At 66.0% G+C, this 57,507-nt stretch carries 61 protein-coding genes (1 of these 61 running past the window's edge); 42 read left to right on the top strand and 19 right to left on the bottom strand.

Translation table 11 applies throughout. The annotated features are described in order from the left end of the window. The 3 genes from OG225_RS43725 to OG225_RS43715 are packed head-to-tail and all read right to left on the bottom strand — an operon-like array spanning position 1 to position 4,094. Positions 1-1,218, bottom strand: a complete 1,218-nt coding sequence (locus OG225_RS43725) for a TniQ family protein (protein WP_331757919.1) — start codon at positions 1,216-1,218, stop codon at positions 1-3. 3 nt (positions 1,219-1,221) lie between these two features. Then, positions 1,222-2,475, bottom strand: a complete 1,254-nt coding sequence (locus OG225_RS43720) for a TniB family NTP-binding protein (RefSeq protein WP_331761107.1) — start codon at positions 2,473-2,475, stop codon at positions 1,222-1,224. Beyond that, complete coding sequence (locus tag OG225_RS43715) at positions 2,472-4,094, bottom strand: hypothetical protein (protein ID WP_405183568.1); 1,623 nt, start codon at positions 4,092-4,094, stop codon at positions 2,472-2,474. Before OG225_RS43715 ends, OG225_RS43720 begins: the two co-directional genes overlap by 4 nt. Before the next feature lie 33 nt (positions 4,095-4,127). Between OG225_RS43715 and OG225_RS43710 the strand changes: the two genes are divergently transcribed. Next, positions 4,128-4,538, top strand: a complete 411-nt coding sequence (locus OG225_RS43710) for a hypothetical protein (protein ID WP_405183569.1) — start codon at positions 4,128-4,130, stop codon at positions 4,536-4,538. 194 nt (positions 4,539-4,732) lie between these two features. Here OG225_RS43710 and OG225_RS43705 read toward each other — a convergent pair whose 3' ends face one another. From OG225_RS43705 to OG225_RS43685, 5 genes are all read right to left on the bottom strand, one after another. Next, positions 4,733-5,413: a TnsA-like heteromeric transposase endonuclease subunit gene (locus tag OG225_RS43705; protein ID WP_331757925.1), complete on the bottom strand. Its 681-nt coding sequence runs from the start codon at positions 5,411-5,413 to the stop codon at positions 4,733-4,735. A 416-nt stretch (positions 5,414-5,829) separates the two neighbouring features. After that, entirely contained in the window at positions 5,830-7,107 is a 1,278-nt protein-coding gene (locus tag OG225_RS43700; protein ID WP_405183695.1) for a hypothetical protein, read from the bottom strand. Next, positions 7,104-7,703: a VUT family protein gene (locus tag OG225_RS43695; RefSeq protein WP_331761102.1), complete on the bottom strand. Its 600-nt coding sequence runs from the start codon at positions 7,701-7,703 to the stop codon at positions 7,104-7,106. The genes OG225_RS43700 and OG225_RS43695 overlap by 4 nt, the downstream gene beginning before the upstream one ends. Continuing rightward, positions 7,700-8,335: a hypothetical protein gene (locus tag OG225_RS43690; protein ID WP_331761100.1), complete on the bottom strand. Its 636-nt coding sequence runs from the start codon at positions 8,333-8,335 to the stop codon at positions 7,700-7,702. Before OG225_RS43690 ends, OG225_RS43695 begins: the two co-directional genes overlap by 4 nt. Before the next feature lie 31 nt (positions 8,336-8,366). Next, complete coding sequence (locus OG225_RS43685) at positions 8,367-8,762, bottom strand: hypothetical protein (RefSeq protein ID WP_331761098.1); 396 nt, start codon at positions 8,760-8,762, stop codon at positions 8,367-8,369. 274 nt (positions 8,763-9,036) lie between these two features. Between OG225_RS43685 and OG225_RS43680 the strand changes: the two genes are divergently transcribed. Together OG225_RS43680 and OG225_RS43675 are read left to right on the top strand one after the other, a co-directional pair. Further along, complete coding sequence (locus OG225_RS43680; RefSeq protein WP_405183694.1) at positions 9,037-9,990, top strand: ATP-dependent DNA ligase; 954 nt, start codon at positions 9,037-9,039, stop codon at positions 9,988-9,990. Positions 9,991-10,081: 91 nt separating this feature from the next. Next, positions 10,082-10,972 (top strand): hypothetical protein, encoded by an 891-nt coding sequence (locus tag OG225_RS43675; protein ID WP_331761092.1) that lies wholly within the window; start codon positions 10,082-10,084, stop codon positions 10,970-10,972. Between the two features lie 30 nt (positions 10,973-11,002). On the opposite strand, the gene OG225_RS43670 is transcribed toward OG225_RS43675, so the two are convergent. Next, a complete protein-coding gene (locus OG225_RS43670; RefSeq protein WP_405183693.1) occupies positions 11,003-11,737 on the bottom strand; it encodes a hypothetical protein in 735 nt (244 codons plus the stop codon). Between the two features lie 612 nt (positions 11,738-12,349). Between OG225_RS43670 and OG225_RS43665 the strand changes: the two genes are divergently transcribed. Together OG225_RS43665 and OG225_RS43660 are read left to right on the top strand one after the other, a co-directional pair. Beyond that, positions 12,350-12,730, top strand: a complete 381-nt coding sequence (locus OG225_RS43665) for an Lsr2 family protein (RefSeq protein ID WP_331761088.1) — start codon at positions 12,350-12,352, stop codon at positions 12,728-12,730. 905 nt (positions 12,731-13,635) lie between these two features. Then, positions 13,636-14,391 (top strand): hypothetical protein, encoded by a 756-nt coding sequence (locus tag OG225_RS43660; protein ID WP_331761085.1) that lies wholly within the window; start codon positions 13,636-13,638, stop codon positions 14,389-14,391. 67 nt (positions 14,392-14,458) lie between these two features. Here OG225_RS43660 and OG225_RS43655 read toward each other — a convergent pair whose 3' ends face one another. Continuing rightward, positions 14,459-15,418 (bottom strand): hypothetical protein, encoded by a 960-nt coding sequence (locus OG225_RS43655; protein WP_405183692.1) that lies wholly within the window; start codon positions 15,416-15,418, stop codon positions 14,459-14,461. After that, the gene (locus OG225_RS43650) at positions 15,418-15,972 is read right to left on the bottom strand and encodes a sigma-70 family RNA polymerase sigma factor (RefSeq protein ID WP_331761079.1); all 555 of its coding nucleotides are present in this window, start codon (positions 15,970-15,972) and stop codon (positions 15,418-15,420) included. The genes OG225_RS43655 and OG225_RS43650 overlap by 1 nt, the downstream gene beginning before the upstream one ends. Before the next feature lie 969 nt (positions 15,973-16,941). Here OG225_RS43650 and OG225_RS43645 point away from each other — a divergent pair. Further along, positions 16,942-17,169 carry a hypothetical protein gene (locus OG225_RS43645; protein ID WP_331761076.1) on the top strand — a complete coding sequence of 76 codons (228 nt, stop codon included), beginning with the start codon at positions 16,942-16,944 and terminating at the stop codon, positions 17,167-17,169. 56 nt (positions 17,170-17,225) lie between these two features. On the opposite strand, the gene OG225_RS43640 is transcribed toward OG225_RS43645, so the two are convergent. Both OG225_RS43640 and OG225_RS43635 read right to left on the bottom strand, forming a co-directional pair. After that, complete coding sequence (locus OG225_RS43640) at positions 17,226-17,498, bottom strand: hypothetical protein (RefSeq protein ID WP_331761075.1); 273 nt, start codon at positions 17,496-17,498, stop codon at positions 17,226-17,228. A 794-nt stretch (positions 17,499-18,292) separates the two neighbouring features. Further along, on the bottom strand, positions 18,293-18,667 hold the full coding sequence (locus OG225_RS43635) for a hypothetical protein (RefSeq protein WP_331761074.1): 375 nt from the start codon (positions 18,665-18,667) through the stop codon (positions 18,293-18,295). 741 nt (positions 18,668-19,408) lie between these two features. Between OG225_RS43635 and OG225_RS43630 the strand changes: the two genes are divergently transcribed. The 7 genes from OG225_RS43630 to OG225_RS43600 all read left to right on the top strand — a co-directional run bounded on the left by OG225_RS43630 (position 19,409) and on the right by OG225_RS43600 (position 25,745). After that, the gene (locus OG225_RS43630) at positions 19,409-20,371 is read left to right on the top strand and encodes a DUF4192 domain-containing protein (RefSeq protein ID WP_405183691.1); all 963 of its coding nucleotides are present in this window, start codon (positions 19,409-19,411) and stop codon (positions 20,369-20,371) included. 102 nt (positions 20,372-20,473) lie between these two features. Then, positions 20,474-20,842, top strand: coding sequence for a hypothetical protein (locus OG225_RS43625; RefSeq protein ID WP_331761071.1), 369 nt, complete (start codon positions 20,474-20,476; stop codon positions 20,840-20,842). 831 nt (positions 20,843-21,673) lie between these two features. Continuing rightward, on the top strand, positions 21,674-22,735 hold the full coding sequence (locus OG225_RS43620; RefSeq protein ID WP_331761069.1) for a DUF4192 family protein: 1,062 nt from the start codon (positions 21,674-21,676) through the stop codon (positions 22,733-22,735). Between the two features lie 313 nt (positions 22,736-23,048). Then, entirely contained in the window at positions 23,049-23,318 is a 270-nt protein-coding gene (locus OG225_RS43615; RefSeq protein ID WP_331761067.1) for a hypothetical protein, read from the top strand. A gap of 129 nt (positions 23,319-23,447) precedes the next feature. Beyond that, the gene (locus OG225_RS43610) at positions 23,448-23,879 is read left to right on the top strand and encodes a hypothetical protein (protein ID WP_405183690.1); all 432 of its coding nucleotides are present in this window, start codon (positions 23,448-23,450) and stop codon (positions 23,877-23,879) included. A 299-nt stretch (positions 23,880-24,178) separates the two neighbouring features. Next, positions 24,179-24,949 carry a protein phosphatase 2C domain-containing protein gene (locus OG225_RS43605; RefSeq protein WP_331761063.1) on the top strand — a complete coding sequence of 257 codons (771 nt, stop codon included), beginning with the start codon at positions 24,179-24,181 and terminating at the stop codon, positions 24,947-24,949. A gap of 178 nt (positions 24,950-25,127) precedes the next feature. After that, positions 25,128-25,745, top strand: coding sequence for a hypothetical protein (locus tag OG225_RS43600; protein ID WP_331761061.1), 618 nt, complete (start codon positions 25,128-25,130; stop codon positions 25,743-25,745). Positions 25,746-25,789: 44 nt separating this feature from the next. On the opposite strand, the gene OG225_RS43595 is transcribed toward OG225_RS43600, so the two are convergent. Continuing rightward, complete coding sequence (locus OG225_RS43595) at positions 25,790-25,966, bottom strand: hypothetical protein (RefSeq protein ID WP_331761059.1); 177 nt, start codon at positions 25,964-25,966, stop codon at positions 25,790-25,792. Between the two features lie 1,088 nt (positions 25,967-27,054). Here OG225_RS43595 and OG225_RS43590 point away from each other — a divergent pair. The 27 genes from OG225_RS43590 (at position 27,055) to OG225_RS43460 (ending at position 49,037) form a co-directional block, all read left to right on the top strand. Continuing rightward, a complete protein-coding gene (locus tag OG225_RS43590; RefSeq protein ID WP_331761057.1) occupies positions 27,055-27,459 on the top strand; it encodes a hypothetical protein in 405 nt (134 codons plus the stop codon). 41 nt (positions 27,460-27,500) lie between these two features. Then, on the top strand, positions 27,501-28,049 hold the full coding sequence (locus OG225_RS43585; RefSeq protein WP_405183689.1) for an antirestriction protein ArdA: 549 nt from the start codon (positions 27,501-27,503) through the stop codon (positions 28,047-28,049). 230 nt (positions 28,050-28,279) lie between these two features. After that, on the top strand, positions 28,280-28,525 hold the full coding sequence (locus OG225_RS43580; protein WP_331761052.1) for a hypothetical protein: 246 nt from the start codon (positions 28,280-28,282) through the stop codon (positions 28,523-28,525). Positions 28,526-28,605: 80 nt separating this feature from the next. Then, positions 28,606-29,445, top strand: coding sequence for a hypothetical protein (locus tag OG225_RS43575; RefSeq protein WP_331761050.1), 840 nt, complete (start codon positions 28,606-28,608; stop codon positions 29,443-29,445). A 177-nt stretch (positions 29,446-29,622) separates the two neighbouring features. Beyond that, positions 29,623-30,039: a hypothetical protein gene (locus OG225_RS43570; RefSeq protein ID WP_331761049.1), complete on the top strand. Its 417-nt coding sequence runs from the start codon at positions 29,623-29,625 to the stop codon at positions 30,037-30,039. A 65-nt stretch (positions 30,040-30,104) separates the two neighbouring features. Beyond that, positions 30,105-30,764, top strand: a complete 660-nt coding sequence (locus OG225_RS43565) for a hypothetical protein (RefSeq protein ID WP_331761048.1) — start codon at positions 30,105-30,107, stop codon at positions 30,762-30,764. Between the two features lie 65 nt (positions 30,765-30,829). Next, positions 30,830-31,216, top strand: coding sequence for a hypothetical protein (locus OG225_RS43560; RefSeq protein ID WP_331761047.1), 387 nt, complete (start codon positions 30,830-30,832; stop codon positions 31,214-31,216). A 143-nt stretch (positions 31,217-31,359) separates the two neighbouring features. Next, a complete protein-coding gene (locus OG225_RS43555) occupies positions 31,360-33,312 on the top strand; it encodes a hypothetical protein (protein WP_331761045.1) in 1,953 nt (650 codons plus the stop codon). 529 nt (positions 33,313-33,841) lie between these two features. Then, positions 33,842-34,303 carry a hypothetical protein gene (locus OG225_RS43550; protein ID WP_331761043.1) on the top strand — a complete coding sequence of 154 codons (462 nt, stop codon included), beginning with the start codon at positions 33,842-33,844 and terminating at the stop codon, positions 34,301-34,303. Between the two features lie 97 nt (positions 34,304-34,400). Beyond that, complete coding sequence (locus tag OG225_RS43545; protein ID WP_331761042.1) at positions 34,401-34,679, top strand: hypothetical protein; 279 nt, start codon at positions 34,401-34,403, stop codon at positions 34,677-34,679. Then, on the top strand, positions 34,676-34,978 hold the full coding sequence (locus OG225_RS43540) for a hypothetical protein (protein WP_331761041.1): 303 nt from the start codon (positions 34,676-34,678) through the stop codon (positions 34,976-34,978). Before OG225_RS43545 ends, OG225_RS43540 begins: the two co-directional genes overlap by 4 nt. Before the next feature lie 99 nt (positions 34,979-35,077). Beyond that, positions 35,078-35,560 carry a hypothetical protein gene (locus tag OG225_RS43535; protein WP_331761039.1) on the top strand — a complete coding sequence of 161 codons (483 nt, stop codon included), beginning with the start codon at positions 35,078-35,080 and terminating at the stop codon, positions 35,558-35,560. A gap of 106 nt (positions 35,561-35,666) precedes the next feature. Continuing rightward, complete coding sequence (locus OG225_RS43530; protein WP_331761038.1) at positions 35,667-36,299, top strand: hypothetical protein; 633 nt, start codon at positions 35,667-35,669, stop codon at positions 36,297-36,299. Positions 36,300-37,236: 937 nt separating this feature from the next. Beyond that, positions 37,237-37,527, top strand: a complete 291-nt coding sequence (locus OG225_RS43525; protein WP_331761037.1) for a hypothetical protein — start codon at positions 37,237-37,239, stop codon at positions 37,525-37,527. 283 nt (positions 37,528-37,810) lie between these two features. Continuing rightward, positions 37,811-38,092 carry a hypothetical protein gene (locus OG225_RS43520; protein ID WP_331761034.1) on the top strand — a complete coding sequence of 94 codons (282 nt, stop codon included), beginning with the start codon at positions 37,811-37,813 and terminating at the stop codon, positions 38,090-38,092. A 55-nt stretch (positions 38,093-38,147) separates the two neighbouring features. Next, complete coding sequence (locus OG225_RS43515) at positions 38,148-38,960, top strand: hypothetical protein (protein ID WP_331761032.1); 813 nt, start codon at positions 38,148-38,150, stop codon at positions 38,958-38,960. A gap of 97 nt (positions 38,961-39,057) precedes the next feature. Continuing rightward, on the top strand, positions 39,058-39,918 hold the full coding sequence (locus OG225_RS43510; protein ID WP_331761030.1) for a hypothetical protein: 861 nt from the start codon (positions 39,058-39,060) through the stop codon (positions 39,916-39,918). Then, a complete protein-coding gene (locus OG225_RS43505) occupies positions 39,915-40,628 on the top strand; it encodes a hypothetical protein (RefSeq protein ID WP_331761029.1) in 714 nt (237 codons plus the stop codon). Before OG225_RS43510 ends, OG225_RS43505 begins: the two co-directional genes overlap by 4 nt. A gap of 49 nt (positions 40,629-40,677) precedes the next feature. Continuing rightward, positions 40,678-41,208 carry a hypothetical protein gene (locus OG225_RS43500; RefSeq protein ID WP_331761027.1) on the top strand — a complete coding sequence of 177 codons (531 nt, stop codon included), beginning with the start codon at positions 40,678-40,680 and terminating at the stop codon, positions 41,206-41,208. Then, complete coding sequence (locus OG225_RS43495; RefSeq protein ID WP_331761025.1) at positions 41,205-41,450, top strand: hypothetical protein; 246 nt, start codon at positions 41,205-41,207, stop codon at positions 41,448-41,450. The genes OG225_RS43500 and OG225_RS43495 overlap by 4 nt, the downstream gene beginning before the upstream one ends. A gap of 62 nt (positions 41,451-41,512) precedes the next feature. Beyond that, positions 41,513-41,878 (top strand): hypothetical protein, encoded by a 366-nt coding sequence (locus OG225_RS43490; RefSeq protein WP_331761024.1) that lies wholly within the window; start codon positions 41,513-41,515, stop codon positions 41,876-41,878. Positions 41,879-41,958: 80 nt separating this feature from the next. Next, on the top strand, positions 41,959-42,306 hold the full coding sequence (locus OG225_RS43485; protein ID WP_331761023.1) for a hypothetical protein: 348 nt from the start codon (positions 41,959-41,961) through the stop codon (positions 42,304-42,306). 98 nt (positions 42,307-42,404) lie between these two features. Further along, positions 42,405-43,787, top strand: coding sequence for an ArdC-like ssDNA-binding domain-containing protein (locus OG225_RS43480; RefSeq protein WP_331761021.1), 1,383 nt, complete (start codon positions 42,405-42,407; stop codon positions 43,785-43,787). Between the two features lie 305 nt (positions 43,788-44,092). Then, positions 44,093-44,839, top strand: coding sequence for a hypothetical protein (locus tag OG225_RS43475; RefSeq protein ID WP_331761019.1), 747 nt, complete (start codon positions 44,093-44,095; stop codon positions 44,837-44,839). Positions 44,840-44,944: 105 nt separating this feature from the next. After that, entirely contained in the window at positions 44,945-45,658 is a 714-nt protein-coding gene (locus OG225_RS43470) for a hypothetical protein (RefSeq protein WP_331761017.1), read from the top strand. Positions 45,659-45,847: 189 nt separating this feature from the next. Then, entirely contained in the window at positions 45,848-46,594 is a 747-nt protein-coding gene (locus OG225_RS43465; protein ID WP_405183688.1) for a hypothetical protein, read from the top strand. 1,858 nt (positions 46,595-48,452) lie between these two features. Continuing rightward, positions 48,453-49,037 carry a DUF4760 domain-containing protein gene (locus tag OG225_RS43460; RefSeq protein ID WP_331761011.1) on the top strand — a complete coding sequence of 195 codons (585 nt, stop codon included), beginning with the start codon at positions 48,453-48,455 and terminating at the stop codon, positions 49,035-49,037. 265 nt (positions 49,038-49,302) lie between these two features. Here the strand turns inward: OG225_RS43460 and OG225_RS43455 are convergent, their stop codons facing one another. The 5 genes from OG225_RS43455 to OG225_RS43435 form a co-directional block, all read right to left on the bottom strand. Continuing rightward, the gene (locus tag OG225_RS43455) at positions 49,303-51,549 is read right to left on the bottom strand and encodes a site-specific integrase (RefSeq protein ID WP_331761009.1); all 2,247 of its coding nucleotides are present in this window, start codon (positions 51,547-51,549) and stop codon (positions 49,303-49,305) included. A 233-nt stretch (positions 51,550-51,782) separates the two neighbouring features. Then, positions 51,783-53,039: a tyrosine-type recombinase/integrase gene (locus OG225_RS43450; RefSeq protein ID WP_331761007.1), complete on the bottom strand. Its 1,257-nt coding sequence runs from the start codon at positions 53,037-53,039 to the stop codon at positions 51,783-51,785. A gap of 286 nt (positions 53,040-53,325) precedes the next feature. Further along, positions 53,326-54,294, bottom strand: coding sequence for a hypothetical protein (locus tag OG225_RS43445; RefSeq protein WP_331761005.1), 969 nt, complete (start codon positions 54,292-54,294; stop codon positions 53,326-53,328). Positions 54,295-54,461: 167 nt separating this feature from the next. After that, positions 54,462-54,695 (bottom strand): hypothetical protein, encoded by a 234-nt coding sequence (locus tag OG225_RS43440; RefSeq protein ID WP_405183687.1) that lies wholly within the window; start codon positions 54,693-54,695, stop codon positions 54,462-54,464. A gap of 306 nt (positions 54,696-55,001) precedes the next feature. Next, positions 55,002-55,316 carry a hypothetical protein gene (locus OG225_RS43435; RefSeq protein ID WP_331761001.1) on the bottom strand — a complete coding sequence of 105 codons (315 nt, stop codon included), beginning with the start codon at positions 55,314-55,316 and terminating at the stop codon, positions 55,002-55,004. 505 nt (positions 55,317-55,821) lie between these two features. Here OG225_RS43435 and OG225_RS43430 point away from each other — a divergent pair. Then, a complete protein-coding gene (locus OG225_RS43430; protein WP_331760999.1) occupies positions 55,822-56,931 on the top strand; it encodes an NAD-dependent epimerase/dehydratase family protein in 1,110 nt (369 codons plus the stop codon). Positions 56,932-57,100: 169 nt separating this feature from the next. Beyond that, on the top strand, positions 57,101-57,507 hold the beginning of the coding sequence (locus tag OG225_RS43425; RefSeq protein ID WP_331760997.1) for an NAD(P)/FAD-dependent oxidoreductase. The gene runs 1,150 nt beyond the window's last position; 407 of the gene's 1,557 nt are visible here — the first part of the coding sequence; its start codon is at positions 57,101-57,103; its stop codon lies off the right edge, out of view.

Genomic DNA, 57,507 nt, shown 5'->3' with positions numbered 1-57,507 from the left:
TCACTTCAGCACGATATCTGACACCGCGATGCGTGGTCGCCGTCCGAGCGGTGGTGGTGGATGGGCTCGCGAGTAGGCAGCTATCGCTTGGCTCAGTCCTGGCGAGCAAGCGTGTTGGGCAGGGAGGAAGAGTCTTTTCCAGAGTCGGCCGGTGTAGTCGTTGTGGAGCATTTCATCGATCAGAGCTGCCATGTCTTCGTGGTCTGGGATGTTCAGAAGGTTGAACGTGGTGGTGAGCAGCGCGCCGCATTCTTTGGCCGGCAGGGGTGGTCGGCATGGTCCCCGGTGCTTGCCTGCTGGCTGGTGCTGTGGTCCCTCTCTGTGGCGGAGTTCGGCGGTGTGCTGGTCGATGATTTCGGCGATGGGCGCGGTGGGGGCGAAGGCTCGGGCGGTCGGCCAGCTTTTGATGAGGAGTTCGGAGAGCATGCGCAGATCGGTGAAGATCAGTGGTGCGGGAGTGGGTTGACCGCCGCTCGATGTAGTGGTGGGGCCGTTCGGTGCCAGCAGGTGGGTCAGCTGCTCTTGGGTGGTGAGCAGGCTGGAAAGGGATTGGGGGTCGAGTTCGTCGCCGTCGAGGGGAGCGTCGCCGAGGAAGCTGCCGCAAGGTCGTGGTTTCCCGGATCGGCATTGTGTGGGGTGCAGTTGGGCTTGTGGGTTGGCGATAAAGAGGTCGAAGGGGTGTCCATAGACCGGTTGCTGGTTGACGGGTTGTCGACAGTCGGGGCAGAGGTGCAGGAGAAGCCTGCGGTGCGTCAGGCAGCTGAAGGCGATCGGCAAGCGCCAGGCTCGTTTCCAGGGGCCGCCGTGGTGTCGCTGGATGGCGGTGCCGTCACCGGCCAGGCATTGCGGGCAATATCTCGTCCACCGCCAGAACACCCATGGCTCTTTGAGAAGCGCCTGTGGCTCACGGGTTTTGCCGAGGTATTGCAGCCGCAGCGGCGGATAGCGGCCTGCCAGGGCCGCCAGAGACATGTTCTCGACCTCGGTTATGGACAGCCTGGCCGCGCGGGCGAACCCGGCGGGGTCGACGAGCCCGAGGAGCACGGAGCGACCGGGCGCGTAGCGGTTGCCGCGAAGTCCGGCCAGGGCGGTCAGGTATCTGGGTGAGATTTCGAGGCGGTGTGCCAGTCGCAGGAGATAGCCGGGCAGGATTTCGTCGTCGAACGGGTCGAGGCTGCGTGGGAAGGGGCGCTCGACCGAGCGAGGCAGTGACGGCATCGCCTATGCCCCCGTCTTGGTCTCGGGAACGCCGGAGTCGTCGAAGACGGTGTTTCGGTTCTTGGTGGCCTTTCGCCGCGTTCGTGTTTCGGGTGCGGGGACGAGTGGGATTTCGCCGTCTTCGGCGCTGCGGCCGGAGTCGTTCTCGATGTCGAGCACGACCGTGTCGAGCAGGGCGGGGGTGAGTTTTTCGGTGCCGTCGGTTATGGCTTCGGAGCAGGCGCCTTCGATGAGGCGTTCCAGCAGGCCGACGACGCCGTTGGTCCGCCGGAACAGGTATTCGGGCATGGTGCCGCAGGTGAGCATGCCGGGCTCGGCGCGCAACAGGCGCAAGTTCTCTTCCAGTCCCGCCAGATGCGCTGTCCAGGCAGCGATGGCCTCGGCGGTGGAGTAGTGAAACGGCTTGAGATGGATCAGGGTGAAACGCCGTTGGGTCTGGGTGGCCGCCTCGTCACCGAACTCGTTGCCCTGCGACCCGAAGATCCAGTCGTCGGTGCGGGGATCGCGCCGGCCGCCTCGCAGGAGCCCGGAGCGGGGGATGCCGACGCCGATGAGCACCAGGGTCACTTTCATGCTCATCAACGCGCGTAGCAGGTCGAGGGTGTTCTGGTCGTCGGCGCGGTGCATTCTAAGCCGGGTGATGTCATCGAGGATTAGCACTCGGGTGCCGAGTTGATGCATCACGACCCGGACCTGCCGTGTCAGCTCGGGCAGGGTCATTTTCCTGTGATCGTCGCCGTAGAAATCGAGAATCGCCCGACAGGTCGATTTCGGTGTGGCGGTGACCGGGGTCTGAACGTAGGCGACCGGGACGTGCAGGTCGCGGGTGCCGGGCAGAGCCTCGGGGTTGAGTTGGTTGTGCAACTCCAGCCAGGCGTCCTCGAACGCGGCCGCGATTTCGCAGGCGGTTTCGGTTTTGCCTTGATAGCCGCCGCCGGTGATCATCAGCCCGGCCCGGGTGGTGGGCCGGTGTTTGAGGGCGTTGGCCTGCATGCGTGTTCGCATGATCCGCGTCAGTTCGGCGCTCATGGGAGTTTCCTGTAGCGGCAGATTCGAGTGGGTGGCATGCCGATGCAAATCGTGCAGGCCCCGCTGGCGGGGACTCATGAGCCGGTATTCACCGAGGCCGATCCGCGGGGCGGGAACGAAAGCGTGGCGGCTCAGTCGCCATCGCCGCCAGCCCTCGACGGTCTCCCGGTCGGGAACCTGACCTGGCAGGATGAACTGTGCCACTGCGGAATCCGATTCCGCTGTCACGAATGCCTCTCTCCATCAGCGGTGTCCGGTTCGTCGGAATCGCCTGTGAGCAGGAAGAGATTCCCGCGGCGGAAGCTCTCGCCAAGCCGGGCCGGGCGAGTGATCGCTGCCTGTGTGGTGAGCTGTTCGCGCCGTTGCCGACGGTCGGCGTCGACGGTGGTTTCGACCTGTGCAGCGTGGCCGGGCCAACGAGGTTCGATGACCACCGGTGTCGCGGGGGCGGGCGTCGATCGTGCGGTGGCCGCTTCGGCCAGCCGCTTCGGCCGGTCGGCGGCCGCCGCAGCGCGTTGGGTATCCTCACGGGCCAGATCGATGCGTCTGGCCTTGGGCATCGACGGCCAGTCTCGGACCGGGACGTGCGCGCCCAGTAGCTCCAGCAGCACCGGCAGCAGCTCTCTATCGCTGCGTGGGCGTAGACCTGAATTCCTTGCTGCGGTAAGCGTTTCCCGGACTCGCGCGTCACCGAAACAGGGAACCTCGTCGTGGTCGGGCAGCCCCGTCCAGCGCAACGGCTCCCAGACATGGGTCCTCGGATCCTGAAAGAACACTGTGCGCGCGTCTCGGGGATCGCGGCGGACCACATACTTCCGCTTGTGTTTGCCGCCCCTGGTCGAGTCCTCGTTCAGATAGGGGCGCAGGGCTTCGCCCTTATAGTGCAGGCCGCAGACCTTGACACCGCGTTCGGGGTCGACGGAGACGTGATGCGGCGGGAGCAGTTGGTAATAGAGCTCCGGGGACGGGATCTGCATGGCGAATCCGCCTTGAACCATCGACGCGGCGAACAAGGTATTCGGACTGTGATCGCCGGTTGGATCCCAGGACGGAGCGTGTTCGCCGAGCCGCCGGTTCTGCCAGACCTTCACGATCCAGGTCGCGATCAGGTGTTCCATCTCGCTGACGGTGAGAGCGGCGTCGGTCTCGGGGTCTTCACCGCGGTCAGCGACGTCGACGCCGGTGTAGCCAGGCAACTGCTCGAACAGCAGCGAACGAACCGAGCCGAATGCCCTTTCGACAGTCTGCTTGTCGGTCGGGCGCAGCACTCGTGCCGGCAAAATGTTGCAGCCCAGCACCCGCTGAACTTCGACCAGATGATGGTTGCGATAAACCGACCCATGGTCGGTGGTCACCGTCTCCGGAGCGAAGAACGGCAGCCCGGCAACCGGATGCCCGGCGAACTCGGCTACCAGGTTCGCGGGAATACCCGGGTAGGGCCATGCCATGTCCCCACCCCAGTCCGGGCGCATCGGCAATGGCATCGTGATGTCGCGCAACAACATTGCGACGTCGATCGAAGAGTCCGAGACCAGCGTCAACCGGAAACCCACCAGCGAGCGGGTGAATACGTCCATCGCCAAAGTCAAGTGAACCGAGACCGGGTCGCCGAACACCGTCTCGCGGACCTTGACCGGCAAGATCGTGGAGTCCAGCACCACCACTTGCCCGGGCCGGTGGATCACCACATGCTCTCCGGAAGTCGGTTTCGCCGCCGAACGGACGTAACGTTGGCGACCACCACCGGATCCGAACCACTCACGCCAAATCCGGCGCAGCGTGTCATAACTCGGGATCTGCTGCGTAGCTTCGGGTCCGAACTGCTCACGAATGTATTGATGGATCATGCGCTCTTTGGTGCGCATGCTCACCCGTGACCGGTGCAGGCACTCGGCATGAACCGCGTGAACCGCTTCCCGGACCTGGTCACCGACCCGGCGCCCGAGGAGCGGGCGAAGCCACCGATCATCGGCGCAACCGATCAGTCCGACTGCGCGGCGACGGGTCTCCCAGCGGATCAGAGTGCGAATTCCGACCCTGTCCAACCCGACCAGCCGGGCTTGCTCGCGATCGAGCGCAGCGAGTTCAGCCACTTTCGCCTCACGCCGCTGCGTGATCGTCGTCGACACCGGGTCATAACCCGGCCGCGGCTCATCAGCCCGCGTCCGCAGCGGATCCCCACTGCGGTAACCAGTCTCGACCTCGAGCAGATGCGCCATCCGCAGCATCACCAAGTCCCGTTGATGATCGGTCAGATCTGCCAGCGACGGCTCCTGCCGTCCTCGCGCTGAGGCCACCAGCGCAGTCGTCCGGCTTGAGTTGCGGCAATCTCGGTGCCGCATCAGAGAACCGAAACTCGCCGACATCCGACGCCCGCCGCTACGGCCGACCAGCATCACCCGACCGAACTGCGGGACCAACTGCTCGACCAGCCACTCGACACCATCGAGCACCAACAGCGCGCCCGGCGACAACTCCAGACCCACTACCCGACCCTCCGCGCCTCGAAATCAGCCGCGCGGATCAGCGTCGCGTCCGTCAACGGCCGACCCAGATTCATCCCCACGCGTCGGCGCCAGAGCAGGTGCAACAAGAACGCCCGGGCGATCGGAGCACACGCCGTCGCATCGGCCAACGCGGCAAACGTCGCCGGACCCGTGCTCAACAGGCCCAACAAGGTCTCGACCATGCCGAGGCGATCGATCAAGGGACGCCGCTGCGAGGAAAACCAGTCGACGGTCGCGACCATCTGCGGACGCCATCCACCCACCACCACGTATCCCCATCCGTGCAGGGCGGCGACTTCCGCGGTCGCGGCGAACTTCACCTCGTCGCGCTCCCCGATCCGGTTCATCGGCCGGACGTCGATCAACCAGATCCCCGAATCGGTCACCGCCAGGAAATCCGGGAAGTGCTCCACTGGGCCGTCGCCGGTCCAGAACCGCAGCCGCAGGGGCTGCGACAACACTTCCCTCGCCCCACCAGCGAAATCGAGCATCAGCAGCAGACGAGCCTCCGCCAGCGACTCATGCCCGTGCTGACGCTCGGTACTCACCAGGTACTCCAGCCCCGACCGGTGTCTCTGCCCCCGCCGCCAGGAAAACTCCCGCGTCGGGCCACGCCCCGCCAACGGCAACTCCGGCAGGTCCCGCACCGGCACCGACACCTCCCGCTCGTGGACCCGGCACGACACCGACCACCGCGCCGACCAGCCATCACCGAGTGTCAACCGATTCCGCGCATCCTCGGCAAGCGCTGCTGCCGTAGCCATCTCGGTCCACCGGCAGCTATGCGACCACACCTCAAGCGAGTCCACCGCAACATCCAAACCAGCAAACCATCGACCCGCACCTGAAACCCCACGAAACGACCGAGAACCGCCAGCAAACCCACCGAAACCCGGCAATGGTGACAACAATCTTGCAAACTCAGTGACAGATAGCCTGCCTCGCCGAAGCCGAACTCCAACGTCACGTCGGCAGCCGGTGACAACTACGGTGCTTCGTCACACCGGACCGACGATTGTGTCCTGGTCGGTTTCCCTGGATGCAGTCCAGCTGTCTGGTTCGGGGGCGCTGTGCCCTATTTCGGTCCGCCGCCGTCGCGGATAAGACCACGAGGACGCGGCCGCGCGTTCTGCGAGCGCCCGACTCCACTTCCACACGATGCACTCCTCCCCCGCGCGTTCGATCCGTCCTGCCGCTGCGCGACCGCTGCCCGGTCGGCTACCGCGGCGGTGAGCGTCGCCACGACGTAGTCCGCTGCCGCGCGCGTCGCCGGGTCGGACTCGAGGTCCCATTTCCGGCGCAGTTCTCGCAGGACGGCCAGCACCGGCCGATCCTGGTCGGCGTCGGCCATCCGGCGCACGCGAGCACGACTCATCCCCGTCAGCTCGGCGATCTCACGCACCGACATCCCGTCCTCATACGCCCATCGGATGCCGATTCCCAACTCCAGGCGCGCGGCCTCCTCCCGGAATCCCGTCAAGGCCAACCTCTGTGCGCGGCCGTCTCTGTCCACGTCCCTGGATCCCTTCTGAGTGCGTGCGGGCCCACCGTCGGGCGCAGGTCGGGTGAGGTGGCCGGCTACCGCGGCCAGCACCCGCAAGCGCCACAGAAACGCGAATCGCAAGCAGTTGGCGCAATTCTTGTGCCCGTGGCATCCGGGTAGCCGGATCCCTTCCAGTCGAGCCGTCGCACTCCACGCCATACTGTCCGAGGACAACAGAGACGACCCGTACGCGCCAAGACCTGCGGTTTTTATTCCCAGGCCATGTAGCCTTATGCCGGGTACGGCCTCGATGATCGCGGCGATGATCTCGCCTGCCTCGGTCGTGTTCTGTCGACGACACACACTGCCCACTGCAACGACAGGCTCGGCCGCCAAGTCGATCCCGGCTCGATCATAGAGTTCCACGCACCTCTCGTAATCGGTGCGCAGGTGCCCTTGAATCGTGGGAATAATCGCGAGATCGGTTGCTAGAGAACGCAGATCGAGCAGATTGCCGACTGTGCGACGCAGATGCTCGAGCGTCGATAGGCCGGTACCGGCGAACCGGATTCGCCCAACTTGCCCACCGTGAATGATTACCGGCTCGCACATCCAGTCCTGAGAGGCCGCGAAGGCTATGTTGCCGATCTCTTCGTGGTATCGGCGCAGCCGGTCCACATACTCGCGCGGTGTCGTGGACACCCATCCGCCGTACTTGGTCAATTCGCTGAAAGCGCCACTGTCGATGGCAATCTCACCACGCGCCTGCGGCAAGGTCTTACGATCACGGAGCCGGACATCGCTGATGAACAGCGGCGCGGCCGTCATGGTCGCCCAATTGGGCTGATGAGTCCCCATGAAAAATCTCACCGATCTCGCCTCCGCCGTCGACGTACTCCGATCACCGCGGAGGCGGCCGCTACCGCGTACATCTTGCCGAGCACCTGGCCGGGAAACATCGTGAGAGAGCCGAAAGCGATGGACAGGAACAACACCGAATCCACGACGGCTCCGGCGATACCTCCGAACAGCACCGCGCGAGTCCAGCGCGGCGCCAGCCAGGCGAACACGGCGAAGTCGATGAACTCACCGACCGTGAACGCCACCGCCGACGCCATCGCCACGGCCGGGCTCGCGATCGCATAGGACACACCCGCGCCGACCGCCAAGGCCGCTAAGGCGACCGTTCTGCCGCACAAGACATGCACACCGTCGCGCAGCACCAATGCGGGCCCGACCGCCAACACACCGGCCGACGACGACAGCCCGAACCCGACCGGCACGACACCGAACCGCTCGATCAGCCAGTTTGCTGCCACCACCGACGCGAAATACGCCGCCACGACGGCCCACGCCAGCACCGGGCGGCGCCGCGCGACAACGTAATCCGACCGACGCGACATGGTCGCGGGCGCGTCGGCCTGTCCGTCCGGTGCGGGCGTGGCCAGGCCGTGGCGCGCGGTCATTGCGGTGAAGCCAGCGCGTCGCGGGCCGCGGCTATCGCTGCGGCTTCGGCAGTCGCGGCATCGTGGTAGCCGGCGGCCAGCACGTCCACGACCAGCGGGCCCGACACCGCGTCCACGTGCGCGGTGAATGTCGCGGCACTGGAACCGGATCGACCCGAGATCACGACGCCCTGATCACCTACCTCGACCAGTTCGTGCTCGTCGACGGTGTCATGGAAACTCGGAAAGACCGCCGCGGCCGCGGTGCGGCTGTTGGTGTAGCTGGTCAACGGCGCAACCGGATCGACGGTCCGGCGCACCTCCAGATGTGCGCCTGTGCCCTGCCAGTTCACGACCGTCAGTGCCACGGCGCCGAGCTGGCGAGTGGACTCGGGCGCCGCGAGACAGACCGCGCCCGGTACGTGTGCCGCCAGCGTCGCTGCTGTCACCAGCGAACAGCTCGCCGCGACAGCGCGGCTCTCGGTGGTCGTGGTGGGTGCCGACGCCGATGTGCCGAATTGCGATTCGACCGAGGAAGGCTCGCTCGAATCGGGGCCGCCCGCCCGCACCGCGATCACCGTCGCCGTCACCGCGACCAGAACGGCGCCGGAGGCCAGCACACCCGGCCACCGGCCCCACGCGCGAGAAACCATAGCGATTTTCACCGATCAGCGCAGTCGTCGCTCACGGCACTTGCTTGATGATGAACAACTTGTTGCCGAACTGGCCGGGGTTCAGCACGCCGACCGTGATCCGCCCGTTGGGCAAACCGGCCATATCCGACCAGATCTGGGTCATCGGCGCTTCCACGTAGCCGTCCGGGCTCACCGGCGTCGGCGAACCCTCCGGTACCGACACCACCACCGAAGGCGCCACCAACTCGATACCCAGCGCCGCCGGAATGGGCGTGTTCGCCAGGAACGCGGTCTCCTCGTGATTGAACCGCAGCCCGACGATCACTCCGGGCGTCGGCGGGGACAACTCCACCGCCTGCGCCGTACCGGCCGATCCCGGCGACAACACCGCCAACGCACCGACTCCGATCGCCAACGATCCCAGCACTACCGAACGCACTCGCATGAAGATTCCTCCCCGAAAACCGGATATGACGCGAAAAGCCAGACAAAAGCGAATCTAAAGCCAGTTTTAAGCCAATGTCAATGGTGCCGCAAGGCATGAACGGCCGTGGGGCAACCGGTTCGGGGGCGCGCATCCGGCGGGCTACCGCGCCTCGATGCCTCGGAGTCCTTCGGTGCGCCCGAGGTTCGCCACATCGAAGCAGTGTGCGCGAATCGTGACTGTATATCGTGATCAAAAGGGTCCGATGTTGATAGCCGTCGATACGCTGGACTGTGTGTCAGTGCCGACACCGATGCTCGCTACCCCCGGGCCGCCGCCCGGCACCGCCGCGTGGTCGGTCGAGCTCAAATTCGACGGTATGCGCCTGATGGCGGTCTGCCGCGACGGCCACTGCCGTCTCTACAGCAGGTCACGGCGCGAAGTGACCACTTCGTTTCCCGAGGTCGCCGAGAGTATCGCCACCGCGCTGCACGGACGCACCGCGACGCTGGACGGCGAACTGGTGGCGATCACCTCCCTGGGTGGCTCGTCCTTCGCCCGCTTGCAACGCCGCATCCACCTCGCCCGCCCGACCCGACGTCAGATCCAGGACACCCCGCTCGAGTTCGCCGCGTTCGACCTTCTCGTCCTGGACGACGAATCCACCACCGCACTGCCCTATCGAATCCGCCGCGCACGGCTCGAAAGCCTCGCCCTCGACACCGCGGGGCTGCGGACCGTACCCGTATGGCCGGGAGTCGAAGGCGCTCGAGTCCTCGCCGCAGTCGCCGACCTCGGTCTCGAAGGTGTGGTCAGTAAAAAACTCGATTCTTCGTATGTCCCCGGCCGCTCACGCGCATGGGTGAAATCGGCCGTCCGTCGATTCGGGGACGCCCTCGTTCTCGGATGGCTCCCGGGAACCGGCGCGCACTCACGAACCGTGGGCGCCCTGATTCTCGGCGGCCGCGACGAGTCGGGCGGGTTGGTCTATCTCGGCTGCGTCGGATCGGGTCTGAGCGGCCCGGCCCGGCACGCGCTGCGCCGGACCCTCGACGAAATCGTCGCCCCGGCACCCGATATCACCGGAGCGATCCCCCGCGAGGTCTTGGCGCACGCCCGCTGGGCTGAGGCAGTGGTGGTCGCCGATATCGCCTACCGTGAGATCTCCGCCGACCACGTACTGCGCCACCCCAGCTTCCGCGGAATCAAAGTCGATATCGCGCCCGAGGACGTGGGCATTCCCGACTGACGGCCACCGAGAACGGCCATCAGCCCGTCTGCGACGATAGCCGGACGAAATCCAGATGCTGTGCGGGGTGCAGGCGTGTAAACCTGTGCGAATGAGTGACACCACCGCCTCCGAGACCCGACTCGCAATCGTCGGAGAATGGCTCTCCGCACTTCGCCGGGGTCTGATCATCGGCGACTTGAAAACGGAGGAAGTAGCCTCGGATCTTCGTTCGCTCGCGGTGAATTACATCGTTCGGCGCCAGGTCGAAGCCCTCCAAGCCGCCGTGGTGTTGGCGAATGCCGGTCTGGGGCATTTGGCCGGGGGATTCGTCCGGCCTGCCCTCGATGAGCTGCTGTGGATCGACTGGATTAAAGACCTGCCGAAAGCCGCCGCGCACGAACTTCTGAACGACATGGGCCGCCACGACACGATCCGCTCATTGCTCGCCCAGCGGGAATACGTGGGTGATGAAGTGATGCAGCAACTCTGGTACCCGGTCGCCGCCCTGGACGCGGCAGTCCAACAGAAGGACGAGGTGGAGGCGGAGCTGAGGAACCACGGCGAAACTCTCGGGTGGGGCAAAGGTGTGTATCCGCGCGGGGAGTGGGTCGCCGAGCGAACCGGCAGGGGACCGCTGTTTCGGTATCTGCACAGCGCTACGAGCCGGTCGCTGCACTTCTCGATGGGTGAAGTCATGAGGAACGGATGGGGTGAGCGCGGAGGAATGCTCACCACCATCGAACCCGAGTTCCGGCGCAACCGCACAGACTTCGCCCTCGATCAACTTCCTCGACTGTTCTCCGACACACTGGCCGCCTGCCACTCGCTGCGTGAAGCAGCGGGACTCGAATTCGAGATCGAAGACGGAGAAGAATCGGAACGATTCGTCACCGCGGCCAAGAACCTCGCGGCATGCGGCGCCATCCCACTCGTCCACGCCCACGAATGGAACCTCGGTCCCCACGGTCCCCTCGGACAGGTGCAGTCGATCGAGGAATAGGCACCGGCGGCCGCATCGGGCCGCTGTCGCTCAGAAGGCGAGGTATTCGCGCGATGCCCCTTGCGGGGCGAGCCGCTGATCGCCCGGATACAGACCCAGCCCCGGCAGCCGGGCGTCGATGTCCTTCCGATTCAGCGGCGGCGATACCGGCGCCAGACTGATCCGCTCGTCCAGGTCGATCCACTCGGCGTCGGGATCCAGGGCACGAACACGCGCCACTCGGCCCGATTCGACATACACCACACCACGCAGTTCCTTGCGGCGATCTGCCGGGATATGGGAACGCATCGCGGACAGCCGCCGATCCATCTCCCATTCGGGATCCTCGCTGCCCTCGAACTCCGCACGCAGTTTCTGCAACATTCGCGCCGAACGATAGACGATCTGAACGCTGCCCTCTCCCCGCGCTTCCACGGCCGGCAGTTGCAAGAACGCCGGGAGATCGGCGAAGGCTTCGCGCGCCCACTCATACGGTGCGATCACCGCTTGGTCCTTGTACACCGTCACTGTGACGTGACGGCCTCGGTCCAACCTCTCCCGTAGTTCTCGAAGCATCGGCCGGGCTGCTCGGGAGTTGATCGGCTCGTCCACCAGCGTCGGGGGAATCTGGTTCGCCTGTCGGCCCACCGACCACACCCCGTGCGACATCAACACCGCGATCGGCCGGTCGCGGTATGCGATCACGGTGACCTCGTCGTCCCGGTATGCCTTCCGCAGTTCGTCGGAAAGATGCGCACGCAGGTAGTCGAACTCGATCACTCGCATTCGCGACACCTTACGCGCCTTACGCACATGCAGCGGCACACCCGCATCACACACGCGTCCGACAACCCGCTCACTCGCCATCACAACAGCCATGACCATCCTCCGTTCTAGCGATCATCGAGTCGACAAACCTCGACCCTGGTGAGTCCTACCGAACAAAGACAACGGCACCGCCCGCTTCGGCGACCGCCACATCCACTGACGCGCGACCCGAGAGCCGAACCGCAGCAACACAGCACACGATCCGGATTCCGACGCATATCGCCAGCGGGATGCCGTCGGCACCGCCGCGCTATCCGACGCGGAAAGAACCGGCGATACCCCGGGCGATCCCGGCGGGAAAGGCCGGCGAACTCCTGAAAAGAATCACACCCTGCCCCTACCGCTGAATCGAACGAACCAGAATTCCGAGCTCGAAACCCTGGTCGGTATCTATAACCAATACCTTACGCACCTTACGCACCTTGCGCAAATCTGATTGCCGTGTTCTCCGGTGGCTCTGCCGACCGGTCGACCGCGGCCCCACCGTCGGGACCTGGTCGACAATTCGAGGACCGTCCCTATCCTGGCGTTGGGAGTACCCACCAATCGAGTACGGGGAGAAGGCAATCCATGGCACGAAATTTCAGAACCGTCGTCGATGTCGTCGACGACCTCTCAGGCGAGATCGACGACGCCGCCGAGACGATCGAATTCGGCTACCGCGGAACGCTCTACGAGGTCGATCTGGGGCCAGCGAACGCGGCCCGGTTGGACGAGGCCTTGGCGCCGTTCATCAACGTTGCCCGCAAGGTCAGGAAGCCGGCGAAGAAGCCCGCCGCGAAAGCGTCATCCGCGCAGTCGGAGGAGCGCCGCAAGATCCGAGCCTGGGCCCGTGACAACGGGCACGAGGTCGCGCCGGTCGGCCGCATCGACGGTGCCGTGGTCGCCGCCTACCACGAGGCGCAGCGATCCTCGGCGGATCCGAGGATCGCGGTTCAACAAGCCTCGTGAAGTACTGGATCAGGGGCTGGATCAGCCCCTGGATCAGCCCCTGGATTATCACGATGGTTGGGTCCAGGGGCTGGACCTGGGTCTGATCCAGGATCAGACCCAGGGGTTAGTCCAGGGGCTAACCCACCCCGAAAATTGCGTTGAAGTGCGGATTTCTGCCTTGCTCCCGTCCTTTTCGTTCGCAGGCTCACGATTTTCAAGACCACCCTCGCTCTGCGAGCACTCAATCGAGGGTGGTCTTGAAAAACCAAGGACGGGAGCAAGGCAGAAATCCCAAAGGAGAGTTCAGAGGTGGTGAAGAGAGAAAAAAGAAAGGAAGTCTGTGTGCCGTCCACTACGCGCAGTGGGGGAGGGCGGAAAGGCGTACCCTCCCCCACTGCGCGTAGTGGACGGCACACAGACACCTCCCCCTGCCCCCTCCTTGAAAGGAGGGGGTTCCACCTCCCCCTGCCCCCTCCTCGAGGAGGGGGTTCCGCCTCCCCCTCGGCCCGCGCCCCCTCCCCGGAGGGGGCTGGCCGGACGGGCCGCCTGCGGCGGCCCGCGGCGCTACGCGCCCGGCCCCGCTGGGCGGGGCCGTATGCGTCCTCGCAAGGCGAGTACGCCGATCGGCGAGACCCGCCGTCCGATACCGCGATGTTCACCGAAACACCACGCTGGCGCGCCACTCGGACCCCGGTGCACAGCCGTGACCGGCGGCATCGTGTGGTGCGCGCTGTCCATGACCTGCGCCCGCCCGCGGCCGGGCCGGGCATCGCGTCGCGGCAGGTCGGCCGAGACCGGCGATATCATGCAACGAGGGTTCTGAAAAGCGCTGGGGAGGCCGCCATTACCGATTGTTCGATCGATACAGCTCGTGGCATGAGCGAATCGGTGGCCGGGCATGTCGTGAGAGCGGGTGTTTCGGGGTGAGGTCGCCAGCTGTGCACCGCTCGGTGACGGGGAAACGGCGAGTCGTCGCCATCACCGAACGCGATGCCGCAGTGTTGAAATGGCTCGCCGATGTCCAGATCGCCAGCACCGACACAATGCACAACGCCTATACCTACTTCGGCCTGACCCCGATCACGAAGAAACGGTGTTCGGCGCGCCTGGTGGAACTCGTTGCCGGTGGCTACCTCGGCGTCGCTGGACTACGGCGGGGAAACAACCGTCGCGTCTATTGGCCCGCGCACGAGCCCTACCCGATCGCACGCCGCGATCTCGCCCACGATCTGATCGTCGCCGACATGTCGGTCATGCTGCTCAAAGCGCGAGGTGAAGAGTTCCTGCACTACAACCGCAACCGACCCGCTGCCATGACAGCCGAGCCCCGCCAATGGACCCGAGACGCACCGATCGACAAGCAATCCCACCTCGGCGACGGAATGATATGGCTGCCCGACGACACCAGCGTGATCGTCGAAATCGAACTGACCAACAAATCTCCGCAGAAACTCGCCAAAGTCCTCGATTCACACGCAAGCAGAATCGCCTCATCGGACGAGGCGGCAACACACATCCTCTACCTCACCACACACCGGGTAGGACAAGTCGTCGCGGCCACGTGGGCAAAGCAGGGACACGCCGCGGACCACCCCGATCGGATGCAAGTCATCCACGTCATCGACGACACCACCCTGGGACCGATCGACAACGCCAGGACGATTCCCATCCCGACCTGAGAAGTCGGCTCCTGTCGCAACGCCGACCGTGATGAATCGAACGCGGTTGCGTCCTCCTTCCCAGGTGCTACGCGTGCGCGATATCGGGAATACCGTCCTTCTGGACCAAGAACACCCCGTCCTCAACCTCGATCGAGTACTCGTCGACGATGTCCTTCACCGCATCCGGCCACACAGTGTGGTTGGACCAGAGAACCCCGTCGAGATCATCATCGCTGATGTGCAAGGAACGGAGGTCGTCTCCGGCGAAATTGTTGATGCCTTTTTCGAATTCGAGAAGGACACGGATGACGTCTCTCATCACCTCCACCTGATCAGCAAAAAAGATCGGGCGCGGGTCATGCCTAACGATGATCCCCGCAGCTTCCTCTGAGATCGTCCTGAATCCTGCTCGAATCGTTTGAAACCCGCCAAGAGTAGCGACGATGACTTCGTAATCTGTCATCGTCATCGTCTCCGAAGCGGCGATTCGATCGACGCCGCCTTCTCCCAATGCTGTCAGGCCTTGTAGCAGTGGTCTGGATATTCTCTCCGCCGCCAACTTGAGCTGCGTCGAAGGAGATTCGTCATGTGCCCATGCGCGGCCACGAGGTCCGCTCAGGTCCGTGAAGAGACACTCGGCCGCTAGGCGACAAGCCTCAAACAGCCCCGCACGATGCAGTGCGGTCCGAAACTCCCACCGTAGGTGTGGGTGGAGCCTCGTCCACCGCTGATCAGGGAGGCTGCTCGGCCACCCGAATCTGTGAGCCCGCTCTGGCTTCGTCGTTTCTGAGTCGTCACTCGGCGCAGGTGTGCGTCGATGCTCCACAGGTTCGGCCGGAAACGGTGCGACGATCGCGGCCAGGCCCGCCTCGATATCCAGGTCCCGGGGCAGGTCAGCTACGTATTCTTCGTGCCGGTCGGCGATGAAGATTTCGCGCAGTCCGGCGTCAATGTCGAGTTCTCGGCTCAGATCAGCGATGTAGCGTTCGTGCCGGTCGCCTAGCGAACGGTCCGAAAAGGAGTCGGCGTCAGTGAAATCGGTCATCAGTGCCCGCTCGAATCATTCAGACGGTCAGCGAGAGTTCGGCGCGCTTTCATCAGATTCGCCCGAGCGGCCTCAGGAGTGATCCGAAGGATCTCGGCGATCTGGGTGGGCGAGTAGCCTGCCAACGTCCAGCACATAACCTGCCGTTGCCGTGGTGGCAGTGTCGGAATAATGCGTTGAAGGTCATAGAGGTGCTCCATGCCGTCGGAATCCGGAAGTCTCCTCAACAGCGCTGTTCGCTCCGGCAACTCGGCAACCGGTTCCTCCACCAACTTGCTCATTCGCCGGGCGTACTCGCGCCCAGCGACCGTGTAGGACCACGTCGGGGGGTGTGCGATGCTCGACCATGATCGCCAAGCCTTCTCCAAAGTGTCCTGGGCGATTTCGGCCGCGTCTGCCCGGGACGCGCCGTGGCCTTCGATGAAAGCGACCAGCCTGGGCACGAACTGCCGGTAGAAGGCACTGAAGGCGTTCATCGCTTCTTGCCGCGCATCGAGCCCGGAATCGAGTTTCCTTATCGGAATCTCGCCGGTCGCGTTCTCTTCGTCGCTCACCCGATTCACTCCGTGTCAGGGCCGATGATCAGTCGGGTTCGTCGACCGCCTCCGTGATCATCATCGAGACAACTGCCCAGCGGCAGCGCGCGAATGAGATCGAGCAGATAGCCGCGGTGGACTCGCTGCTGCCGTGTCCGCCATCTTAGGCGTAGCCACAGCCCGACGAGAGTCAGAACGTGGACTATCGAGGAGGTCACGATCACCACAGCGGGGTTCATCGGGGCTTCTTTCTCAAGGATTCGGTTGTTGCGCTCGTATACATAGACGCGCCCGATCCCGCAGGCGTGAACTCGCGGAAGCAAATTTCTTCGCCCACCGACCACCGCAGCCGGAAGACACCGCCCCGCTCGTGGCAAGTGGCGTCGAAGTCGCCGACCGAAGCCGTACGGCGAACAGTCGCTTCGGTATCGAAATTCGCGCTCACGGTATCGAATCCGGACTCAGGGCCAGGTGATTCGCGCTACCGCGACACAGAGCCTGCCCGATTGCCGTAGCTCCCGCGCAATCACCTTCCAGCGCCATCACGTACGCGGTAGTGGCGCCGATCCCGAAACTCGCCCCCGACGACCGCTCACCGCCCCTCGCGGGCTACGCCCGCGACACCAGGCCGCAGGCCTGCGACACCGCCCATGCCGCACAGCGGCACGGGCGGTGTCGTCGAGGCTCCCTCGCCCGCCGGAGGCGGGCTCGTAGGGCCATTCGTGGCCGGGGAAACACCACCGCCCCGGTGCAAGACCGCGGCCGTCCCGGGTTCCGAACCTCACCACCGATGTCGGTGAGTCGACCAGTCGGCTCACCAGGGCCTTCCTGTCGTGGCGATCTGACCGATCGAGGGCTATCACGGCCGCGGTGGACATCAAGAGCGCCTACGGCGTCCCTGCGGGATTGCTGCGCAACTCCTGACATCCACCACGGCCGTGATCGAGACGCCCTCAGTCAGACCACCCCGACAGGAAGGCCCCGACCATGAGCTACCCGACCGATCAACTCCCCGACATCTCCAGCCTCGGCGGCGAATGGACCCTCGCCACCGTCCCGGAGGTCGCCTTCGGACACCCCGTCCAGGTCGGTCGCGCGATGTTCCCCGACCACGAATGGCCCTACGAGCCCGCCAAATGCACCTGGGACCAGGGAACCTGGTACCTCGACGGCACCCTCCTGATCTGCATGGGCTGCGGAACAGACGGCACGTAGGCCGGGGCGGGGGCCACCCCGGCCCCCGCCCGCCGCACTGCGGCGGGCGGGTCTCGTCAGGGCGTCGAGACCGCACCGGACGGTGAATCATGCCGCGTCCCAGCGACATCACCGGAACCGAAACTCGTGGTCAACAGCAAAACCACGACCGTGACGACGGCCAGCAGAAGACCCAGCGTCGTACCCATCACCCGGCAGCCATAGGGCAGCGCCTCTACGACGGGCCGTCCACGGGCTATATGAACGATCGCGGCCGCCAGACCGCAGATCACCGACGTCGCGAAAATCAGGGCCACGATCAGCACGACCGTGCCAACAGACAATTCCATGAAAGTTCGAGCTCTCTCGCTACGAGAGTCGCGAAGTCGTCCCATCGGAGAACTACCCGACGCCACGCCCAAGGCGAAACCAGGACAAACGGTTACGGCGATAAGTCAACCAGAAACGACTCGCGACCTGTGGGCAGGTCAGCACAACACGCAGCCCGCAAGCTGCGTGCAGTCGAAAATCCGATGCCTTTCTCGTCCGCACCTGCGAGAGCCTCGCTCGGGTTCGGACTGAGAGGTCGTCCGTCCCGCTCTCGCCCCTTACATGTCTCGTAGTGTGTCCCGGTACCGCGCGGGGCGAAATTCGGTGCGGCGGGCCGGTAACGGCCGGGATGGTCCCGGTTCCTGAGCAGATGATACGACGACCACCGCAGACATCTTCAAGGGGCCTCGGGTCACGAAAACCATCCCCGACACTCCGTCCCGGACGTGAGTCGAGCAGGGCCGCAGTGTTTTCAGAGCTGCCGCGACCTGGTACCTGCCCGGCTCAGCGCAGCTCCCACACAATCACCTCCCAGCGGCATCACCCCCCGGTTGCAGGCCTACCGAACCACATGCCGGTCCCGTCTCATACGTGCGGACACCGGAACCAGACCGTGCAAACTGTCCTGCACATCGACCCGTTCGGTGCCCAGATCGACCACGCGTACCCGAACCGCCGCACGGTCGACGACCACCGCCCGCCGAGACCCGTCGGTCCATCTCCCACAACCGACCCGGCGTCCCGGCGAACTCCGCTTCCAGCCGACGCTGCGTCGCCGACCGCGACGGACCACGATCGCCGCAGCCGAATCCGTCTACGACCGTGGCGTGCTCGGCGCACCGGATTCGAGCAGATCGATCTCGGGCAGCACCTGACGTGCCCACTCGTACGGCACGAGCACACCGGTCACATCACCCCACACCGTGACCACGACATGAGCACCGCGCTGCACGGCCTGGCGGACCTTGCGAAAACCCGTCCGCACCTGCATCGAGGTCAACTCCTCGCACTGCGAATCGTTCACCGCCACCACGGCACGGCCGTCGCGCCACGTATCCGGAGGCATCAACACGACCTCGCGCGCACCCCGTCGGCCCGTCACGAGGACATCGCCGCCCGCGGCGGCTTCCAACTCGTGGCTCCAGTTGGCCCGCAGTTCGCTGACTTCGACAGCCCGAATCCCTGACATACCATCAATCGTACGTAATGTACGTATTGTGCGCAATTGAGTGGCGTGCGGGACCGACGACGCGCGATCCCGCATTCGAGCTACCGCGACCGAGTGCCTGCCCGGCTCAGCGCAGCTCCCGCACAATCATCACCCAGCGGCAGCACCTCCGAACAGCGCGGTGAGGTCGCCCAGCGCCCGGAATCGGTGGCGGTGCCGTCCTCCGCGAGCGCTGCTCGCGCGGTGTCCGCCCCGAACGCGGTGTGGTGTTCCTTCGGTCGTCCGGGCGCAGCTGGCCTATCACAACGGCCACCAGGGCACCGAGGCGCCTTCGGCGTCGCTACGCGATGACGCTGCGCGCCACCCCGCCACCCCGGCACCCGTCGTGATCGAGACGGCCACAGGCCGACCGAAGGAACACCACACCACGGCCCTCCCTATGTCGAGGCCGGGCGGACGCCGGGAAAGCCCTGCGGCCAGGGCCGCGAGCGGGGCGTCGCCCCGCGCCCCACTCCTCGCCGGAGCGGCAGACCTCCCAAAGGGATCGTCGACGAAAGGTCAAGTTACGCAACGTGATTCGTGACGTGATCTTTCCGATAGCTGGCAGCGAACCGAAAGAATGGCGTACAAAACGTACAAAAGATAGAATGGACTTGTAAACGGAAACAGGAAATAGGCGAGTGAATCACAGAAATTACCTCCGCCGGAAAACCGGTTTCCACCAGCTCGAACAATGAAAGTAGCGCGTTAGTGGACGAGAACATGATTCCCCTCACTGCTTCGCAGATCATGGCGAAACTCCCCGCCGATTTCGGTTTCTATCCGTGCCGGTCGGTGGTTCTGATCGCGATGGTCCACGAGGCGGGCCAACTCGTGGTGAGCGGGTCGGGCCGATTCGATATCGACCGATTCGCCCCCGATGCCGCCCTCGTGCCGCCTTCACCACTGCTCGACGGTGCCCACGCGGTCGGTGTCGCCGTCATCGATGACCGGCCCGATCAGCTCGACGTGCATCGCGCGCACCTGCGCCGGATCCAGGCCAGGGTGAGCAAGGACGATATTCCCGTCGTATTCGCCTACGCGACTCCCGAAATCGCCGACGGCGCGCCGTGGTGGTCGCTCAACGACGACGGCCGCAACGGACTCATCATTCTGCCCGAGGACCTCACCGGCAACCGGCCGATCTACCGCGGCCGGGCCGAAGCCGTCGCCGCCCTGGAAGCCGTCGACCCCGCCGGGGCCGACGCCACCCGCGAGTTGATCTTCCCCGCCGTCCGTGACCTGGACCGCATCCTTGCCGCTGTCGGCGAGGACACCTTCCTGCACAACGAAACCCGCTATTGCGCCGATCTGATCCGCGACCATCCCAGCGGCGCGACCCTCACCCCCGCGACCGCCGCCGAAATCGCCGCGCGAGTACTGCACAAGAATCTCGCCGACAGGCTTCTGTTCGCACGTACCGACGACCACCGCGCCACCGCCGCGTTCTGGCGCGATGTCGCCCGTCTGATGCCCGATAACGCCCTGCGCTGCAAGGTGCTGACCCTGCACGGATTCCACGCCTTCGCCAGCGGCGGCACCGCTGCGGGGAGGCTGGGCCTCGAGGCCGCCCTGCGCGAGGATCCGCACAACGTCATGACCAGGCTGCTACACCACATGGTCGCGACCCTCGGCCTGCGACCGGAGAAGGTGCGCGAAATCGTCGCCAAACTCACCATCAGCTGACCCGCCGGGCCCAGGGCCGGTGTGGGCCCACAACGCCCGCACCGGCCCCGGCCCCGCACCTGGCCCGACAGCACCCGCCCGCCCCCGAAAGGCCCCCCGCACATGGACATACAGCAACGAGTCCTCGCGACCATCGACAACAACCCCGCCGTACTTCCCGACGTCGTCGCCGATTTCGAGCGCCGCTGGAGGAACGACCCGCGCGATGTCGAAACCCGCCGTATCTACTTCGCCCTCCGGACGATCCTCGAGCAGCGGTTCCCCATCGATCAGTACCGCCCCGACCACGTCGAGACCCCCACCGAGGCCGAAGACGACCAGGACCACCCCTTCTGGACCACCGACCCCTTCACGATCTGGGACTCCCGATATCGCGCTCTGGCCCGCCAGCTGGGCGGAGACACCGCAGCCCACATCCACGTCCACACCAACAAGGGGCTCCCCGATCCACCACAGGACCAGCAGTCCTGAACATCCGGTCCGGCGGTAGGCAGGGTCGGGGCCACAGCCCCGGCCCGCCTACCGCCGCGACGACATGACCACAGGACCCCGGCACAGCCCGCGCCCGAACTCGCGGCGTGATCCCTCCCCGACCCCGGACGCCGGACCCACGCCGCACACACGATGCCCGGCGGCCGCCGCCGACAGGACCGCTCACCACGATCAGAGCTGCCGCGACACCGAGCCGTCCCCGAAAAACGCCGCTCCCGCGTCGATCACCACCCGGCCCGGTCGACCCCACGCCGCGCACCTCCCGCAGACCCCAGCGGCCCGGCGCCGTACCCGACGATGTCCGCGAGCTGGCGCTCGCGCGGGGTGCCGGGCGGGTGTCGGTGGGTTCCTCCGCTTGGCCAGATTGGGGCCTATCACACCAGAACCCGGCCCGCCAGCTCGCCGGTCCCAGCGAATCGAGAACTACCGAGACCGACGAGCTGGCGGGCCGGAACCTGGCGTGATCGTGGCGGCCCCAGGCCAAGCGGAGGAACCCACCGACACGGACACAGCCGTGCCCGACACCCGAAAACCCCGCGCGGCCGCAGGCCGCGGGCGACGCGCGCGCCGCCGAGGACCGCGCGGCCTGCGGCCGCGAGCGGGGCGTCGCCCCACACCCCACTCCTCGCCGGAGGGGCAGACCCGCAGAGGGCACCAAAAACCCGCGTTGACCTGCGGTTTTACTGTGAAATTGTTCACCCCCAAGGCTATAGCGTACGAAACGTACGAAACGTACGATTGAAGATAGGAAGCAGGGGGAACGGAAAGGCTCGCAGCGAGCCAGCCCCCCGCCCCCGGAAAGAACGCACAGTGAACCTGAAAACCGTGGTCATGGCCGATCTCGCCGCCGCCGCACCGTCAATTTTCAAACTGGATTTCACCACCGTTGGCGGACTGCTGGTCATCTACGCGCGCGGCGGAATCATCGTCCCGTCACAACATTTCGACCTCACCGACGACCCGCGCAAGGTAGCGCGCGCCATCGCGCGCTACGTCACCGGTAACGAGATCGATTCCGCGTATCTGGTTCTCGTCGCCGAGACCGGAATTCCGTTCGGCGTGACCGGTGTGGAATCGCCGTTCACCGCTGGATTGTCGTTGCATCGCAGCGCGCTGGACCAGCTGAGCGGCATCGGCATTCGCGTACGCGGACAGATCCACGTCGAGCAGATCAGCCGGGGCGCGCGTTGGCGAGACCTCACCACCAGTTTCGCCGGAACGCTGCCCGATCCCGAGACCAGCGCCGCCGCACTGGCCGGAATCCTCGGCTCGGTCACGCCCCTTGTCGATCTGGGTTTCATCCGCGCCCACTTCGCCCCCGACCCCGACCCGGTCGACCCGATCACCGCCGAACTCGAGGCGCGCACCGACCCCGAGGCATTCGCCGTCGTCACCTTGCGCGAACTCTCGCGCCGAGTCGGCGCATACGCCACCACCAACCCCGACGAGCGCGAAGAGATGTTGGCCGCACTCGTCGACGCGCGAGGCACCACCGTGCCGCTGTCCGCGCGTCTGGCCTACTTGCTGCGCATCAGCGACCCCGCCCACGCCGCCATGCTCGGAATCTCGCTCATCGACCCCGCCGCCGCGACGGTCTACACCGAGATCGCCAACCAGCTGACCGGAATCGACCGCGCCCACGTGCTGACAGCCGTCGCGATCGTCCACTACGCCAACGAGAACGGAGCCCACGCACACGAAGCACTGCGGTTCGCCGACCTCGCGGTATCCGAGGCCCGCACCGAGCGCCCGCCCTTGCTGCGCATGATGTGGGAAGCGTACGCCGTCGGTATCGAATCCGACCAGGCGAAATTCCTGCTCTACACCGGCAAGAGCACCGCCGAACAGTTCGGAATCGACCTGTACGTCTGATCTTCCCCGGAAACCCCCGACCGAACCGGTCGGGGGTTTCCCCGTTTCCGAATTGAACGCGCCTGGATATGTGACCCGACTCACTCGCCTAATTCGTCTCAGAATTAGCGTACGAAACGTACAAGACGTACAATTGAATCAATGGAGATGAGGCAGACCGGGAGAGCGTGACAGCCCGGAATCTCATCTCGCGATATTTGAAAATTACACAGCGTGAAATCAAGGGGGCGGCCCCGTGTCTCGCGACACGCACGAGACGCGGCACGCCCCCATTAGGCCGATTGACCAGGCGATTCACCGGAGGACAACGCCCATGCGCACCATTCGGCGCAACAGCAAGGAATTCCGCACAGCCCTCGAGACCGCGACCGAAGTGCACCGCCGCACTCTGGCTACCAACTGGAAGCCCGTACCGAGCAGCGTCGAAGAAGTCACGCGCTTGCTCGAAGACCGTGCGTACAAATTCCAGCAGAACGACGCAGGCAAATACATCGTGACTCACGCGGAATTGCCCGTCGAATACACGCTCATCCACGACGCGCCCGCCGCCGCCCCCGGCGCGGACGACAGCGACAAGGACTGAGCCCCCGAAGCTTGCCGAAATCGGCAGGAGTTCATCAAGTCGATGAACTGACACGAAAAGGAGAAACACACAATGCCCCTCATCATCATGCGGATGCCCGACCCGTTCGAGCTTCTGAGGATGGCAACGATGGCAGCGATAGCGGCCGAAATCGCGGATATGGAATCCGACCCGCCCGGCCTCTGGCTCGACCTCGAGCACACCGACGAAGCCGAGCACGAACCGGGCCACGCATCGCGACACGACAAGGTCGCGGCGGTGTGCGTCATCGACGCCACCAACGGCGACAAAGTCGAAGTTGCCGAAGGCTGGGGAGGATTCTACGGCTGCGGAGAGCAGGCGATGGGCGTGCTCATCGAGGCCGACCCCGAACAGTCCGAGCGGCGTACGGCCCGACTGGTTCCCCTCGACATGCACGAGATGCGCGCCGCTGTCCCGGACTCCGGTGCGTTCCACTGGGGCGGTAGCTACGCCCACAGCGACGCCCCGGCGTTCGCCGATGTGATCCGGCGCTACCTCGGTCGCGAGGAAACCCGCCTGAAGGTCTACGACAGCCAGTAGACCCACCCGCGCAGCGCCCACACGGGACACGCGCGGAACGAACAACGGCCGTGCGACAACGGACAGTCGGTAGCCGCCCGAAGCCGCACGACCGAACCCGAAAGCCCTGCCGCGCCGGAACCCACCGGCGCGGCAGCGCTCGGAAACGGAACTCCGCTAGCGCTCCGTGCCGTCATCTCGGCGGCAGAGCCCCAGCCCTACCGGAGCCCGCAACCCGACCCACCCAACGAGACAGGGCACCGGTCAGTCGGTAGCTGTCCGGTGCCCTACTCGCATCACTGTAGGAGATCCACCCCACCATGACAAGAATCGTGCAACGCCCCCGCGCGGCCATCTCCACCCGGCCCGGCAACCGCGACACCAACCAGGACGCCGCCGCCGTCGCCGACTACGACGCGACACCGGCCCACATCGTGGCCGCCATCGCCGACGGACACGACACCAACAAGTACTCCGGACTCATCGCCGACGCCGCCGTCAGAATGGCCACCGTCCAAGGCGCGGCCGTCGACCACCGCCAGCGCCCGGCGCGCCTGGTCGAACTCACCCGCGCCGTGATCCCCCAGATCGGGCAGTTCGCCGCGCGCCCGATCGCCTTGCAGTTCTGGGACTTCGCCGATATCGACGACCCCACCCGCGCGAACACCGCCCTACTCGTGGCGACCGTCGATCACTTCGGAGCCGTGCACATCGGCTGGCTCGGCGACGTCCGCGCCTACATCCTGACCCACACCGCCGCCCTCTACTTCCTCACCAACGGCGACCGCACCCGCCCCCCGAACCCGGACCGGCGCGACACCCTCGGCAGCCACGACCACCCCGAGTCCGCGAACTGGCCGACCAGCAACAGCGGCCACCGCGCCCGCCGAGTCCTGCTGTGCACCAGCGGTTTACACCGCGCCCTGCCGGACTCCGAGATCCGAACCGTTCTCGCCGACGCCGCGACCCGCGAAGACGCCGCGCACGAGCTGACCGCGCGCGCAGTCGCCGCGAGCGCCGACCCCGACAACGCCACCGCAATCGTGATCGACGTTCCACCAAGCAATCCGCGCCTCAGCGTCGTCCGCTGACCCCGACCAGCTGAGCCGCACCACACCCGCGCGCGAGCCGAGACACCACCCGGCCCGCGCGCGGCGGCGGGAATCGGAACTCCGCTGCGCTCCGTGCTGCCACATCAGCGGCAGACCCCCAGCCCCGCCCGACCACGACCCGGCCCGCTCGAGGCCGCACCCACCCCGAAGGACAGCCATGACCGCCGACCCGCACACCATCACCGACACCGAACTCCACGACATCATCGCCAGCGCACGACTCGACCTCGAACTGTTCGTGATCACCGATTTCGACGATGTCCAGGCGATCCTCCACGTCGCACTCGACCACACCCACGAACCCACCCGCGATCAGCTCAACGACATCGCGCTGTGGTCGGTTGAGAACGGCACCCACCTGCTGCTCACCATCGACGCCACCAGCGGCCTGCGCCCGGCCAGTGCCAGCCTGCGCGTTACCGAAACCTTCGTCCACCCCGACGACAACGCCCCCGCCAGCGAGGGCCTGCGCCACGTACTCAACGAACTCCTTGCCCACCACCACGCGCTGAACACCGCGCTCGACCAGCACCGCAATCAGTCGCCCGCCCCCCAGCAAGCCGACATCGACCGACTCGAGGCCCTGGCCGAATCGCTCGCGCTCCCGTCCGAACTCCTCGACGTCGACATTCACGACGTTTTCAGCCGCCAGGCCAGCGGCATCAACAACAGCGGCCTCGAAGGTCAGATCGCGGCACTGCTGACCCACCTCGGCCCCGAGGGCACCGAACAACTCATCCGCGCCGCGGCCGCCGACACCAAGGACCCGAACTGACAGGGCCGCCCCGGTGGTCCGACTCCCCGCGGCCCACAAGCGCGCTACAGCAGCGGCACACCTTCCACTTCCGGCCGCGGGAACAACACGCGCCCGACAACGTCCTCCGAACCCGATTCGGCGGGCAGCTGCCCCTGCACCACCGCGGCCACATCCTCGGCCGTCACCGACCTGCGCTCGACCAACATTCCCGTCAGAACACGCTCGACCTCGTGCGCCACAACAGCTCCCAACCTCGCCGACCACCGTTGCACATCAGCCTACGACCAACACCCCCGCCCACCCGAACAAAAGAACATCCACACCAGCGGGTCCGAACACGGCTGCATCGTCACCGCAGCGCCGAGCCAGGGACCGGCCCCGGCCGGTGCTCCCCGCCGCACACGGCGGGAATCGGAACTCCGCTGCGCTCCGTGCAGTGTTCTCCGCGGACAACTCCCAGCCGGACGACCTGGCACCCCGACCCGACAGCCGACCGCCTCCGACTCGCTCGCCGGGCCGCTTCGCGGCCCGGCGAGCACCGGACACCCCCGATCCACCGAACATCACCCCCTGCCCGGCAGCCGTCAAACCCGACGCCGAGAATGCGACCCGGACACCACCGATTTAGCGGCCGTGCGCCCGCCACACCGAAACCCGTGCCCCGCAACGGATCATCCTGCACACCACCTCCAGATCCCGCTGAGAAATCGACCCGTCGACGCCGGTACTCCGCGCGGATCGCCAGCGAAAGATCAGAGCTACCGCGACAGAGCCCCGCCCGGCCTGCGCAGCTCCCGCACAATCACCTTCCAGCGCCATCAACCAGGCGACGGGCGCGCGGCGCCGAATCCGACCGGCACCTCTCCGGTCACCGAGCACCGCGGCCTGCGGCCGCGCGGCGGTGCGGGCGCAGGGCCGACGAGGCCGGTGTGTCCTTCGGCGAAACCTGCGCCGATGCTGGCACACCGGAACCCGGACCACCAGGTCGTTCGTCCGCGCCTCCGCTGCGCTCCGGTGCGGGCGCTCCACCCGGCACCCCGGAACCCGGTACGCCCGCCCGGACTCCGGCCCCACCGAAGGACACACCGACACCACCACCGCCCTGCCCCGCGCCCGCACCGCCGAAGACCCCGCGACCTGACGGCCGCGCGCTCCCGAGTGGTCGCGTGCGGGCGCTGCCGCCCCGCACCCCGGCCCGCTCGCCGCGGAGGCGACCCTCCAAAGGCCACGACAAGCACCGGAATACAAGCGAATCCGAGAACAGCGATGTGCGAATACCCACAACAGAAAATGCGTCAGGTGCGTAAGGTTTAAGTAGAATAGAGGCATGACGAAAAGGGAGACCCTGAACATCAGCCCCGCTGTAGACGCTTTGATCGGCATTGCCCGTGAAGTCCTGAAAACCGCGTGGCCGCACTCGAAGGCCGGGAAGTCGATGCGGAGAATTCTCCGTGAATGCGGCGTGGACGTTCCAGAGCCCGACGACCCGAAGCCGGGTGACCTGAAAACCGTTGTTATCGAATGGGAAGAACACACCTCGCACGCCGCTGTGGTAACGGTTCCCCACGATTTCGACCTGGACAGCGGACAACCCTGGGGTATCGCGGACGCGGTCGGAAACATCAACGACGACACCTACGAAACAATGATCGGAAAGCATAATTTCATAGTCCGTGAGGAACGAATCCACGACCCCAGGGTAGAAGAATTGTCATTCATCGAGTGGCACTGATCAGCGTTCCGATCGGAAGGTGCACAATGACCAGAATCTACGTGGCATCGCTGCCCGACTACACCGCCGGAACACTGCACGGTGACTGGTTCGACCTGGACGACTTCACCGACACCGAAGACCTGCACGCAGCGATCCAGGAGCGCGTTCTATCGAACTCTCCTATCGCCGTGCTCGGCGGTGGCCCCGTCGAAGAATTCACGATTCACGACGACGAAGACTTCGCCGGGATCAAGTTGGACGAGAACACGCCCCTCGCCACCGTGTTCGCCCTGCACCAAGCGTTGGAGCGCGCCTCATCCCACCGGGACGCCACCACCGACGCATTCGCGGCCTGGGTCGAGCATCACGGAGTGCAGAAGTGCGCGAAGGACTGGAACAACGCAGCCAAAGAGTTCGAGGAATCGTACGTAGGTCAGATGTCGCTGCGAGAGTACGTGATCGACCACTACACCGACCTCTTCGCTCAGCCGGAATTCAAGAACCTACCGGAAGCGATTCGGAACAGTATCGACTACTCGAATGTCGCCACCTACTGGGAAGACGACTTCACGGAAATGGACGCATACCTGTTCAGAGCCACCGTCTAGAACAGAGCGCAGCGAACGCACTCGAATTCTGAGTGACGCAGTTCACATCAGCTAGAAGTGCGTAAGGTGCGTAAGGTTGATAATATTAGAGACAGCAAGAGGGAAGCGGTAAGGGAAACCGGAACCGGCCCGGATCTTTGAGAACTCCATAGTGTGAACCGATTCCACGTAGCGGAATCAGAAAAGGTCGGGCGATCAACGCCGGACCACTTTCCCGAAAGGGGGCGGCCATGGCCGCAATCCGCTACGACGTGAACGGCTGGACCTACGAGCGTTCGCCGTTCGACGGGGTGCGACTGGTGAAGGACTACGGCCCTCGCTACGTCACCATCACGCCGAACGCCTCGCCGGAAGTGTTCAAAGCCTATTCGTGGTCGGTGTGGCGCACCTCCACCGGTGACCACATCACCACCGAACGGGCCGACAGCGTCGAGGAGGCACAAGCCGCCGCCGACGCCTACCCACTACCGAGGTAGGCCAGCCGTTCCGCGCCGGGGGCACCAGCGGCCCCCGGCGCACAACCAACACACCGCGAGCACGAAAGCTGTTGCCAAACATGAGATTACTGATCGACGCCTACATGTGCGTGACGCTGGAGGTGACAACCTCGAGCGAAGGATACGCGCGCAAGGCCCTGGAAATGTCCTCGGAACTGCTGGGCGGCGGTGACGCGCTGGTCCTGGACAACACGATGGCAGAGGGAGTTTCGGAGATCCTGCTCCGCCAGCTGACCCACCGCGAAATCATCTCCGTGGTGGCCGCGACCGAGGACGGCGAATTCCACGTCCCGCCGCAATGGCCGACCGACGGACCCAGGCCGGAACTCGAGACCGTCACCGAGTGCTGCGCGCACCCCGAATGCACTACGCCCCTGGACCGCTGGGAGCGCACAGACGGACACACGGTGTGCCGCCGCCACCGCTACGGCTTCCCGGCCGAATTGGTGGCCGTGGGCATGTCGACCAGCGACGGACGCACCGTGGACAAGATCACCGCATGCGAAGGAGCGGTGGTGATCGAATTCGGTCGACCGGGAAGCGACGCGGTCGACCTGCGGGCCTATCGACCGGGTGATCGGATCACGCTCACCGGCCCCGATGGGCTGCGCGATCGACCCGAACCGACTCACTACAGCCTGCCAGCCCCGTTGGTCAGGGTCGGCATGACGACCGAGAACGGGCACGTCGTTCTCGGCGTGGAGACCCGAGGCGACGGAGATTTCGTAGTGATGGAGACCTACATTCCGCGCCCCGACGACCCGGCCGCCGACGCCCGCAATCGCGCCGATCCGGAAATTCAGGTCACCCACCACGACGAACGGGTCGACCTCGCGGTGTTCCCCGACACCGCCGTGCACGGCGTCTACCACCACGACGCCGAGATATCGGCCCGCTGACCACCCGGCCAGCGCCCCGCGCCGCCGCGCGAATTCCACGGCGAACAGGCGCTGTTCGACCACATCGAACACGAGGAGGCCGCCGACACCCCCGACACACAACCCGAATGAACCACCCACGCAGGTAACTGGCGTCCACAACACGCCGGTGATCTGCATACCGGAAAGGCACCGCCGATGAACACCCCCATGACCGATCCCGACAATGACCCCCCCGACCGTGACAGCCGCAGCATCGTCGTCAGCTGGCCCGTGGGCGAGCCCGACACCGAGGAACGCTGGCAGGCGCGCGCGGTCCTGGCCGTGCGCTACGACACGGGTTACGGCTACCGCGCGGTCCTGAGCACCCGCCACCAGCGCCCGACCGGCATGCGCAGCGTCGAACAGACGATGAACCTCGATTTCAAACGGTGCAGGGTCACGATCCACCGCCGCGAGGCCACCAGATTCAGCCGCAAGGTGCTGCCCGAGGTCTACGCGACCGCCGTGCGCGAGCTACGCGACCGGTTCGAGGCCGCCGACGAGGAGGTGACGGTGTATTTCGACGCCGAATCCTCCGTGTTCGCCTACGCGGGTTCGCCCGTCCACCGATAGCCATCCACCGCAGGTACCGGGCGCGCGCCGCGCGCCCGGTACCTGCCGATCCCGAAGGACCCACCGTGCATACCAGCACCACCGACCGAACCGCCGACCAATGGGCCGCCGATTTCGCGGCCCGACTCGCCGAGACCGACCCCGGATGGACCACCGAGCCCAGCCGCGTCTACGAATCGCGTGCCGTGGCCTATCTTCTCGGTCCCGGCGCGGACGAGCGAATCCGCATCGAAGTCCGTTACGACGACTACGGCAGGCCCACCGGAGCACTCGACATCGACACCGATTTCGGGGAACTGCTCACGTTCACCCCGCCGGGGAGCTGCCGCCGAACCGGAACCATGACCAAGACCGACGATCCGGAAGAGATGATCGCGGTACTGTGCGAGGTCATCGCGAACACCCGCCAGATCCTGCCCGAGGCCCGCGAGACCCGAATCAGGTCCGACGCCGACGACGAGCAGCGGATAGCGACCTTGGCCGAGATCGCCACGCGCCTGCCGATGGCACCCATCACCAGCCCGACCGCCACCAGCGGCTATTTCGGCCGCGAAGACGGCGATATCGTCGGCCGCATCAGCGCCGACCGGCACGGCGCGGTCTCGGTCGACCTGCGCCTGTCCCGCGCCGAAGCTCTCGAGCTGGCCGACTACCTCACCCAGCGCCGCCGCCACATCGGTGAGGACACCGAGATCAACGACTACGACGGCCCCGCCCCCTTCTGACCGCCCACCGTCGGGGCCGGATACACCACCGGCCCCGACGCGGACCTTTCCGAGGAATCCCCCGAATGCGATTCATCCCGCACGCGCTCACCCGGCTACTACCCCGCCGCCGCCCCCGCGCGGGGCTGCCCTACGCCGACTTCGGCGCGCCGATGCCGTGGCAATTGCAGATGGACACCGGCCCGAGCGAACCGGCCGAGCCCTGCCCCGAGCACGCTCACGCGCTCGAGCTGCGTCGCCACGCGCTGAACCTCGAAACCCTCGCAAACAATCCCGAACTCGCCGATCCCGACGGCGACCCGAAAGAGCTGGCGGCCCGCGACTACTACGCCGAACTCGACGCTGCGGAAGAGACGCTGCACGCCTACCTGATCGCACACCGCGACGTCCTGGGCGACTACCCGGAATGGGCCGCCGAATACGACTTCATCGACCACCCCGACGAGGTCTGAGACCACCGGTGAGACCGACCCACCAATCGCCGCGAGGCCCCCCGCGCCCCGCCCGAAATCCATAGACCCGCAAACAAAGCAGCACCGGACGGCCACAACCCGCCCGGTGCTGCGCTCATCCTAGAGGAAGACACCGAATCATCATGACCACGACCGAAAACCCCACTACCACCAGCGACGCCGAGCAGACCGGAGAGGCGCACCAGCCCGACCGGACCACCGCGCCGGACACCAGCACCGAGGAACCCACGATCAACGGCACGCCGGTGGCGGTGGTGCTGGCCATGATCGACGCCTCCCCGACCGGCAGGATCTCGTTTCCCGTCGATCCGCGCACAGTCGAGTTCGGCGACAACATGCGCTCCGAAGTCACCCTGACCAAAGCGTTCATCGACGGAATCCGCGACGGCGGATTCGTTCAGGAGCCGCCCGCCTACCTCAACGAAGACGGCACCGTCGAGATGATCGCGGGCCAGTCCCGGATGCTTGCAGCCGTCGAAGCCGGATACATCCCGTGCCCGGTGATCCTGCGCCGCAAACCCGACATCGACGCGGTCACCCTCGCCGCCGACACCATGACCCAGCAGTGGCGCGAGAACCTGCACCGCACCGAGACCAGCACCAGAGACAAGGTGGTGCATGTCCAAAACTTCCTGGCCCTGCCCGGTTTCACCCCGACCAAGGTCGGTCAGAAACTCGGGCTCGACCCCGACGAGGTCCGCGCGGTCAAGGCATTGGAGAAGTCCGACAACGCCCGCGAGAAGGCCGAGACCGGACAACTCAGCTTCACCCAGGCCGAAGCCCTGATCGAGTTCGACGGCGACAAGAGCGCCGAAACGCGGCTGTTGAACGCCGCCGGAAGCAACACTTTCGACTCCGAAGCCGCCAAGATCCGCGCCGAACGCGAGGAAGAAGCCGCGCTCGAGGAGGCCGCCGCGCCCTACCGACAGCGCGGATTCACCATCCTCGACCGCGTCTGGCCATACCAGGAGCCGACCACCTCGCCGCTGCACAACCTCTACCACCGCCAGGACGGCCGCCCCGCGACCACCGACGACATCAAGGCCCCGTCACGGTGGGCGGTGGTGCTTGAGCGCTCGGAGGTCGAAGGCCCGGACGGAGCCCTCGAGGAGCACTGGACCCCGCACTACTACTGCACCGACGCCAAAGCCGAAGGACTGCGGTATTACAGCAGCGAACGCGATGTCGTCACCACTGAGATCAGGGAACGCAAACGCACCGACGACCAAATCGTGCAGGACGGCAACCGATACGCCCGCGCCGCCACCGACGCACGCCGCAAGTTCGAGACCCAATTGCTGGCCAAGCTGACAGGCAACGGCCGAAAGCGACCCGCGAAGATCCCGACCGGGTTGCTCAGCTGGGCCACCGGGGTGCTGTTCACCCAACGTGGCCTCACCGCCGAGAACACCGTCGACGACATCACCACCTCCCTGCTCGGCGTGGACCGCGACGCGGCGATGTTCAGCGGCACGCTGTTCGAGGACATGACCGACCCGCGCGCCGCCGCCATGATCATCGGTCTGGCAATCGGGGCCGTCGAAGCCAGCATGCAACGCCGAAGCTACGACGCGAAGAAGAAGGAGAATCCGACCTATTGGCGGGTCGCCCTGCACAAACAGGAAGGCGTGTTCGTCTCCGTCCGTGCGGTAGACCTGCCCCGCGCACTGATCACACAGCTGAGGAACGCGGGCTACAATCCCACCCCGATCGAGCGCGCCCTACTGGGTGAGATGACCCGCGCCGAAGCGTTCGAGGCCGAAGCCGCCGCAGCGGCCGCCGAGGGCACCGTATCGGCCACCTCGCCCGCCAAGACTGTGCCCGCCAAAGCCGCGCCCGCCAAAGCCGCGCCCGCCAAGGCTGTGCCCGCCAAGGCCGCGCCCGCGCGCAAGCGGACCCCGGCTCGCAAGACCGGCACAGTCAGCGCCGCCCGCAAGACCGGGACCGGGCCCGCCGGTCGAAAGACCAAGGCCGCCAGCGCCGTAAAGGTCACCATCGCGCCCGATCAGGCGCACGAGACCGATTCGGCAGCCACCGATCACGACCAGGCCGACCCCGGCTCGCTGGCAGCCTGACCCCCGAGCGGGCCGGAACCCCCGAGTTCCGGCCCGCTCACCCGGGGGCCCCACCCGGCGGCCGCGGAATCGGAACTCCGCTGCGCTCCGTGCTGTGTCCCTGCGCGGACCACTCCCAGCCCTCGCACGTCGATCACCCGGCCCACCCGAGCACGGCCCGCCGACCGCTACGCGGCCGGCGGGCCGCACCCGAAAGACCCCAGACGTGCGACTACGCCCCGACCAGTCAGGACAACCCGATCGTGACCCACCGCCCATCCATCACGTCCGCCACCGGCATCAGCGTCCGGCCACCGCGCCACCACCACCGCGGCGCGCCCATCCGACCGCCGCACCGCCCGATTCGCGCATACGCCCGCAACCGCAGAACCCGCCGCCGACACCGCAGCACCACCTACCGAACCGAGGAAGACGACAACACATCAGACGCAACTAACAACGAGAACCATTGCAACCCAACATCATGTGCAGGCCCCGACACCCACAACGTGCCCGGTCCCCGCACGCAACAGATCAGGACGACCACGCCATGCCCACCGACACCGACCCGCTCCAGGCCCCGCCACTGGCCAACGAACCCCAGCTCGCCCGCACCCTCGAACGCGTCTGCCGCCAGCACGGCGCGACCGACGCCACCACCGAGCGGCTGATCACCGAAGTCGTGGCCAGCGTCCGAGCCGCATCCGAGCTCGAGCGCGTGGCCGCTGCCCTCGGCAACGACACCCCGGCCGCCGACGACCTCGCCGCCGTCCTGGGATTCGCGCGCCGCGCCCTCGACGCCGCCCGCCGCCGCGACACCCTCACCGGCTACGCCAGCGCCGCCGAACTCGCACCCGAGATCCGCTTCGCCATCGCCGCGGTCGTCGCAGAGATATGGGACCGCGAAGTCGACGACTACCAGCAGCAGAACGACGACGAACGCGCCGACCACCCGTATGAGTACCTTGCCACGCTGCACGGCTGGCTCGGCCCCTACAGCCACGTCCACTGAGGGCCCCGCCGGTGCGAGCCGACCCGCTCCCACCAGCACCCAGCGACGAAGCCACTCCCACCAACCCGTCCACCAAGACGAATATTCGAGCAGGACAATGGAATTCATCGAACGCCACTATCCCGACCTTCCTCACAACGGCACACGACTGCCCTACGCGACACGAACCACCTACCGATACAACGACAATCGGATTCACGTCACCGAAGCGTTGTTCACCGCATTCACCTCCGGTGAATGCGGCCTGACCCGCGACTGGCGCGTGCAGATCCAGGTGGACAGCCTCGCCAGCGCCCGCAAGATCGCGCGAGAACTCGGTTTCACCGGCCCCGTGGAGACCATCGCCGCCGGACTCCGCCACGGAATCCGCTGGTGAGCGGCCAGCACAGCCCCGACGATCACCGACGGTTCCGCGTGGTCGTCATCGGGCCCAACCTGTTCGGTGCCGACGCCGATTTCCACGTCCACGCCGCCGACTGCGCCGACCTGCGCCGCAATCAGCTCTACCGCGACCACACCGACGAAATCGACCGGCCCGACGACATCGCCTCCCTACGCGAACTCGTCCACACGATCTACGACCCGCACGACTTCGACTACCGGCCCGAGAACTGGGCCGACTTCGCCACCGGTATCGAGGTCTTTCCCTGCCTCGACCTGCCCGACGAGCACTAAGCACCACCGCCGCCCGGGGCAGCACCCCTGCCCCGGGCGGCCGCGCCCGCGCCGAATCCGCGGCGCGCGCAGGCCTCCACAGCAACAGACAGGCACCACATGATTCCCCGTGACACCCTGCGGACCTGGCTCGACACGCTGCCCGCCGACACCGATATCGCCGTCGACGAGGGCGGCCTGACCCTGATCGCCGTGGACTCCCACGGAGTTCCCGCCACCGCCCACCTCGAAGTCGGCGGCTACGACGAACCCGACCACGAGACCTCCGCAACCTCGCAACCCGCGCGCGGCGGTGTCGCGCTCGACCACCCGACCGGCCACGACCGCCCCACACCGGCGACCGCGGCCCAGACCGCTCCGGCGTTGCCGCAGCTGCGTGAGGACCAGGTCACCGACACCGAACTCCACATGTTCGAGTGCCGCACCACCGAATGCGACTGGCACTCACCATGGTTCCCTCGCCGCGACCCCACCGTGCCCGCCTACGACAACATCCACGCCGAGGACACCGGCCACGAGAACTTCCACCTCTACAGCCTCTCCCGCGCAGCCGCCAGGATCTGGCGCTCCCCGCGGCGCTGACCGACCACCACCCCGGACACGCACCAGAACCGGCCCCGACCCCGCCGGGGCCGGGGCCGGTCCTGTTCGCAGACCCGGGGCCCGATCCCTCCGAAGGAGACCCGCCATGCCCACGGCCAACACCACCGCAGCGCACACCCGCACATTCACGATCCCCGACGTCGGCCAGGTCAGCGCCACCATCACCGAACCCGACCACCAGGGCACCGTGGTCTACGAACTGACCGGCCCCCGCATCAGCGGCGCACTCGGCATCGCCATCGGCGACCCCCTGCGAATCACCGAACCCGACGCCGCCACCTACACCTACGGACTCGCCACCTCGCGACACAACCCGCACCGACTCACCGTCAACGGCATCGCACTGCGCGGAGAGCACACGATCAGCCGACAGAGACTGACCGAATCCCCCGCCAGCGTGGTCACCAACCGACACGGCCCCGACGGCACCGAGGCCGCCCCCGCCGCGACCGCACGCCGCGCCCGTGCCGTCGTCACCGCCTGCCTGAGCGACTTCTGGACCCGCGAAGACTTACCTGCGCTCTGGCACGCTGCCGCCCGCCCCGCCGCCGCAATCGCCCTGCCCTACGCCGCCGACCAGGTTGCCCGCACCGCCGACGCGCGCAGCGCCGCCGAGCAGGAATACCAGCGCGCGCGCCGCAGACTCGACGTGCTGGAACGGATCGCCGACGGACAACCACCGACTGAGGTCCACGCCGACCTGTTCGATGAGCTCTAGACCGAACACCGCCAGCACAGATCAGGGCTGCCGCGACACCGAGCCCTACCGCAGTACCGTAGCTCCCGCGCACCACCTTCCAGCCCGATCACCTCGAACCCCTCACCACTCGAGCGCGACCACGAGCCGCCGAGACGGTCGTTCCCCTCGCGGCCCGAGGCCGCGCGGCGGCACCCGTACCCGACCAGGGCACGACACCGGGCCGCCGTCGGAACTCGCAAGAGCGAGTGCAGAATCCTCTGCGGACGACTCCCGGACCGCCCCACTTCCGTCCTCCGACTCACCCAACCACGGGGCAGCGGCCCGGTTCAGGCACGTTCCCCACCCGTACACGCCGGTCCGGCTTCCCCACCGGATGCGGCGCGCGACGGGCACGCTCGGCGCCGAACCGCCAGCCACACCGCCGGTCACCCGTCACCGCGGCCTGACGGCCGCGCGGCGACGCGGGCAGGAAGGTGCCGGTGCGCCCCTACGGCAGGCCCCTGCACGACGCTGGCACACCGCGGCCCGGCACGCCAGGTCGTTCGTCCGCGCCTCCGCTTCGCTGCGGTGCGGGCGCTCCACCTGGCCCACCGAACCACGGCGCGCCCATAGCTGTTCCAGGCCCCACCGAAGGAACGCACCGCCACCCGGCACCCTCCTATGGCAGCCCGCACCGCCGAAGAACCCCGCGACCTGACGGCCGCGCGCGCCCACAGGCACGATCCGCGACCTACGGCCGCGCGCTCCCCAGAGGTCGCGTGCGGGCGCTGCCGCCCCGCACCCCGGCGCGCTCGCCGCGCGGGCAGACCCTCCAAAGGCGCGGCCCGAAAAGGCAAGCCCGAAAGCAAAAAAGCACCGTGAATTATCACACTTTCCCGAACCCTCTAGAAACTGCGTAAGGTGCGTAAGGTCTGCTAGAATAGAAACATAAGAAAGAGCGAGGAAAGGCCAGGAAATGGACACCATCACACTTCCCCCGTACGAAATGCCCACCGACTACATGCGCAAAGTGTTCGTCACCGAGCTGATCAAATACATGGTCGGCGCGAGTATCACCGACCCTAATACCGGGAATATCCTCGACGTGCGCACCTGTGCGGTACTCGTCACCGGCGACGACGACGTGCAACTCGTCGCCGATCCCGACCACCTCCGCAGCCAACTCGCCCACCCCGAAGTCTGCGCGGCCCTTCTCGAAAAGTGGCCCGACATGCGTGTTCTCTACCAGGACACACCCCGAAGCTGACGACGCCGCGCACCTTGCGCACTTGCCCGACCCGTCGGAGCAGTGCGTAAGGTGCGTAAGGTTCAACTATTGGAGGGGGAGCCCGGCGTGGCGGAATCGGCTATCGAGTTCTGCGACATGGACGGCGACCGTATACGGCTCACCGCCGCAGGCGATCATTTCGAGCTCAGAACTTCCGACCCGAACAATCCGGATTCCGATTATCGGTCCGCGTATGTGACCCGCGTCGATATCGAGTCCTTCGCGCGCCGCATTATTTCCGCTCACTGAAAGGAACTCTCGAATGAGGTCGAAGCACAACCCCGTCATCGTCGCCCTGTACCGCGCCACCGAAGACCCCGAAACGCTGGCCCAGTGCGACGCATTCACGCTGAGCGTCCGAAACGCCGCACTTCGCGGAATCATCAGCGAGCGCGGGGAACTGGCCGCCTGCCCCCCCGAGAAAACGGGATGGATGCAAAGCCACCGCGCCGTCATCCGGGGCGAAATCCGCCGCGCCGCCGAGCACGGCGCGAGCGACGAGGAGATCCGCGCCGCCCTGACCGCCGCGCCCGTCAAACCCTGATCACCCCGCCGCCGGGGCGGACCAGCCGCCCCGAACCCGAAAGGCCCGAGCAACAATGACTTTCGCATACATCCGATTCACCCTCCCCAACGGCGACTATGCCCAGTGGCGCCACCACGGCGACGACATGCCCGCCCTGGTCGCGTGGTACACCGCCGAGGGCGTGCGCCTCGATGTCGTCAACGAGACCAGCGTCGAGGCGATCGCGCGTCTGACCAACGCGCACCCCGGCGGCCGCATCGACCACCTGAGCGCCGAGCAGCCCCACGCGGCCCACGTCCCCGCCCCCGCAGCCCCCGCGCCGCCGATTGCCGCCCCGTTCGCGACAATCGATCTCATCGCCCGCCGCGCCCCGGTCGGCCACCCGCAGCACCGAGGCCCGCGCGTGCAGGTGTATCGGGTCGACAGCCACGGCCACGGCATCGAAGTGGCCCAGTACATCGAACAGTTCGACCACGCGACCACGACCGCCGAAAACGCCCTCACCGCAGCCGGATACACCCTCGCCGGAGTGTGGAGGCCCGAGGCCGAACCCGGCACCGTCGAACGGCTGCCGCTGCGCAGCACCGCCCGCGGGTTCCTGCTGCGCATGCAACGGGCCTACGCCCCGCCCAGGTCCGAGCACGCCGCCGACCCCGCCGCCGCCGAAACCGTGCGCGCCGTACTCGCCCGCGTGCTGCTGTCTGTCGCCGGTCACGACGACCCCGCCGTCATCGGCCGCGTGCTCACCGATGAAGTCCACGCCGCCCACGTCCACGCGCGGATTCCGGCCCGCACCGAACGCGACGACCCGCAGGCATCCGGGCGGGCCGCCGAAATCCTCGCCCGCATCATCGGCGCACTCGACACCGAGTTCGCCCCGCGCTGACCCGGTCGGCGGCCCGTGGGGCGATCTCCGATCCCACGGGCCAAATGCGTAAGGCGCGTAAGTTTAAGGAAAATAGATACACGAAGGGGAGTCAGTGATGGCCACCAACGCACCGGAGTTCGATCGAGTATTCGCCAACGACCTCGGCCACCCGTTCACCGTTCGCTATGTTCCGGCAGGCTCGCCGCTGGTCGGTGGGCGTACCGAGGACAGCGGTGCAATCGTGGAGTTCTACGACGCGACCTGTATCGGTGAACCGGCCGCCGAAGGGCACCCCGCCGGACAGTTCACCACCGGAAGTTACGACGTCGCGACCTTGCTGGGGCTGGACGGCTACGGCAGCGCGACCGGTGCACTCTCGCTCTACGATTCGGCACCGACATGGACGATCGACGCCCACACCATGACCGATATCCGGGCATGGATCGCCGAGTTCGGTGTACCTAGCGCGGCGAAAGCGCGGATCCTGCAAGGACACCCCGTCCGCCACCGAGGCCGCCGCGCGCTGCGCCACCAGGAGCGCTACGGCGCACCCGAGGCATTCCGCCCCTACACCACCTCGAGCGGAATCGACTGCGGATGGTATGCCCGATACGGGATCGCCGATTGCGGCCACGAATACAGCAACATCCGCGCGGACGGCCGCGCGGACAGCACCATCGGCTACAGCGTCGACGCGCTCACCGACCGTTCCCGCTGCGATGGCTGTTTCGACGAACGCGCCCGCGCCGCACTCGATTCGCTGGCCTACCGTCACGGGTGCGCGGTCGGCTACGTCTCCGAGGACGCCCGCACCCTGACCACATCCACCGGCGGCGAACTCGCCCGCGTGATCGCACACCGCTCCGGCGGCAACCGCCATTTCTGGCGATTCGAGCGCGACGGCCGCCGGTTCCACGGCACCAACGCCGGACCGGGTCACCTCGTGTTCGTGCGCGCCTACAAGGCCGACCGGTGAACCGCCCGCCCGCCCTCGCCGCCGCGCCCGGTCCCCTGCTGTTCCTGGTGACCCGCACCGTCGAGGACACCACCACCGCGACCTACGACGAGCCCGCCGCCCTGAGCCTGCTACGCAGGGCCGCACGGCGCGGGTTCAGCATCCAGGCCCATCGATCCGGAGGATTCCGCATCCAATGGCAGGCCCACCGGGTAGGCGCACCGTCCACGCCGCGCACCATCACCGCCGAGCCGATGACCCCCGCACGGCTCACCGCGACCATGCGCGCCGACCTCGAGGACATCGCCGCCCGCGCCCGCGTCCGCCGCGCACCCGACGGGACCATCCGGTTCGGCCTGTCCCGAATCCCCCGCGCGGCCACCGCCCGATTGCACGCCCGCGGACTGCTCACCGCCCCCGCCGACGATCCCGCCCGCGTCGTGGTCACCCTCTCGGCGCGGCTGGCGTTGCTGGCCGAGGCACACCGGACATGGACCAAGGCCCCACGCGGGTGGTACCGGCCCGCCGACGACATACGTCCGGGCGAATGGGCATTCAGCGCGGGCAGCTTCCGCCCCGGAGGCAAGAGCGGCAAGGCCCACGACCGCACCAGCTCCGCCGGATGCAGCTGCAAGCAATTCGCCGAGTTCGCGCACGACCGAGCAGACGCCGCCCGCCGGGCTCGCCAGCACCGCGAAGCGGTGGCCGCCGCGATGCTCGCCGAACTCTGACCGACCGACACCCCCTCACGAGCACATCCGTATCGAGAAAGGCAACGCAATGCCGGAAGAAACCTGGGACATCCGATTCACCGACCCGGCGGGTGATCGGGTCTGGTTCGACAATCTCATGTCGGAGTCCCAAGCCCGCGAATACGTACGCGAGATGAAAGCAGGAAGGCTCGGCGAGGAGTTCGCCGAACCCGAAGCGGTCGACCGGCTGGAACTGGTGAAGCAGGATTTTCCGATCGGCGCGCGGGTACGGCTTCAAATGCACTGGGAACGCGAATACTACGGCTTCGCGCGGGTCGTCGGTGCCTACGAATTCCTGCGGAGCTTCCACCCCGAAGCGTCGGTCTTGATCCGTGGTGAATGGTCGGGAGCGTCCGAATCCGCGTTCGTATCGACCGTGTTGGAGGTCGTACCCGAGGAGATCGGCACAGGCAACGGCACATGCGCCATGCGCGGATGTGGCGACAAAGCGACATGGATTCCGACCGCGCACAAGCCGCGAGCCGTCGGCGCCTACTACTGCGCGCCGCACTGCACGGCGCTGGACGAGGACCCGCACAACTGGAACACGCCCCGATGAAACGCCCGAGCTATCGAGTCGAGTTGTACGCCGGTCCCGACGTCATCGCCACCGGCGCAACGAAACACGCATTCAACTCGGCGGTACGAGAGTCCGAACGGCTCGCGGGTGAACACGCCCGAGAACTGGGGGTGATCCTGCACGGCGATTCCCCGACCCGCGTCGCCGACACCTACGAACGTACGTGGAGGCACGAGGACACAGCGGTTATCGCCCGTGTCCAGCCGAGCCCCGAAGGCTGACCACGCCGCGCGGCCCCGGCCGCGCGGCGAACCGAGCAATCGAAACGAATCGAGATATCACCATGAACCAACCGACGCCCCAACAGACCGAGGACGCGATCTTTTCAGGTTGCATCCCACGAGAATATCTGTGGTGGAAGAACTTTCACCGTGACTGGGAGTACTCCGACGGTACCGGCGCACCCGACGATTGGGTATGGATCGTCACCGCCGATCACAGCACCCTGGACACGTTGGTGTCCTGCGAGATCCGGCACGCCGACATCATCGAAGCCGCGCGCGAGATCGCCAGCGGCCAAGTCGAGGCCGCACGGTGCGTCAGAGAACAGGCCCGCGCGTTGCTGCACACGCCCGAAGACACCGACATCGATTCCATCGTCGCCGATGACATCTTGCAGGTCGCGGTATACGGCCGAATCGTCTTCTAACAGGTGCGCGGCCGAGCAGTGACCTCCGCGAGGCCCGCCGAACCCGACCGACCCGACAACACCGGAGGAACAACCCCGCCATGCCGACACACGACCTCGCCCCGCGGATCGCCGCGAACATCATGCACACGCACGCGCCCGAACTGGCACTACTGGCCGAGCTGCGCGCGCGCCCGCGCATCGTGGCCACCGGCGGAGGATGCCACGCCATCGAGTTCGACGCCGCTCCGTCCCGGACGCTGTATCTGCTGCTCACCACCAGCGACCACCACCTAGCCACCACCCGCGACGCTATCGAATTCTGGTGCCTAAGCATCTACGACAGCACCGACGACGACACCCTGAAATCCTGCGCCGAGGCGGCCACCTTCGCCCAGGCACACCGCGCCGTCTGGCGCGCCTACCTCACCGGCGAGCACATCGAATAGCCCTACCGCCCGCGCCGATCCATTTGCGCAAGGTGCGTAAGGTGCGTAAGATTAGATGCATTAGAGGCAAGCTTGTGAGAACCGGAGAGTGATCAGAAATGACCAGACGGAAGAAGTACACCGACGAGGAAATTGCCGCACGGCGGGCCGTCGACGACGCGATCCGCGAAAGCGGAAACGAGCTGTTGAACGATCCCGCAGCGGTCGCCGACATGATCGAAAAGCTCGCCCGGATCACCTCGCCGAAGCTGCTGCGCTACTCACTGCGAAACGTGGCCCTGATCTACAAACAGGCCGCAGACCGCGCGATGACCGTCACCGACGTCGACACCTTCAAAGGCTGGCTCATGCGGGGGCGCAGCGTGCACAAGGGTGAGAAAAGCCTACGCATCGTCGCACCGAAGGGCAGCGACGAAGGCGAGGCCGCCGAGGGAGAAGCGACCGAGCAACCCGCCGAGCCCCCCGCCGATTCCGCCGACGCCGAAGTCGGCAACTTCCGCGTTCGATTCCGCATGATCGCGGTGTTCGATATCGCACAGACACAGGCGATCGAGGATTTCGAGGACGAACCCCTCGAGGTCGCACCCGTCGCCGAACCGGCGGCCGCCGTGCGCGCGCACCTGCTCGAACAACTCGCCGCCCTCGGCTACACGGTCACCGAGGGCGACGCCCCCGCGCTCGACGACGACACCCGCACCGTCACCGTGTCCAGCGGCCAGCCGCTCGAGGAACTGGCGCAAGCCCTCGCCGTACTGCTCACCCGCCCCCCCGAGCAGCGCCCGCGCCAGCCCCGACCGAAGACCCGCACCCCCCACGCCGCCGCGCCCGCGGACGCGACACCCGCAGTCGCGCTCGACCTCGGCGAATTCGGCACCGGTCACGCCGTCGTCGAGATCGACCACGACAACGCCCACGTCTACTACCGGGTCACCGCGCCGAGCGTGCGCGGTACGTTCACCGTGGAGTTCAACGAACCCGCCCAGAGCGGCCAGGAACCGAAGCGCGTTTCCGTCAAATACGGCCGCGCCGACAAGCGCGGGAGCGCCCACGGGGAATTCGGCAAGGATCGCGCCGACCGGCCGAAGGTGAACAACATTCGCTTGGTCGACTCGTCTACTGTCACCCTCTCCGACGTCGAAACCTTGCGATGGCTCTATGCTTCCCGGCTGGTGCAAGGCCGCCACAGACTCACCACCGACCGCGTACCGGACCGCACCGGTGACCGCGTGCGCGCCGTGGTGCGCGCAATCCTGCTGCACTTCAAGGACCTGCCGGAATTCGGCGAGCTGTTCAAACGCGCGGCCGCGCTCGATGCCCCGGTGCTGCAACGGATGCAGGACGCGCGAGCCCGCGAGCTCTCCGCTCACATCGCAGGTCTCGAGAACCAGCGCGAGGAAATCGAGGCGCAAGCCCGCTACTACGCCGGACTCGCCGCCGGAGGCGAGATCGACGGCGCACAACTCGCGATGTTCGCGAGCTGACCGCCGCCTGTCGGAGCGGGGCCACCCATCGATCGAGTGCGTAAGGTGCGTAAGGTGCATTGCGTGTGACGATGGGAGGCCCCGCACGATCGCAGCGAACCGCCAGAGCGCGATTCGCGCCGGCGCATCTCATCGAAACCCGTTGCACCACACAGCGATAAGACAACCTATACCGCACAGGAGGGAATGACGTCATGGCCGCCGTCCCCAGCGCTCCATACACTGAAGATCACCGCGCAACCGCGCCGGACGCGCGAACGCGCCGCCGGGCCCGAAGCCCGCGCCCGGACGCAGGAGGGCCGACGATGCAGCCTCAGCCCGACCGCCGAGCCGACCCCGAGGTGTCCAGGCTACGACTGGCCGCCGACCCGCCTACCGCGCCGCGCCCCGACCCGCCCCCCGAGGCCGAACCGGAACCGCCCCCAGAGCACACCGTCTACGCGGCCATGGCCGAACATCTCGCCGACCGCGCCATGGTGGTAGCAAACCCGGAGAACCACCTCATAGCGGCACTGCTCACCGCCGGTCACGCCGAAGCCGCCGCCGTGCTCGCCCTGGTCGAGGACACCGACCTACAGGGATACCTACCCGGCGTCGTGATCGCGTTGATTCGGCATCTGGTCGACACCGGGCAGGAGCCGACCCCGCAGGAGGTCATTGTTCGCGCGCGCGGCCCGTTCGACACCGCTCCGCGGCCCACGCTGCGCACCTTGGTCGACTACGTCAGCCAGGTCTACACCATGGGTATGCCGGTGCGATCCTGGGCGGCCGCCTCCGATGTCGTCGAAGACGCCTACCGCCGCAGCTATGGCGAAATCGGCACCCGAATGGCACAGATGGCCGAGGCATTCGCCGACGTCGAAGAACTCGAGGAGATGACCGGCGCCGCCGTCCGGCAATGGCGTGCACACCGGGCGCGCGTTCACGAATTGCGCCGCCGCGCGCTCGGTGCCGCGCGGCCCGTCGCCCAGCTGCACACCCCCGAACGAGACGCCGTCGAGGACCGCCCCCACGACGAGCCGCCCGAGGAGCAACCGCCGCCCGAGCAGTAGCGGCGGCCCGCGTCGGGCCGAATGGCCAGCGCCGCCGCGAGGCTGTGCCGCGAGTCACAAACGCGTCAGATGCGTAAGGTGCGTAAGGTTGATATGATTAGAGACATGACCACGGCAGAGAAGACCACCGCCCCGACGACCTTCCCCCTCGCCCAAGCGGCCACCTCCGCCGACCCGACGGTCTACGTGGACCCGTTCCCCACCGCCCGCGGAACCGACCTGGTCCAAGAGCCGTGCGGATGCGGAGATGGCCACTACCCCGGCCCATCCCGCGTCCAATGGGACAACGGGCGCGGCAAGGCGGCATGGTGCTTCGACTGCAACGGCATCGGCTACCGTCGAATCAAGGTCAGCAGCGCCCGCGCCCGCCGCGCCGCCCAGACGGCCGCCGAACTCCGCGACCTCGTCCCGTACCGCGAATGGCTCGCTGCCGAAGCCGCGCACCTGGAATTGCTCGCCGCCGAGGATGCCGCCCACGCCGAGCAACAACGCCGAAACAACCTCGTGCGCGGCTACATCGGCGCAATCGGCGACAAGATCACCGACCGCACCGCCGTCGTCACCGTCGCCTACCCCTACGACAAGGACAACCACTACAGCTACCGCACGGAAACTGCCATGTTGCTCGTGCTCACCCTCGACAACGGCCAGGTAGCCAAGTGGTCGAGCACCGGCGCAGGCGCATTCGGCCACGAACGCGGCGACCGCGTGCGCATCGTGCGCGCGACCGTCAAGAGCCACGACACCTACCAGGGCCAGGACCAAACCACCCTGAAAAACGTTCGCCTCAAGCGCATCCGCGCCGACGGAGACGAATAGGCACCCGGCGCCGGGCACCCAGAACCCGCCCGGCGCCAGACCTCCCACCGCGCCGGCCCACGCACGCGCCCCGCGTAATCGGAACTCCGCTGCGCTCCGTGCTTGCCCTATGCGGCCACCACCCAGCCGTCCCCGACACCTCGACCCGAGCGCCACCACGACGCGCGCCGACACCACCGGAGGAACACCATGCCCTACGCCGCCGACCACAACATCCTCACCGCCGAGGAGATCGCCGACGAAACCGCCACACTGCGCCAACTCGTCGCGCGCAACCGATTCTCGCCCAGCCGCATCCAACGCGGACTGTGCGACCTCGCCACCGTCGCCGCGACCGCCGAGGCCACCGCCCGCCGAGCCGCGGCCACCATCGAGCAATCACCACACGACCTGTCATCGATCGAACTGCTCGTCACCGCCGCGCGCGGCCGCCGAACCGCCGCGATCGCCCGCGCACGCGCCGACGTGCTGCACGAACTGATCGGCGGCCGCCGCGAGCGCAACCACACCCACACCTTCACCACCCACCCGGTAACGGACATGCAGCTGTGCGCTTGCGGACTCACCCCGACCAGCGCCGTCCGCATCGACCCCGACTACATCACCGCATGCTGTGGAGCCCTCATCAACACGGCCCGCGACGCTTACGCCCTGGTCTACTGCTCCGCCTGCGACAAACCCGACCGCCCGCTCATCCACCGCGACCAATACCAAGCCGAAACCTGTGCCGCGTGCGGCCGAACCAACACCGAAGCCGGATCACCCGAGAAATGGACCTTCCACTGGCACATCCCTCGAGGAGTATCGGTTTCGGCGCAATCCTGCGGAGGCCTCTGCGCCGACAAGGTCGAAGCCATGCGCGACCACACCGGAACCCTCCCGCGCATCCCTCACTCCGCCGAAGGCCGAGTCAAATACGCACCCACCACCACATAATCCGCCGGTGGGCGGTGCGGTACCCGCACCGCCCATCCAGGTCCGCAGAACCAGCATCCGCGGCACACCCGCCGCGCGCACCGCGAATCGGAACTCCGCTGCGCTCCGTGCTGCCCCATCCCGGGCCGCTCCCGGCCGCCACACGTACCGCAGCCGCCAAGACCAACGACCCAACACCGAAATTACATCCAGATACGTATATATGCGCATCTAACCGTGCTCCGGCGACGCCGCAGGGTGACCGGCCGTGTACAGCCGGTCACCCGGAAAGAAGGCCTCGATGACCGACACCGACCTCACCGCGCAGAACGCGCCGCGTCCGCATTGGCACCCCAAATCGTCCCACCGAATCGCCGACGACGGACGGATACATGCTCTGACCGGATATCGGATCCACATCGAACCTGGGCGGCGACACTCCCGTGACGCACGCCGACTGTGCGACGAATTGAGCTGCGAAGCCTGCACGCACAATTGCCAGTGCTTCTCTGAACTAGACGTCAGTTCGCCCGACGGCCGCCACTGACGTCGCCCTCGGTTGACACAACGCCGGCCGAAAATCCATACCAATCCTCCGACGTCATCTAAAAACCGACCGCCCTTATTTCTTTTGGTGCCAGTCGCGGCGCCGAACGGCCACCGTTGGTGGTGACTTCTCCAACTGAAAGTCAGCTCCCACAATCTGAGCCACATGGCATGCACGTGCATCCAGTTCCGGTACTGATTGCGCCGATGCACGAGCTCATCGGAACCGAGTGTCAAACGGTAGACTTGAGCTAATAAAATTGCACGGTACGGCGTAGGTCCGCGATAGAATCTACTTGCTCATGCTTGTGTTAAACGGGAGGCAGCGCATGACGTCAACTGGCACTGATATCGACTGGGCGATGGCTACGTGTCGATTTCAAGCAGAGATCGAAGGAGCACGGGCTCACAATCTCGCGCATGAGACAGCGCTAGAATTTAGACGGCTGTTACACCTGCAATCTCTGGGTGTAGCGATTACCCTGAGGGACGACTCTCTCATTCACAGATATTTGAGGTTGCTCAGCGCTCCGCCATTCGGTGATATTGAAGTTTCCAGCGCAGAGTTATCGCCGCAAATGAAAGCAAAATACAGCAAAGCATTCGGCTTCAACCCATCATATATCTGGACCGAAGCTGCGAGCGAATTCCTAGCCGATAGCGAAGCATTTCCGGGGCAGACTTGAAAATGATAGACGATATCCAAGATGGCGCCGGGCCGTTAGTGGCCGCCTTTACATTTGACGGAGCGCTCGCGTTTGCCTCCGAGGGAGAAGAATATCAATCCCGCAGTCTTGTGCGAATAGTTCAACATCAATCCGAAATAGACTACGATGGCCGACTGCGCACGAGCCGTCAACTGTCGCTTGGAGCACCCGGAGAAAAATTAATCGAGTTCCACCGCGATTCCGGATTGGAGATGGCTCGGAGATTCGCATCGACAGATGTATACCCCACTCGTGCTTCATACATATATTACGAAGTCGGTGACTACTTTGGACCGCACCAGGATGTTCCACAGTGCGATGTTACTTTAATAATCCCACTCACTTTCCCGAGTCACCTCACTGTCTATCCTTCGGGACTAGAGGGCGCTCCTACCCGAATTTTTGAGCAATACACTCGCTCAGAGTTGCCTGGCGCTATTCGCATAGATTATCAAGCGGGGAACATCTACGGAATCCGTGGCGGGCGACTGCTGCACTCACGGCGGCCAGCTTCAATCTCACCTGAGATGGTCGCCGTTGCATGCTACTCCGCCCTTATTCCAGAGATATGAGGAGTAACGCGACAACAACCCGTTGTCTTCGACAATACGCCCTCAATATTTACCATGGGAAAACTAGGCAGAATTCAATTGATCGCTACAACAATCGCAGTTATTGGTATTGTACTGAATCTTGCTGGCTTAACTTTTGTGGCATTGCAAGTGAATATTGCCCGAAGGCAGTTTTCTCACGCTCAACAGGGAGTGCTTGCTGAGCATGCGCGTCTGCGCCGGAAGGCAACTGTTGACTTTTTCATGGAGGGAGTGGAATACAGGAACCGCTGGCGTACCATTGCGCCAAATGACTGGAATGAAGAGGTCACCGCGAGATTTATCCAGCAATCATTCGATGACAGCAACGGCGCGGCATTGCGTGAGCTGGCCACATTCTTCGGTTATCTCGAAACCATGGCAGTAGGAACGGCAGCGGGTGTCTACGACCTGGGGACTATCGACGCTCTAGCTGGCGATTGGGTCGTCGCAATCGCGAAAAACTACAAGCCATATTTAGAAAGGGTGCGCATTACGAGCGGTGCACCTGCACTCTATGTCGAATTCGAGTGGCTCGCTAGACGGTTGAAGGAAATTCGACCTTCTGGCTCTGAATATATCCTCGTTGCGAACCGCAATACTATAGCTCCGCCCGGATAGTAGTTAGTCCATTACATCTTCAACAATAGGGTCGCCCGCAGAGCAGCGAGAAATTAGCTGCGATTCGCTCGATCGCGGAGCGTCCGATTCAGTCGATCACAACCCGGAGTTGCGTTTTGCCAGCACGTCTATGTAGCGATGCCGGTGGATCTCGCGAATTGGCTTGAGCGCCAGCCGATCGACGGAAAGCTTCGTGAACTTTCGATCCCGTGAGGGCTGGCGAGGACTGTTCACGCGGGCTACGGTCCGGCTTCTCCGAAGCTTTTCATGAGGCGGAATTTCTTCCGGCGATAAATTCGAATCCGGGGATGCCGAGTTCAGTTGCGGCTGTGGTTCGCTCAAGCGAGGCGTCGATCTGGGCGAGTTTGTCCTTGACGCCGGTATAGCTGATTTGGAGTCCTTCGACTTCTCCGAGCCAGCCTTCGCGTTTGGCTTCGATGATGCGGGCTTCGAGGTTGTCGCGGATCTCTTCCAAACGATGTCGTTGGGCGGGGTCCGGCCGTAGGAGTGAACATCTCACGCATGCGTGCTCATGAATACATGACGTCGCGAAGGCTCGTGCGCAGGTTCCGACGGAGACCTTTCGCTTCTCGAAGTGGGACAAGAAGGCATCCCATTCCTCGTCGGTGGGAGTACGGTATTCCTCGCTGGGGCGCGTAGACCGTCGCCGGGCGATGAACGCCCGATGCGCTTCGATCGTCTCCGTAGGATAGACGGCTTTGTAGCCCATCGTTGTATCGATGCTCTTGTGCCCGCAGATGATCTGGGCGATGTGCGGCGGCAGGCCGTTCATGATGGCGTCGGTGACGAAGATTCTCCTGAAGTCGTGGGCCTGGAACATCAGCGGATTGCCGTTGGCGTCGGTGAGCGCGGACGCCGCGAGCGCGTTGATCAGTAGCTTGCGGATCGCGCACGCCGTGAACGCGCGTCGCTCGTTGCCGATGCCGCGCTGGAACAACACCGGCATCGGCGGGTTCCAGATCTTTTCCCTGATGTCGTAGGCGACGACCAGCGGGATGGATCCGTCCGCGGCGCGCAGGCGCTGGACGATGGCGCTGAGGACGTCGGCTAGCTCGGGGCTGACCAGCAGCATTCGTTCGGTGTCGGTCTTGGACGGTGCGATCTGGAGCAGCGGCACCAGTTCACCGGTGTCGGGCAACCTGTATTCGGTGATGCTGTGGTGGGACAGTTCGAGCAGTTCTTCGCACCGGATGCCGGTGAGACGAAGGACCTCGATGGTGGCGAACGCCCAAAACGCCTCCTCTTCCTCATAGGACAGGTTGCGGCGCTTGCCGGTCGCGACGTCGTCGGCCCAGACGAGTCGGCCGATCGCTTTGGGGGCAATGGCTTTGCGCAATGCGCCGCCGGTGCCGTCGATGACGGCACCCGGCTCCGTGAGTTCAGCGGCGGCCAACAGGCGGGCGGTGGCCAGGCGACGATCATTGGCGGTTCGCACCAGCGCCGGCAGCACGGGCAGCCGTTCGCGGGTGCGTTGGTCCATGCGAGCCTTGCGGCGCTTGAGGTCCTTGCCCTTCTGCACTTCGGCGTCGGTGATCGGGCAGGGGGCGACCCACGGTCCCCAGCGAGCGGGGTCCTCGACGGCCCAGTGCGCGATGTCGAGGTAGAACGCACGGACCCGGAACAGCTCGTCTTTGTAGCTCAGGCGCTGGGCCGCCACCTTGATCCGCTCACCGGTCGCGCTGGTTGTGGTGCGTTCGACGGTGGCGATCGATTCCTTCCAGGCGCGCACCACCTCCGGCGGAAGCCGCAACGTGGCGCTTCCGGGAGCCAGCGTCTCGATGCGCGCCCAGAACAGCCCGGCGAGCGTTCTCGACGCCGCGTCGAGGCTGGTGAAGTCCAACGAGGGCTGCCGTTCACGAAGGTAGTCGACCAGCAAGTCTCGGATGGGACGGCACTGGATGCGATAGCGGTCGACACACTGCTCAATCGTCAATCGCCCACCGGCCAGTCCGAACGCGCGGATGCTGTGCGGCGCGTTTCCCGGGAACACGCCCAGCGCGCGGAGCCGGAGATAGAAATCGACCTTCTTCTGGCCACCGCGGGCCTGGACCTGGCGGATGGTCTCCACGAGCTCCACGCAGTCTCCGACCGCGATGTCGGCGACGCCGCCGCCCTTGCAGGCCATGATCGTGGCTATGCGGGTCGCCGCGATCTTCGCATCCGCCGCCGAACTGGCCGGTCCGGCCGCCGCCAGCTCGGCGAGCCGAGCGAACCCGCTTTCATCCCTGACCTCTGCCATCGCCGAAGTCAGATACCGGTGGGCACGCGTGAGCATCCATGGCAGGCCGGGCCGCAACACGTCGCCGCAGATCAACATCAGCAGCCCGGATTGCACGTCGACCGAGTCGCAAGGCCCGGTGCTGCCGCAGGTCTCCGCGATCCAAGCGGTCGGCAACCTCACCCACTCCGCCCCCGGACATCCTTCGGCGCCGCTGGCCAGCCAACGGTCCTGCCAGGTTTCGCCGGGAAACGACGACAGCCAGCGCAGCATCTTGGCTATACCGCGCCGTCGCCCACCCCGAGTTCCCTTGTTCGAGGGTGCGAACGGCGGGGAGGTCAACCTCCGCTGCACCTGCTCAGCCGTGGCTGCGGTGTGCGGCCACCAGGCCCCAACAGGGCGTGGTGGAAACTCGGTGCGCAGCTGACCATTCCGCAATCGCTGCTCTGCGGCGACCGATGCGACGGCGGGCAGGGGTTTGCGGGTGCCGTGCTTGACGAGGGAGGTCACAACGTCCTCCCGAACAACACGCTCAGCACCTGAGGGTCGTAACCGGGAGCCGGCGGGGGCGGCACCGGCTCGTCCCGTTGTTCGGCGATGCGCGCGTGATGGGCCAAAATTCCCGCGATCACCTCGTCCCTGTCTGGGACCAAATAAATTTCGGTGGTGGACAGGTGCGCGTGCCCCAAGACGAACTGCACGTCGCACAACGTCAGGTGCGGATCGCGGACCATTCTCGCGGCCGCGCTGTGACGGAGGTCGTGCAAAGTCCAATCCGATCCAAGCGCGCCGTTGGCTCGCTCGAACATCCGGTGCGCCGCATGATAATTCAACGGACGACGCGGCCGCCGAAGCGTCCACCACACCGGCTGCATGCGACCCGGCGGGATCTGACCATGCAACTCCTGCTGATACAGCCGCAACCAGACGAACGCATCCGCCGACGCGGGAACCTCCTGAATTGCACGAGTCCCCTTGCGCACCACTGTGATCAGCTGCTGACCAGGATCGACGTCGCATTGCCGCACCCCCAACAGCTCCGACGCGCGCACCCCGGTCGAGATCCAAAACGCCACCAAAGCACGATCCCGATTCGACCCCAGCGCAGCGAACAACTCGTTGAACCGCTGATCGGGAATGGCACGCGGCACACGCTTCGGCATCTTCGGCCGGTACCTCCCCACGGGTTCGCGCGCCCACTCGTCCATCGGATTGCGATGGGCGTGCGCTCGCCGCGACCGGCGGGCAGGATCGAGAGGGAACGGGTTGAGGATCGGGCCACTGCCGGCATCCCGATGGAAGTCGTAGAAGCCCCGCAGTACCGTCTCCGAGTGCACCACGGTGGCCGGCGCGTACCCATCGCTGAGCGCCGGCTTGCCGGTAATCGGATTCGGCGGTGCCACAGCATTATTCGTCCAGACGGCACTTCTGGTGCGGGTGGACGGACTCCGTTTCTTCACGGTGAGCTGGATCCAGCAACTGAAGTCGCGCGCCTCGTCCCGGCTCGCACGATCCCAACAGATCTCGACTGCTTGCAGGAATCGCCACCAACGCAACAGGTCCATCCCATACGAGCGCAGCGTTGCCGCTGATCGGCCTGCCGCCAGCAGCTCCCGCAGGAACACAGCGACCGGCTCCACCACCCCGCCCTCGACATCCAGCAGTCGATAGGGCTCCGCGGCATCACCGGTCGGCACCAACCTGCCATCGCACTGCACGACCAGCAGGGTGAGGTCGCGGCGACTCTTCTCCGATTCGATCACGCGGGCAAGCTACAGACACAGCACCCACCCGCGGTGTCCCGACCTGCCACAACCCCACAGTTAGTTCAGTCAATGGTGCTTCGCATGCTCTGGCTGGTGTCTCTGCGACACCCCACCCGAATCTGCCTTCTACACCAACGAATTCACCGCCACGACACTGCCACGGGACGCGCCGCGATGACTTCCGGACCAAATCCGCTAGGACGGCCCGCCGCGGCCCGGCCATGTGCTCGCCGACAGGGGGGCACATGCCCCTTGGTCTGCCCCCGGTCCCACCATCAGCAGTTCACACCCCGATATCGAAACTCAACTGCGTATCCGAAGCCGCAATCCGCCGCGAGGACCCGCGTCCCGGCGTCGCCGACCCACCCAGCAGGGCACGCACACGCGGACCGTTGTGAAACCCCTGCCCCATCCGTGCTCGCACCTCCCCTGCGGACAACCCTCGCCGGTACAGCTGCAACTCCACCGTCGCCCGCAACGCCGACACAGTCAGCTTCCACCCCAACCCCGCCGCATCCCCGATCTCGGCCAGGATGTAGCCCAGGCTCTCGTCATCGCGGATGCGACCGTGACTACTCAGCGTCACGAAGAACGCACGCACCCGGGTCTTTCGCCCCAACAGCGCGCGGCGCTCCCGCCGCCACCCGAGCAACACCCACGTCGTCGACTCACGCAGCACCAACGTCCGAGACTGCCCGTCGGAGCCCGTCAACACCACCGAGCCACCCCGCGCCGACAAGCTCACCGCCTCATCATCGAGCCCCCGAACCTCCGACGTCGACGGACCGACATCGAGCATGAACGTGATCAACGCATAGTCACGTGCCGACCGCGCCGCGGCCGCGTCCAGAATCCGGCTCCGCTCGTCCTCGCTCAACGTCGCAGGCACCACCGGATCCGGCGCCGTCCAATCGACCTGCACCGGACCCAGATCGAACCACTCATACAGCGCGACGATCGCGGCCAACGTCACATTTCGAGTCGAAAGACGTTGCCCTACAAGATAATCCGACACCGCCGCATCTCGCGCCGGGCCATCGCTCAACGCATCCGGATGCGACTGCGTCACCACCAGCCACATCAGGAACCCCCGGGCCCGCTTGTAGTAGGTCACCTGCGTCGACTCCGCGAAACTCCGGCCCGCCAGATACAGCCGGAACCCATCGCGCAGCACCCCGGAAGCGAGTGCATTCGGCCCACCCGACCGCAACAACGCCAGATCACGCCCACTCAACCGCGCCGCCGAATCCATCCTCACCTCCACTGCCTTGGTGACCCCCAACGATCTCACGCCCCACCGACAAACGCGCCGCTCGAGTTTCCCTAAGCGCACGCACTACTGACTTCGGGAAACTCGAGGCAAGCAGCACCTCGTCGAGGCGCTCGTGTGCTGTGTCACGGGCGAACCGCGGAGTCGGCTCAGTCGTCGCCGTGAAGGGCTGTAGGTCCGAGCGTTTCGAGGAGCACCAGTTCGGCGCCGAGCTGATCGTGGGATTGTTCGCGCCGCGCCGCGGACACGGCCTCTCGTCCATATCTGTCCAGCAGTTCATCGACTACTCGCGAAGCTGTATCGGCGTCTCCGCCGTGCAACGCATCCTGCGCTCGTCGAAGCCCGTCGAGGATCGTCCGGTCACTGGAACCCGGTGTCGTCATCTGTTTCCCTCCGTGAGCGGGCCGAGCGATCACGGCTCCCCACCGCTGCTGTGCGAAGAAGTGGCCAACGCGATGTCGCAGTGTCGCATGGCCGACGAAGCCTCGCTCGAAGTCAGTCGGCGATCTTCTCTGTGCTACCGCGACCCTGGAGCTGCCCAACTCCCGTAACTCTCCACCCGATCACACGGCGGCAGTACGCACGACGCGATGACACGACCACCGACACGCGAGCACGCCGACGGGATTGCTCAACGCGAGGACAGGCTTTCCGACGGACGATCGCAGATGCCCGTCGGACTGCTCTATCTAGACCTCCACCACCGGAACTGCCCAACCACGCGTCGGATCGACACGCCGCAGCCAGCCGACCGCGAATACACGCTGCGCCGCGGCGCTGCGCCACCCGTGATGCTTGTACGCGAACAACCAATGACCGACCAGCCACAGCACGAGCCCCGCGCAGATCATGGCCACACCGCGCGTCAGGCCGCCGATCAGGTAGCCAGCACCGGCGACGAGCAGCAGCAAACCCAGCCACCGCGCCACGGTGTCGCCGATCACCCATACCCCGATCCCCGCGACGATCACGACGCCGACAACGCCCAGAATCGTGGTGATCATCAGGTCCCCCCTCGTGCCGCGCTGTTCCGGCAGCACGCGATACCGGCGGCCGGAGTCCGCAGACACCCTATCGCGCGTAAACCCATGTGACAAAAGAAATTCTGCGTCCGTCAACAGCAATTCGGCGACAACATCTCCCGACGCCTCTAGTCGCGACCAGGACCACTTTCCCTGTCTGCGACTGTCCGTCACTGCGCATCCGCAGCAAAGATTCCCTTGACGCCGAAAAAAACTGGCTTTAGATTGGCTTTCAGGTGGCAGTGGCCGGTTCACGACAGGACTGTCAGCGCCACCCGCTGTCGCCATCATCCCTGGTCATCACCGATATCTCCGGCACGTACGGCCGCCGAATCGCCCGCAGGACAGCCCCTTTGGAAGGTGCACGCATGATCCCGAATTTCCCCTGCACGGCCACGGCGGCCGCACACCACCGATCACCGCGATACCACCGCAGCGCCGCGCGCAACCGTGCCGCGACATGCACGCCAGAAAGATGGAGCCGGGCATGAGCGTCCTCGACACCTCCGGAATGGACACCACATTCCCCGCCGCCACGGGAAAGGTGCTGGTCACCGGCGGCACCGGCTACATCGCCGGACACATCATCGCCGACCTGCTCGAACACGGATACAGCGTCCGCGCGACCGTACGCGACATCACCGACAGCAACAGCCACGCCCACCTCATCGACATCGCCGAACGCCACGGTGGCGCCCTGGAATTCGTGCGCGCCGATCTGACCAGCGACACCGGATGGGACAACGCGGCGCGCGGCTGCACGGCGGTGCTGCACACCGCTTCACCGATGTTGAGCACAGACCCGTCGCAGATGGTCAGCACCGCAGTCGACGGAACACTGCGAGTGCTGCGCGCCGCCGCGGACTCGCCCAGCACCCGCCGAGTCGTGCTGACCTCCTCGACACACGCGGTCGACGGTAGCGACACCGATGGTGTTCTGACCGAGGCGCATTGGTCTCCCACACGCGACACCGGCCCCTACGAGGCCAGCAAGACACTGTCCGAGCGCGCCGCATGGGACTTCGTCGCGGCACTGCCGCCCGAACAGTTGGAACTGGTCACGATCCTGCCCGGTATGGTCATCGGGCCGCTGCATCACCGCCGCATGTGCATCTCGCTGGTACCGGTGCAACGCCTTCTCGCGGGCACCCTGCCCGGTCTCATCAATGTCGGATGGCCGATGGTCGACGTACGTGACCTCGCCACCGTGCACCGGCTTGCGATGGCGTCACCGCGAGCAGCCGGAAACCGGTATCTGTGTGCGGGAGAACAGATCTGGATGCCCCAGGTCGCACAGATCCTGACCGACGAGTTCGGGCCGCACGGATTCGACATCCCCAGCCGTCGCCTGCCCGACTGGGCCGTGCGGCTCATCGCGATCGGCGACCGCGAAGCCCGCCTCACCGTCCCCGTGCTCGGCAAGATGATCCGGATCAGTACCGCCAAGCTCACAGCACATTTCGGTGTGCCGCTGCGCCCCGCCGCCGAATCCATCATCGACACCGCCCACAGCCTGCTCGAGCATCAGTTCGTTCCCCTGCCCCCGCACAACCGAAGCCCCGGTGTGCTGCCCGCCTTCGCCGGAATGCGTCCGTAACCATGACCGATCTCGCCACCGTCCACGACAGATCGCCTCGGGTCGCCTTCGCACTTCGCCCCGCCCAGTTCGATCCACCGAGCGGACCCGCCAGGCCGCAGCGCGGGGTCCGAGAGAGCGGCCTGCACCCGCCGATCCCCGCCGCGCAGCCGTCGCCGGAAGGCCACCGATGACACCCGACACCGCCACATCGCCGTCGACGACCACAGTCTTCGCCGACACCGTGCGAGCCCGCCACACCCTGGTCATCGTCGGCGCCGGATTCGGCGGCCTCACCATGGCTGCCGAACTCAAGACCGCCGGCATCGACGACTTCGCGATCCTGGAAAGCGGCCACGACCTCGGCGGGGTCTGGCGCGAGAACACCTACCCGGGATGCACCTGCGATGTGCCCTCCCACCTCTACAGCTTCGCATTCGATCCCCACCGCAGTACCGAGGTGCGCTATCCCGACCAAGCCGCCATCCTCACCTACATGCAAGACGTGGCCGAGCGCCACGGCCTGCGCTCCCACCTCCACACCGGCGTACAGATCGCCACCGCCGAATACGACGACACCACCGGAACTTGGACGCT

Source organism: Nocardia sp. NBC_01377 (assembly GCF_045040005.1).
In the GTDB taxonomy this organism is placed as follows: Bacteria; Actinomycetota; Actinomycetes; order Mycobacteriales; family Mycobacteriaceae; genus Nocardia; species Nocardia noduli.
This window is presented reverse-complemented; position numbering and strand designations above follow the sequence as displayed.

Excerpts from the sequence above, each read along its gene's own strand:
- OG225_RS43725 (WP_331757919.1), bottom strand. The coding sequence starts at position 1,218 with ATGCCGTCACTGCCTCGCTCGGTCGAGCGCCCCTTCCCACGCAGCCTC.
- OG225_RS43715 (WP_405183568.1), bottom strand. The coding sequence starts at position 4,094 with ATGATCCATCAATACATTCGTGAGCAGTTCGGACCCGAAGCTACGCAG.
- OG225_RS43695 (WP_331761102.1), bottom strand. The coding sequence starts at position 7,703 with ATGACCGCGCGCCACGGCCTGGCCACGCCCGCACCGGACGGACAGGCC.
- OG225_RS43690 (WP_331761100.1), bottom strand. The coding sequence starts at position 8,335 with ATGGTTTCTCGCGCGTGGGGCCGGTGGCCGGGTGTGCTGGCCTCCGGC.
- OG225_RS43685 (WP_331761098.1), bottom strand. The coding sequence starts at position 8,762 with ATGCGAGTGCGTTCGGTAGTGCTGGGATCGTTGGCGATCGGAGTCGGT.
- OG225_RS43675 (WP_331761092.1), top strand. The coding sequence starts at position 10,082 with ATGAGTGACACCACCGCCTCCGAGACCCGACTCGCAATCGTCGGAGAA.
- OG225_RS43670 (WP_405183693.1), bottom strand. The coding sequence starts at position 11,737 with ATGCGAGTGATCGAGTTCGACTACCTGCGTGCGCATCTTTCCGACGAA.
- OG225_RS43665 (WP_331761088.1), top strand. The coding sequence starts at position 12,350 with ATGGCACGAAATTTCAGAACCGTCGTCGATGTCGTCGACGACCTCTCA.
- OG225_RS43655 (WP_405183692.1), bottom strand. The coding sequence starts at position 15,418 with ATGACCGATTTCACTGACGCCGACTCCTTTTCGGACCGTTCGCTAGGC.
- OG225_RS43645 (WP_331761076.1), top strand. The coding sequence starts at position 16,942 with ATGAGCTACCCGACCGATCAACTCCCCGACATCTCCAGCCTCGGCGGC.
- OG225_RS43640 (WP_331761075.1), bottom strand. The coding sequence starts at position 17,498 with ATGGAATTGTCTGTTGGCACGGTCGTGCTGATCGTGGCCCTGATTTTC.
- OG225_RS43635 (WP_331761074.1), bottom strand. The coding sequence starts at position 18,667 with ATGTCAGGGATTCGGGCTGTCGAAGTCAGCGAACTGCGGGCCAACTGG.
- OG225_RS43630 (WP_405183691.1), top strand. The coding sequence starts at position 19,409 with ATGATTCCCCTCACTGCTTCGCAGATCATGGCGAAACTCCCCGCCGAT.
- OG225_RS43625 (WP_331761071.1), top strand. The coding sequence starts at position 20,474 with ATGGACATACAGCAACGAGTCCTCGCGACCATCGACAACAACCCCGCC.
- OG225_RS43615 (WP_331761067.1), top strand. The coding sequence starts at position 23,049 with ATGCGCACCATTCGGCGCAACAGCAAGGAATTCCGCACAGCCCTCGAG.
- OG225_RS43610 (WP_405183690.1), top strand. The coding sequence starts at position 23,448 with ATGGCAGCGATAGCGGCCGAAATCGCGGATATGGAATCCGACCCGCCC.
- OG225_RS43605 (WP_331761063.1), top strand. The coding sequence starts at position 24,179 with ATGACAAGAATCGTGCAACGCCCCCGCGCGGCCATCTCCACCCGGCCC.
- OG225_RS43600 (WP_331761061.1), top strand. The coding sequence starts at position 25,128 with ATGACCGCCGACCCGCACACCATCACCGACACCGAACTCCACGACATC.
- OG225_RS43590 (WP_331761057.1), top strand. The coding sequence starts at position 27,055 with ATGACGAAAAGGGAGACCCTGAACATCAGCCCCGCTGTAGACGCTTTG.
- OG225_RS43580 (WP_331761052.1), top strand. The coding sequence starts at position 28,280 with ATGGCCGCAATCCGCTACGACGTGAACGGCTGGACCTACGAGCGTTCG.
- OG225_RS43575 (WP_331761050.1), top strand. The coding sequence starts at position 28,606 with ATGAGATTACTGATCGACGCCTACATGTGCGTGACGCTGGAGGTGACA.
- OG225_RS43570 (WP_331761049.1), top strand. The coding sequence starts at position 29,623 with ATGAACACCCCCATGACCGATCCCGACAATGACCCCCCCGACCGTGAC.
- OG225_RS43560 (WP_331761047.1), top strand. The coding sequence starts at position 30,830 with ATGCGATTCATCCCGCACGCGCTCACCCGGCTACTACCCCGCCGCCGC.
- OG225_RS43555 (WP_331761045.1), top strand. The coding sequence starts at position 31,360 with ATGACCACGACCGAAAACCCCACTACCACCAGCGACGCCGAGCAGACC.
- OG225_RS43550 (WP_331761043.1), top strand. The coding sequence starts at position 33,842 with ATGCCCACCGACACCGACCCGCTCCAGGCCCCGCCACTGGCCAACGAA.
- OG225_RS43545 (WP_331761042.1), top strand. The coding sequence starts at position 34,401 with ATGGAATTCATCGAACGCCACTATCCCGACCTTCCTCACAACGGCACA.
- OG225_RS43535 (WP_331761039.1), top strand. The coding sequence starts at position 35,078 with ATGATTCCCCGTGACACCCTGCGGACCTGGCTCGACACGCTGCCCGCC.
- OG225_RS43530 (WP_331761038.1), top strand. The coding sequence starts at position 35,667 with ATGCCCACGGCCAACACCACCGCAGCGCACACCCGCACATTCACGATC.
- OG225_RS43525 (WP_331761037.1), top strand. The coding sequence starts at position 37,237 with ATGGACACCATCACACTTCCCCCGTACGAAATGCCCACCGACTACATG.
- OG225_RS43520 (WP_331761034.1), top strand. The coding sequence starts at position 37,811 with ATGAGGTCGAAGCACAACCCCGTCATCGTCGCCCTGTACCGCGCCACC.
- OG225_RS43515 (WP_331761032.1), top strand. The coding sequence starts at position 38,148 with ATGACTTTCGCATACATCCGATTCACCCTCCCCAACGGCGACTATGCC.
- OG225_RS43510 (WP_331761030.1), top strand. The coding sequence starts at position 39,058 with ATGGCCACCAACGCACCGGAGTTCGATCGAGTATTCGCCAACGACCTC.
- OG225_RS43500 (WP_331761027.1), top strand. The coding sequence starts at position 40,678 with ATGCCGGAAGAAACCTGGGACATCCGATTCACCGACCCGGCGGGTGAT.
- OG225_RS43495 (WP_331761025.1), top strand. The coding sequence starts at position 41,205 with ATGAAACGCCCGAGCTATCGAGTCGAGTTGTACGCCGGTCCCGACGTC.
- OG225_RS43490 (WP_331761024.1), top strand. The coding sequence starts at position 41,513 with ATGAACCAACCGACGCCCCAACAGACCGAGGACGCGATCTTTTCAGGT.
- OG225_RS43485 (WP_331761023.1), top strand. The coding sequence starts at position 41,959 with ATGCCGACACACGACCTCGCCCCGCGGATCGCCGCGAACATCATGCAC.
- OG225_RS43480 (WP_331761021.1), top strand. The coding sequence starts at position 42,405 with ATGACCAGACGGAAGAAGTACACCGACGAGGAAATTGCCGCACGGCGG.
- OG225_RS43475 (WP_331761019.1), top strand. The coding sequence starts at position 44,093 with ATGCAGCCTCAGCCCGACCGCCGAGCCGACCCCGAGGTGTCCAGGCTA.
- OG225_RS43470 (WP_331761017.1), top strand. The coding sequence starts at position 44,945 with ATGACCACGGCAGAGAAGACCACCGCCCCGACGACCTTCCCCCTCGCC.
- OG225_RS43465 (WP_405183688.1), top strand. The coding sequence starts at position 45,848 with ATGCCCTACGCCGCCGACCACAACATCCTCACCGCCGAGGAGATCGCC.
- OG225_RS43460 (WP_331761011.1), top strand. The coding sequence starts at position 48,453 with ATGGGAAAACTAGGCAGAATTCAATTGATCGCTACAACAATCGCAGTT.
- OG225_RS43455 (WP_331761009.1), bottom strand. The coding sequence starts at position 51,549 with ATGCTGCGCTGGCTGTCGTCGTTTCCCGGCGAAACCTGGCAGGACCGT.
- OG225_RS43445 (WP_331761005.1), bottom strand. The coding sequence starts at position 54,294 with ATGGATTCGGCGGCGCGGTTGAGTGGGCGTGATCTGGCGTTGTTGCGG.
- OG225_RS43440 (WP_405183687.1), bottom strand. The coding sequence starts at position 54,695 with ATGACGACACCGGGTTCCAGTGACCGGACGATCCTCGACGGGCTTCGA.
- OG225_RS43435 (WP_331761001.1), bottom strand. The coding sequence starts at position 55,316 with ATGATCACCACGATTCTGGGCGTTGTCGGCGTCGTGATCGTCGCGGGG.
- OG225_RS43430 (WP_331760999.1), top strand. The coding sequence starts at position 55,822 with ATGAGCGTCCTCGACACCTCCGGAATGGACACCACATTCCCCGCCGCC.